Origin of the sequence: Pseudomonas sp. B16(2017) (assembly GCF_002113205.1) — a bacterium.
Lineage (GTDB): Bacteria > Pseudomonadota > Gammaproteobacteria > Pseudomonadales > Pseudomonadaceae > Aquipseudomonas > Aquipseudomonas pharyngis.
In genome coordinates this window covers 1-55,768 of the sequence record NZ_NEKA01000001.1, presented here as the reverse complement: position 1 = coordinate 55,768, position 55,768 = coordinate 1, and the positions used below count along the sequence as shown (strand labels likewise).

Genomic DNA, 55,768 nt, shown 5'->3' with positions numbered 1-55,768 from the left:
GAGATCGTCGAGATCTTCCTCGAAGAGGCGGTGGACATTCTCGACAGCGCCGGCCAAGCCTTGCAGCGCTGGCTGAAGGATCCGGAAAACGGCGCACCGCTGTCGTCGCTGCAACGGGATTTGCACACGCTCAAGGGCGGCGCGCGGATGGCCGAGGTGGCAGCGGTCGGCGATCTGGCCCATGAGCTGGAAGGCCTTTACCAAGGGCTGGTGGATCGTCGGTACAGCCACAGCGAAGCTCTGGATCGATTGCTGCGCCAGAGCCACGAGCGCCTGGCGCTGTTCCTCGAACAGTTGCACCGGCACCAGCCGCTGGATCCGGCGCAGGACCTGATCGAGGCGATCCGCCGCTTTCGCCAGGGCCCGAGCGCCAGTTCTGAGACGCCGACCGCTTCCGCCACACAGGACGGCCCCGGACACGATCCGGAGCTGCTGGAGATCTTCCTCGAGGAAGGTTTCGACATCATCGAAAACTCCGGCGCCGCGTTGCTGCGCTGGCAGGCCGAACCCGGCAATCGCCAGGAAGTGGAAACCCTGCTGCGCGATCTGCACACCCTCAAGGGCGGTGCGCGGATGGTGGAAATCGGCCCGATCGGCGACCTTGCTCATGAGCTGGAAAACCTCTACGAAAGCCTGTCTGCCGGCACCCTGCAGGGCAGCGCCGAACTGTTCGCGCTGTTGCAGCGCGGCCATGACCGCTTGGCGCAGATGCTCGACGGGGTGCGCGCCGGTCAGCCGTGTCCGCCGGCGGACCGGCTGATCAGCGCGATCCAGAATTTCAGCCATCCCGTGCTGGTGCAAACCCCGGCGCCCGTGCCGCCGGTTGCGGTCAAGGCCGAGCCTGCGGCCCCGGCGCCCGAGACCGGGGCGGACATGGTCAAGGTCTCCGCCGAACTGCTCGACGAGCTGGTCAACCTCGCTGGCGAAACCTCGATTTTCCGTGGGCGCATCGAGCAGCAAGTCAACGATGCGCAGACCGCCCTGCACGAAATGGAAACCACCATCGAGCGCATGCGCGACCAGTTGCGCCGGCTCGACACCGAAACCCAGGGGCGGATCCTCAGCCGTCAGCAAGTGGATGCCGAACGCCTCGGTTACGAAGATTTCGACCCGCTGGAAATGGACCGCCATTCGCAGTTGCAGCAGCTGTCACGGGCGCTGTTCGAGTCTGCTTCCGACTTGCTGGACTTGAAGGAAACCCTCGACCGGCGCACCCACGACGCGGAGAACCTGTTGCAGCAGCAGGGGCGGATCAACACCGAGTTGCAGGAAGGCCTGATGCGCACGCGCATGGTGCCGTTCGAGCGCATGTTGCCGCGTCTGAAACGCATCGTGCGCCAGGTCGCCGAAGAGCTGGGCAAGGACGTGGCGTTCAGCGTCGGCAACGCCGAAGGCGAGATGGACCGCAACGTCCTCGAGCGCATGGCGGCACCGCTGGAACACATGCTGCGCAATGCCGTCGACCATGGCCTGGAGTCCGCCGAAGTCCGGCTGGCGGCGGGCAAACCGGCGCAGGGGCAGATCAGCCTCGACCTGTCCCGCGAGGGCGGCGACATCGTGTTCGACATCCGCGACGATGGTGCCGGCGTGCCGCTGGATGCCGTGCGGCGCAAGGCGATCAAGCGCGGCCTGCTGGCGCCGGACGCCGAGATCAGCGACCGCGAGGTGTTGCAGTTCATCCTCCAGCCAGGTTTTTCCACGGCCGAGAAAATCACCCAGATTTCCGGGCGCGGCGTGGGCATGGATGTGGTGCATGAAGAAGTGCGGCAACTGGGCGGCACCATGAGCATCGATTCGGTGCCGGGGCAGGGCGTGCATTTTCGCATTCGCCTGCCGTTCACCGTCTCGGTCAACCGTGCGCTGATGGTGCAGTGCGGCGAAGATCAATACGCGATTCCGCTGGACACCATCGACGGCATCGTCCGCGTACTGCCGAATGAACTCGACGGGCATTTCCGTCTCGACCCGCCGACTTATCAGTACGGCGGCCAGCGTTATGAACTGTGCTATCTGGGCGAGCTGCTGAAAACCGCGCCACGGCCGAAACTGTCCGGCCAGAGCCTGCCGGTGCCGGTCTTGCTCGTGCAGTGCAACGACCGGTACATCGCGGTGCAGGTCGACACGATGGCCGGCACCCGCGAGATCGTGGTCAAGAGCCTCGGCCCGCAGTTTGCCTCGGTGCAGGGCGTGTCCGGGGCGACAATCCTCGGCGATGGCCGGGTGGTGCTGATTCTCGACCTGCTGGCGCCGATCCGCGCGATGCAGGCGCGGTTGCCGCAGCGCCCGGCCAGTCACGACATCGAGAGCGAACCGCACAAGCCGTTGCTGGTGATGGTGGTCGACGACTCGGTGACGGTGCGCAAGGTCACCAGCCGTCTGCTCGAACGCCACGGCATGAACGTGCTGACCGCCAAGGACGGGGTCGATGCGATGCTGCTGCTGGAGGAGCACATGCCGGACCTGATGCTGCTCGACATCGAAATGCCGCGCATGGATGGCTTCGAAGTGGCGACCCAGGTACGCCAAGATGAACGCCTGCAGCATCTGCCGATCATCATGATCACCTCGCGCACCGGACAGAAACACCGCGACCGCGCGATGGCCATCGGCGTCAACGACTACCTCGGCAAGCCGTACCAGGAATCGGTGCTGCTCGAAAGCATCGCCCTGTGGAGCAAAAAACATGCATGAACCCCGGCACAACCAACGCAGCAGCCAGCTCACCGGGCTGCTGCTGCCGCTGGCGGATCGCAACCTGATCCTGCCCAACGTCGCCGTCGCCGAGCTGATCGACTACCAGTCCAGCGCCTTCGATCTCGACACACCGCCGTGGTATCTGGGGCGGGTAACCTGGCGCGAGCGGCAGATTCCGCTGCTGAGTTTCGAGTCGGCGTGCGGCAACAGGATCGTCATCGGCGAGCGGGCACGGATCGTCATCCTCAATGCCCTGGGCGGGCGGCCGGAGTTGAAGTTCATCGCGCTGCTGGTGCAGGGGATTCCGCGCTCGTACAAGCTCGACAGCCAGTTGAGTTATGTCGACGTGCCGTTGTGTGCGCTGGAGCAGGCGGCGGTGCAGGTCGGGGAGCAGGTGGCGAAGGTGCCGGATTTGTTGGCATTGGAGAAATTGTTGGTGGATGCGGGGCTCGTTCACTGATCGTTACGCTCACCGTAACGGTTCGCCACCGCGCTTGATTGATGCCCCTCGATCACACTCCTAAGGTAGCTCCACGACAGCGAACCCTGTGGAGTGAGCATGACAACAACCCTTTCCCCCGACTCGCGCTGGACGCGGCGGCGTGACGAGAAGCAGCGGCGCCTCGACAAGGTGCGCGGGCTGGCCGACGGTGCGGTGTTGCCCACCGACAAAATCGTCGCGGCACTTGAGGCGCTGATCCTGCCCGGCGACCGTGTGGTACTGGAGGGCAACAACCAGAAGCAGGCGGATTTCCTCTCGCGCTCTCTGGCCAAGGCCGATCCTGAAAAGCTCCACGACCTGCACATGATCATGCCCAGCGTCGGCCGTTCCGAGCATCTGGACCTGTTCGAACGCGGCATCGCCCGCAAGCTCGATTTCTCCTTCGCCGGCACCCAGAGCCTGCGCATCAGCCAGTTGCTCGAAGACGGTCTGCTGGAAATCGGCGCGATCCACACCTACATCGAACTCTACGCCCGGCTGGTGGTGGACCTGATCCCCAACGTCGTGCTCTCGGCCGGGTTCATGGCTGACCGGGCCGGCAACATCTACACCGGCCCGAGCACCGAAGACACCCCGGCGCTGATCGAACCGGCGGCGTTCAGCGACGGCATCGTCATCGTCCAGGTCAATCAACTGGTGGACGACGTCAGCGAACTGCCGCGCGTGGACATCCCCGCGTCGTGGGTCGATTTTGTGGTGGTGGCGGACAAGCCGTTCTACATCGAGCCGCTGTTCACCCGCGACCCGCGCCACATCAAGCCAGTGCACGTGCTGATGGCGATGATGGCCATCCGTGGGATCTACGAAAAACACAACGTGCAGTCGCTGAACCACGGCATCGGTTTCAACACCGCGGCCATTGAACTGATCCTGCCGACCTACGGCGAATCCCTCGGCCTCAAGGGCAAGATCTGTCGCAACTGGACGCTCAACCCGCACCCGACGCTGATCCCGGCGATTGAAAGCGGCTGGGTCGAAAGCGTGCATTGCTTCGGCACCGAACTGGGCATGGAAAACTACATTGCCGCCCGGCCTGATGTGTTCTTCACCGGCCGTGACGGCTCGCTGCGTTCCAACCGGATGTTCTGCCAACTGGCCGGGCAGTACGCGGTGGACCTGTTCATCGGCGCGACCCTGCAAGTCGATGGCGACGGCCATTCCTCCACCGTGACCCGTGGCCGTCTCGCCGGTTTCGGCGGCGCGCCGAACATGGGCCACGATCCACGCGGCCGTCGTCACGGCACTCCGGCCTGGCTCGATATGCGCCATGACGATTCGCAGCAGCCGATGCTCGAGCGCGGCAAGAAACTCGTGGTGCAGATGGTCGAGACCTTCCAGGAGGGCGGCAAACCGACCTTCGTCGAAACCCTCGACGCGGTTGAGGTGGCGAAGAAAAGCGGCATGCCGCTGGCGCCGATCATGATCTACGGCGACGACGTCACCCACCTGCTGACCGAAGAAGGCATCGCCTACCTGTACAAGGCACGTTCGCTGGAGGAGCGTCAGGCGATGATCGCAGCGGTGGCCGGCGTCACCGCCATCGGCCTGCGCCACAACCCGAAAGACACCGAACGCATGCGCCGCGAAGGCCTGATTGCCTTGCCCGAAGACCTCGGCATCCGTCGCACCGACGCCACCCGCGAATTGCTGGCGGCGAAAAGCGTGGCCGATCTGGTCGAGTGGTCCGGCGGCCTCTACAACCCGCCCGCCAAGTTCAGGAGCTGGTAATGCACGCATTCAACCTGCAACCGAAAACCATCACCCTTGCGGAACGGCTGGCGGACCTGGCCGTGGACGCGCTGATCGACGAAGCCGACCTGTCGCCGAAACCGGCGCTGGTCGACCGTCGCGGCAACGGCGCGCATACCGACCTGCACCTGGGATTGATGCACGCCTCGGCGCTGGCATTGTGGCCGGCGTTCAAGGAAATGGCCGAGGCCGCGCTTGAATTCGGCGAGATCGGCTTACCGCTGCGCGAAGCCATCGGCCGCATCGGCCGGGAAGGCGAGCAAGCGATGCTCACCACCACCCACGGCGTTAACACCCATCGTGGGGCAATCTGGGCGTTGGGCCTGCTGGTCACGGCTGCTGCGCTGGACACGAAATCCACCAGCGCCAGTGCCGTCACTCTGCGCGTTGCGCGTCTGGCGTTGCTCGATGACCGTTATGCGCCGCGTCCGCTGAGCCATGGCGCCCAAGTCGCCCAACGCTATGGCGCTCGCGGCGCCCGGGAAGAAGCGCAACTCGGCTTCCCGTCCGTAGTGCAGCGTGGTCTGCCGCAGCTCAAACGCAGCCGCGCCGCCGGCCATGGCGAACAGAACGCCCGGCTCGATGGCTTGCTCGCAATCATGACTGAGCTGGCCGACACCTGCGTGCTGTACCGCGCCGGCGAACAGGGCCTGCACGCCATGCAACATGGCGCCCAGGCAGTGCTTGACGTCGGCGGCAGCGCCAGCCTCACCGGTCGCCGTCGCCTGCACGAACTCGATCAACAACTCATCGCATTGAATGCCTCGCCCGGTGGCGCCGCCGACTTGCTCGCCGCCACGTTGTTGCTTGATCGAATCGAGCGCGACGGCATCCTTCAGGGAGCGTTTTGATGGAAACCTTATCCTTTGAATTCCCCGCCGGGCAGCCGCCGCGCGGTCGGGCGCTGGTCGGTTGTGTCGGCTCCGGCGATCTGGAAGTGCTGATCGAACCGGGCCTGGCCGGCAAGCTGACGATCAATGTGCAGACCTCGGTCAACGGTGCGCAGCAGCGCTGGCAGCATCTGTTCGCGCGGATGTTCGACGGCACCACGCCACCGGCGATGGCCATCGATATCCACGACTTCGGTGCGACCCCGGGTGTGGTGCGCCTGCGTCTGGAACAAGGCTTCGAGGAGATCGGCCATGACTGACACCTCGGCACTTTTGCACAAACATTCGTTCGTCGAACTCGGCGCACGGCAGCGGGCGAAAGCCTTGCTCGACGCCGGCACCTTCCGCGAACTGCTCGACCCGTTTCAACGCGTCATGTCGCCGTGGCTCGAACGCCAGGGCGTGGTGCCCCAGGCCGATGACGGTGTGGTGATCGCCAAGGGCAGTCTCGACGGTTTGCCGGTGGTGATCGCGGCCATCGAAGGTGCGTTTCAGGGCGGTAGCCTCGGTGAAGTCGGCGGCGCGAAAATCGCCGGCGCGCTGGAACTGGCCGCCGAGGACAACCGCAAAGGCATTCCGACCCGCGCCATCCTGCTGCTGGAAACCGGCGGCGTGCGCTTGCAGGAGGCCAACCTTGGCTTGGCGGCGATTGCCGATATCCACGCGGCAATTGTCAATCTGCAGCAGTACCAATCGGTGGTCGGCGTGGTGGCCGGCAGCGTCGGTTGCTTTGGCGGGATGTCGATTGCCGCCGCGCTGTGCAGCTATTTGGTGGTGACCCAGGAAGCACGCCTCGGCCTGAACGGCCCGCAGGTGATCGAGCAGGAAGCCGGGATCGAGGAATACGACTCCCGCGACCGGCCCTTCATCTGGAGCCTGACCGGTGGCGAGCAACGGTTTGCCAGCGGCCTGGTGGATCGCTATGTCGCCGATGACGTGGCGCAGATTCGCGGGCAGGTCGGCGAGTTGCTGCAACAGGGCCTGCCAGCGCAACCGCGCAGTCAACGGGCCGAGTGGTTCCTGCAACGCCTGACGAGCCTGGACACTGACAAGCAAATCGAGCCTTCGGTGGTTCGCGATCTGTATCAAGGAGAGCGCTCATGAGTGGTTATTCCGTGCGCGGTTTGAACTGGTTCAACGCCTTGAGCGCTGGCGCGAATGCCGTTGAAGGTTTACCGCCCTCGCTGAAGGTCGCCGACGGGGCACTCGGGCGTTTTATCGCCGTGGTCGCCGATCCGCAAAACCGTTTCCCTCGCGCTCGCAACGGCGAAGTCGGTTTGCTCGAAGGCTGGGGCCTGGCCAAGGCGGTGGATGACGCGATCACCGCCGACCAGGACAAATCGCAAAAGCGCCCCTTGATCGCCATCGTCGATGTGCCGAGCCAGGCCTACGGTCGTCGCGAAGAAGCCCTCGGCATTCATCAGGCCCTGGCGGGTGCGGCGCACGCTTATGCCCGCGCCCGTCTGGCCGGGCATCCGGTGATTGCGCTGCTGGTGGGCAAGGCCATGTCCGGGGCGTTTCTCGCTCACGGATATCAGGCCAATCGCTTGATCGCCCTGCGTGATCCGGGGGTGATGGTGCATGCGATGGGCAAGGCGTCGGCGGCGCGGGTGACCTTGCGCAGCGTTGAAGAACTGGAAGCCCTGGCGTCCAGCGTGCCGCCGATGGCCTATGACATCGACAGCTACGCCAGCCTCGGATTGCTTTGGGAAACCTTGTCGGTGCAGCAGATCGAACAGCCGACGGCGGAGGATCTGGCGCGGGTCGGCGAATGCCTGAAGCAAGCCATCGAAGATGTTGGTGCGACTGATTTGAGCAATCGTCTCGGCGCGAAAAACCGCGAAGCCTCCAGCCGCGTGCGTGAATTGCTGAGGGCGCAGTGGTGAACAGCGTTCTCGCCCACGACCTGCTGTGGGGCATGACGCCGGCGCAGTTGCCGGCGGATGCGCCGCAGTGGGCGATTGATTCGCTGGCTGGCGGGCAACCGGTGGTGGTGCGGCGGGCCTTGAGTGAAGACGGATTCGTGGCGGTGGGCGTGCGCGGTCGGTTGCGCGAGCAGCGGCTGGCGGCGTTTATGTCTGTCGATTCGATTGCTTGCCGGGTCAGCCCGGAAGCCCTTTGTCAGGTCGAGAGCGCGCGTGATCTTCCGGTCATGCAGGCGCTGCGGCAACTGCGGCCGGTGCTCGACGATTGCGGTTGGATCTGGGGTGTCAGTGGCAGTGTCGGGTTTGAGCTGGCCAGTGGATTTACGGCAATGCACGAGCGCAGCGATCTCGACTTGATTCTGCGTACGCCGCAACTCATTACCCGTAACCAGGCGCGCAAACTGGTGGCGCATTTCGATCAGGCGATCTGCCGGGTCGACCTGCAATTGCAGACGCCGTTCGGTGCCGTCGCCCTGCGCGAATGGGCCGGGAATGCTTCGCGGGTGCTGCTGAAAAACGCCCATGAAGCCTGTCTGGTGTCTGATCCGTGGAACCCGCAGGAGCAGGCAGCGTGAGCAGCCTGCTGGTGTTTCCCGGCCAGGGCGCGCAACAGCCCGGCATGCTTCAGCGTTTGCCTCGGGAAACGCTGATCGAGGCCAGCGACGAGCTCGGTGAAGATGTCTTGCGGCTGGATTCCAGCGAAGCGCTGCGCAGCACCCGGGCGGTTCAGCTCTGCTTGCTGATCGCCGGCGTTGCAGCCTCGCGGCAGTTGTTGCAGGACGGACTCACCGCAGATTACGTCGCCGGCCTGTCCATTGGAGCGTATCCGGCAGCGGTGGTCGCCGGAGCGTTGAGCTTCAGCGATGCGCTGCATCTGGTCAGCCTGCGCGGCGAGTTGATGCAGCAGGCTTATCCACAGGGCTTCGGCATGACCGCGATCATCGGCCTGCAATTATCCACAGTCGAAATGCTGCTGGCGCAGGTGCACGGCGCAGAAACACCGGTGTACCTGGCCAATATCAACGCCGATAACCAGGTGGTGATTGCCGGCAGCGACAAGGCGATGCAAGCGGTCGCCGAGCTGGCGCGCAGTCGTGGCGCCGGTCTGGCAAGACGGCTGGCGGTCAGCGTGCCGTCGCACTGCCCGTTGCTGGATGAGCCTGCGCAAACCCTCGCCGAAGCGTTCACCAGGGTAGAACTGAAAACACCGAACATCGCTTACCTGAGCGGCAGTCGCGCCAGGCCTGTGACCAAGGTAGAAGCGCTGCGCGACGACCTCGCCTTCAACATGTGCCGCGTGGTGGACTGGCGCGGCACCGTACAAAGCGCCTACGAGCGCGGCGTACGTCTACAGATCGAACTGCCGCCCGGTGCGGTGCTGACCGGGCTGGCGCGCCGGGTGTTCGAACAGGGGACTGTCACTGCCTTCGACAGTGCCCGGCTCGACACCTTGCAGGCGCTGTTGCGTGAAGAGGAGGGCCGCCGACTCTAGACCGCTGCGACTCAGGCTTCGAACAACAAAAACAATTCGACGATGCACTTTGAGGACTACAACAATGATTATTTACGGTGTGGCGCTGCTGGCGATCTGTACGCTGGCAGGGGTGATCATGGGTGACATGCTCGGTGTTCTTCTGGGCGTCAAATCCAACGTCGGCGGGGTCGGCATCGCCATGATCCTGTTGATCTGCGCGCGGTTGTGGATGCAGAAACGCGGCGGCATGACCAAGGATTGCGAGATGGGCGTCGGCTTCTGGGGCGCCATGTACATTCCCGTGGTGGTGGCGATGGCCGCGCAACAGAACGTCGTCACCGCCCTGCACGGCGGCCCGGTGGCGGTGCTGGCGGCGATCGGTTCGGTGGTGGTCTGTGGCTGCACCATTGCCCTGATCAGCCGCACCCACAAGGGCGAGCCTTTGCCCGACGAGCCGGCGGAAATCTCCCCGGTCGGCACACCGGTAGGAGGTCGCTGACATGTGGGATCTCATTGAGAAAGGTCTGGAACACAACGGTCTGATCACTGCCTTTGCCTTCGTCGGCGTGATCATGTGGGTCTCGGTGATTCTCTCCAAACGCCTGACCTTCGGACGGATTCACGGCTCGGCGATTGCCATCGTCATCGGCCTGGTGCTGGCCTGGGTCGGCGGCACCATGACCGGCGGGCAGAAGGGCCTGGCGGACCTGACGCTGTTCTCCGGCATCGGCCTGATGGGTGGCGCGATGCTGCGGGATTTCGCCATCGTCGCTACCGCATTTGAGGTGCAGGCCACCGAGGCGAAGAAGGCCGGGATGATCGGCGTGATTGCGCTGCTGCTGGGCACGATCCTGCCGTTCATTGTCGGTGCGTGCATGGCTTACGCGTTCGGTTATCGCGATGCGGTGAGCATGACCACCATCGGCGCCGGTGCGGTGACTTACATTGTCGGGCCGGTGACCGGTGCGGCGATTGGCGCGACGTCGGATGTGATGGCGCTGTCGATTGCCACCGGGTTGATCAAGGCGATTCTGGTGATGGTCGGCACGCCCGTGGCGGCGCGCTGGATGGGCCTGGATAACCCGCGCTCGGCGATGGTGTTTGGCGGGCTGGCCGGGACGGTGAGTGGCGTGACGGCGGGGCTGGCGGCGACGGATCGGCGGTTGGTGCCTTATGGGGCGTTGACGGCTACTTTCCACACCGGATTGGGTTGTCTGCTTGGGCCTTCGTTGCTGTTCTTCATCGTGCGCGGGATTGTGGGTTAGGTTTGGATGATCGTTCCCACGCTTCGCGTGGGAACGATCATTGTGAGCCTTGGCGATTCGCATACATCCGACACTCCGCCAGCAACGCCAGCAAATTCGGATCCCGCTCTTTAGCCTTCAAAAAAACCACGCCAATGTGCTGCTGCAACCGGTACTTCTCCTGCAGCGGAATCAGCTTCACCCGGTTCTCGTACACCGCCGCAATCCTCCCCGGCAGCAACGCATAACCGACCCCGGAACTGACCATGCTCAGCAGGGTGAAGATGTCGTTGACCTGCATCGCTACCTTCGGCTCGAACCCCGCCTGCCGGAACACTCGGATGCCGTCCTGGTGGGTGGCGAAGCCTTGGGTGAGGGTGATGAAGGTTTCGTCGCGCACCTCCGCCAGGTCCACTTCGCTGCGTTGGGCGAAGCGCGAATCGGCCGGGGTGGCGAGGAAAATGTCGTCGGAAAACAGTGGAATCTGCTCGCAGTCCGGGTCGTTGACGGTGTCGTCCAGCGACACCAGGATCGCGTCGACTTCCATGTTTTTCAGCTTGTAGAGCAGGTCGATGTTCGAGCCGAGGATCAGGTCGATGTTGAGTTCGCTGCGGCGGATCTTCAAACCCATGATCAATTGCGGCACGGTCTTCACCGTCAGCGAATACAGCGAGCCGAGCTTGAAGCGCTCGGCCGAGAACCCGGCGGCTTCGCGGGTCAGGCGCACGCTTTCGACCACGTCCTGAATCAGCTTCTGCGCCCGCTCTTCGAGCACGTAGGCGCTTTCCAGCGGTGTCAGGTTGCGCCCTTCGTGTTTGAACAGCGGACAGCGCAGGGCGCTTTCCAGCGAATGGATTGCGCGGTGCACGCTGACGTTGCTGGTCTGCAACTCGGCGGCGGCGCGGGCGAGGTTGCCGGTGCGCATGAAGGCGAGGAACACCTCGAGTTTCTTCAGGGTCAATTCTTCGTCGATCAGCATGGCGCGAACTCTTCTTGGTATCGCTCGATTGTGCCCAAATATCAGGACAGGTGCCTGCCTGCGTTGAACGGAAACATTGCGCTTTTACGCTCAAGGCCCGAGCCTTGCGCGTTGCGGTAAATGAAATCGAGGTGTGCGACACATGTATCACGGAGAAAAACTGAACGCCTGGACGCATCTGGTCGGTGCGGTAGCGGCGTTTGTCGGGGGCGTCTGGATGCTGGTGATTGCCAGCCTCGACGGCAGCCCCTGGAAGATCGTCAGCGTGGCGATTTATGCCTTCACCTTGCTGGTGCTCTACAGCGCGTCCACCGTGTACCACAGCGTGCGCGGGCGCAAGAAAGCGATCATGAAGAAGGTCGATCACTTTTCGATCTACCTGCTGATCGCCGGCAGTTACACGCCTTTCTGCCTGGTGACCCTGCGCGGGCCGTGGGGCTGGACGCTGTTCGGGATTGTCTGGGGGCTGGCGCTGATCGGCATCCTGCAGGAGATCAAGCCACGCTCCGAGGCGCGGATCCTGTCGATCGTGATCTACGCGGTGATGGGCTGGATCGTGCTGGTGGCGGTCAAGCCGCTGATCGCCGCGCTCGGGACGGCGGGGTTTGCCTGGCTGGCGTCGGGCGGCGTGCTGTACACCGTGGGGATCATCTTCTTCGCCCTCGACCATCGGTTGCGGCATGCCCACGGGATCTGGCATCTGTTCGTGATCGCCGGGAGTTTGCTGCACTTTGTGGCGATTCTGTTTTACGTCCTTTAAGCGCCTATCAGTCGGCCGAGTTGTTCGCCGGCGCGTTGACTGAAGATCTGCAGCAAACCATTCAGCGTATGCGGCGGCGGTTCAGTGGCGCGGGTCACCGCGTAAAGCGTGATCGGCAGCGGCGGGGCGAGAGGGCGAATAGTGGTGGTGGCCGATGAGGCACCCAGCGCGGTGAACGGATCGATCACCGCGACCCCGGCGCCGGACTCCACCATCGCCCGCGCCAGCGAATACGTCTGCACGGCAATCCGCACACGCGGCGGTGGCTCGACCGCTTCGAGATAACTATCGAGGCGGGCGGCCAGCGGGTCGGCGCTGGACAGCCCGATCAGCGGCGCTCCCGCCAACGCCATCAGCGGCAACGGCTGACCGGCATCTTCCTGCGGCCAATAACCTCTCGGTGCCAATGCCACCAGAACTCCCGAGGCCAATGCCTGGGCCTTCAGCCCCGGATGGTCCGGCAACTGCAACGTCAGGGCCACGTCCACTTCGCGCATCAGCAGGTTCTGCATCAGCTCGCGGCTGTGGGCGCTCGACAGTTCGCAGGCGATGTCCGGGAACTGTGCCGTCCATTGCCGGATCGCCGGCGGCAGCAACGACAGCGCCAGCGCCGGGGTCGCGCCGATCCGCAGGCTGTGGCCGGGTTCGCGGCGCAGGCTCTGGGCCAGACGCCGCACGCCTTGCAGGCTTTCGGTGACCTTGTCGACTTCGCGCTCAAGTTCCAGCGCTTCCGGAGTCGCCTGCAACTTGCCGCGCACCCGCAGAAACAATGGAAAACCCAACTGCTGCTCGGCGTGCTGCAACACCTTGGTCACCGCCGGTTGCGAGACGTGCAGCAACTGCGCAGCGGCGCTGATCGAGCCGGTCTGGCGAATGGCCTGGAAAATCTCGATATGTCGAAGGCGCATGACGATCCCATAACCTTTGTTTATAGGTTTGGCATCTTTATTCATTGTTCGGCGCCTGTCACCTCGCCCTAACCTCGGCCTCGTCTTCAAGAACGATTAAGGACGGACATGGCTCAGCGTGTGTGCATCATCGGCGGCGGCGTGATCGGCTTGGCAACGGCCTGGGCGCTGGTGCGCGACGGCTTCGAGGTGACGGTGGTCGAGGCGCGGCAGTCGCTGGGCAGCGAAACCAGCTTCGCCAACGGCGGCCAGTTGTCCTACCGCTACGTCGCGCCGCTGGCCGATGCCGGCGTGCCGTTGCAGGCGATCGGCTGGATGCTGCGCGGCGATTCACCGCTGAAATTGCGCCCGCGCCTGGACCCGGCGCAGTGGCGCTGGATGGCCTCGTTTCTCGCCGCGTGCCGCACCTCGGTCAACCGTGAGAACGCTGCGCATCTGCTGCGTCTGGCGTTGTTCAGCCAGAGCACCCTGAAACGCTGGCGTGAGGACGACGGGCTCACCGGTTTCAATTGGCGGCGCAACGGCAAACTGGTGACCTTCCGCAACGCCGCCAGCTTCGAGCATGCACGCAAAGGCCTCGCCGATCCGCAGCAACAGCAGGTGTTGTCCGCCACCGAATGTGCGCAACTGGAAACGGCACTGACCGATGCGCCGTTTGTAGGCGCGATCTACACGCCGGATGAAGAAGTCGGTGACTGTCACGGTTTCTGCCAACAGTTGGCGGCGAGATTGGAAGCGTCGGGCCGCTGCGAATTTCGTCTCGGTCAGGCAGTCACCGGCATTCGTCACAGCCACGGCGCGGTATCGGCCATTGAACTTGGCGAAGAGACCCTGCCGGTCGAACAACTGGTAATCGCCGCCGGCCATCGCAGCCCGTTGCTCGCGCTGCCCGGCCTGCGCCTGCCGCTGTATCCGCTGAAGGGCTACAGCCTGACCGTGCCGATTGGCAACGAGCACCGGGCGCCGGGCGTGAGCATCACCGACTACGACCGCAAGATCGTCTACGCGCGTATCGGCGAACAACTGCGGGTGGCGGCGATGGTCGACATCGTCGGTTTCGACCCGGCGGTGGACCCCGAGCGACTGGCGCTGATCAAGCGCCAGGCCCGCGACACCTTTCCCGACGCCGGCCACTATGACGCCGCCGTCGAATGGGCCGGCATGCGTCCGGCCACCCCCACCGGCGTTCCGCTGCTGGGCGCCACGGCCTATCGCAATCTGTGGCTCAACCTCGGCCACGGCGCGCTCGGTTTCACCCTGGCCTGCGGCAGCGGGCAGTTGCTCAGCGAACTGATCGGCCAGCAGCGCACATCCATTGATCTGCACGGGTTCAATCCCCGTGCGGCGTGACGGTTTCTGCTAAAACACCCCACCCACAACGGAGAATAACAATGCAAAAAATCACGTTGCTCGGCTGCACTCTGGCGCTGGTTTTCGGTGCTCAGGCTCAGGCCAATGAAGTGCCGCTGACCGGTACGCTTGGCAAGATTGCCAGCGCCAACAGCATTACCCTGGGGTATCGCGATGCGTCGGTGCCGTTCTCGTATGTGGGCGATCACACCGGGCAGCCGATGGGGTATTCGGTGGAGCTTGCGGGCAAGATCGTCGAGCGCATCAAGCAGCAACTGGCGCTGCCGGAGCTGAAGGTGAAGTACAACCTGGTGACGTCGCAGACGCGGATTCCGCTGGTTCAGAACGGCACAGTCGACCTTGAATGCGGCTCCACCGGGGTAACCGCCGAACGGCAGAAGCAGGTCGCGTTCTCCTACGGTTTTATCTACGTCAAAGGTCAGCTGCTGACTGCCAGGGACAGCGGCATCAAAAGCTTCGATGACCTGCGCGGCAAGAACGTGGTGACCACCGCCGGCACCACCAACGAGCGTTATCTGAAGAGCTACAACCTCGACCACAAACTGAACATGTTCGTCATCAGCGCCAAGGATCACGGCGAGGCATTCCAGATGCTGCAATCGGGGCGCGCGGCGGCGTTCTACATGGACGATGCGTTGCTCTACGGCGAGCGGGCCAAGGCACGCGATCCGCACAACTGGGTCGTTGTGGGGGAGGAGCAGTCGCGGGAAATCTACAGCTGCATGGTGCGCAAGGATGATCCGCAGTTTCTTGCGCTGGTGAATGGCGTGTTGGCCGACCTGTACAGCTCGGGGGAGATCAACGGGATCTACCGCAAGTGGTTCGAGCAGCCGATCCCGCCGAAGGGTTTGAACCTTGAATTCCCGATGACCGGCGAACTCAAGGCAATCATCGCCAGACCAACCAGTGATCCGGTGCAGTGACGGGTTAGAAATCACCCCACAGTTGCTGCGCCACCGCCAGTGCCACAACCGGCGCGGTCTCGGTGCGCAGCACACGCGGGCCGAGGCGGGCGGCGTGGAAGCCGTTGCCCTTGGCTTGCTCGACTTCGGCGTCGGACAGGCCGCCTTCAGGGCCGATCAGGAACGCCAGCGTTGATGGTTTGGCATGGCTGATCAGCGGTTCGGCCACCGGGTGCAGCACCAGTTTCAGTTCGGCTTGCGTCTGTTTCAGCCAATCGGCCAGCAACAGCGGTGGATGAATCACCGGCACCCGCGACCGACCGCATTGCTCGCAGGCGCTGATCGCCACCTGACGCCAGTGCAGCAGGCGTTTGTCGGCGCGTTCGTCCTTGAGGCGGACTTCGCAGCGCTCGCTGAAAATCGGGGTGATTTCAGTCACGCCCAGTTCGGTGGCTTTCTGGATCGCCCAGTCCATCCGCTCACCCCGGGACAGGCCCTGGCCGAGGTGGATGTGCAGCGGAGATTCGACTTGACCGGCGAACTGCTCGTCGATCTGCACCACCACGCGCTTCTTGCCGACTTCCACCAGCGATCCGCGAAACTCATGGCCGGAGCCGTCGAACAACTGCACCGCATCGCCTTCGGCCATGCGCAGCACGCGGCTGATGTAGTGCGCCTGGGCTTCCGGCAGTTCGTGTTCGCCAGTGCTCAGCGGGGCGTCGATAAAAAAGCGGGACAGTCTCATTCGGAGTCTCTGGAAAGATGTGAATCAGTTAAAACGGTGTCGACTTCATTCGCGAGCAAGCCCGCTCCCACAGGGAAATGCATTCCAAATGTGGGAGCGGGCTTGCTCGCGAAAGCGGAAGTCCAGGCACCACAGATCTTGAATAATTTGGATCAGCCCGGATCACGAAACCCGGGATGGAAATCCTTCGGCACCGCCACACTGACGCTGTCACGAGTGGCGATGTCGATGCCTTCGCTGGCGACTTCGGCGAGGAAGTCGATCTGCTCCGGGGTGATCACGTACGGCGGCAGGAAATACACCACGCTGCCCAGCGGGCGCAGCAACGCGCCACGCTCCAGCGCATGCTGGAACACCTTCAGGCCGCGACGTTCCTGCCACGGATAAGCCTCTTTCGTGGCTTTGTCCTTGACCATCTCGATCGCCAGGACCATGCCGGTCTGCCGGACTTCCGAAACATTCGGATGATCCACCAGATGCGCCGTGGCCGAAGCCATGCGTTGAGCCAACGCCCGGTTGTTCTCGATCACGTTGTCCTGTTCGAAGATATCCAAAGTCGCCAACGCCGCCGCACACGCCAGTGGGTTGCCGGTGTAGCTGTGCGAATGCAGGAAGGCGCGCAGGGTCGGGTAGTCGTCGTAGAACGCGCTGTACACCTCGTCGGTGGTCAGGCACGCGGCCAATGGCAGATAGCCGCCGGTCAGGGCTTTCGACAGGCACAGGAAGTCCGGGCGGATGCCGGCCTGTTCGCAGGCGAACATCGTCCCGGTGCGGCCGAAGCCGACGGCGATTTCGTCGTGGATCAGATGCACGCCGTAACGGTCGCAGGCTTCGCGCAGCAGCTTGAGGTACACCGGGTGATACATGCGCATGCCGCCGGCGCCCTGGATCAGCGGCTCGACGATCACCGCAGCGACGCTGTCATGGTTTTCCGCCAGCGTCTGTTCCATGGCCGCGAACATGTTGCGCGAATGCTCTTCCCAGCTCATGCCCTGCGGGCGCAGGTAGCAATCCGGGCTCGGCACCTTGATGGTGTCCATCAGCAGCGCTTTATAGGTTTCGGTGAACAACGGCACGTCACCGACTGACATCGCCGCCATGGTTTCGCCGTGGTAGCTGTTGGTCAGGGTGACGAAGCGTTTCTTGTTCGGCTGACCGCGGTTGAGCCAATAATGAAAGCTCATTTTCAGCGCGACTTCGATGCAGGACGAACCGTTATCGGCGTAGAACACCCGGTTCAGGCCTTCCGGCGTCATCTTCACCAGACGCTCGGACAGTTCGATCACTGGCTGATGGCTGAAACCGGCCAGAATCACGTGTTCCAGTTGATCGACCTGATCCTTGATGCGCTGGTTGATGCGCGGGTTGGCGTGGCCGAACACGTTGACCCACCAGGAGCTGACCGCATCCAGATAACGCTTGCCCTCGAAGTCTTCCAGCCAGACGCCTTCACCGCGCTTGATCGGGATCAGCGGCAGCTGTTCGTGGTCTTTCATCTGGGTGCAGGGATGCCACAGCACCGCGAGATCGCGTTGCATCCACTGGTTGTTCAGGCCCATGTTCAGTCTCCTCGAGGCGGCTCGCGTCAGGCGCGGGCAAACAATCGCGCAAGCCTATGCAATGCATCGCGCCGGAACAACCCATTGTGTCGATTGAGCTACTTTGTATGGGCCGATAGACGTCGCTGGCGGCGTTTTGATGGCTGACGTATTCTTCGCGGTTCTTTGGGTCGTCTGACCCGCAAAACTGCTTTTTCCTACGTGTATTTCCGGAGTTCGCTGAATGTCTGTCGGTTGGCTGCGCGCCTGTGCGCTGGTGGTGTTGGGGCTGTTCAGCGTTACGGCGCTGGCCAAGGATAAAACCGCGATCGTGATCGGCGGCGGCCTGTCGGGCCTGACGGCGGCTTACGAACTGCAGAACAAGGGCTGGCAGGTCACGCTGCTCGAAGCCAAGCCGAGTCTGGGCGGTCGCTCGGGCATGGCCACCAGCGAGTGGATCGGCAACGACAAGACTCAACCGGTGCTGAACAAGTACGTATCGACCTTCAAGCTGAGCACCACGCCGGCGCCTGAATTTGTACGGACCCCGGGTTACCTGATCGATGGCGAGTATTTCTCCGCCGCCGACCTGACCGCCAAACAACCTGCCACGGCCGAAGCGCTGAAGCGTTACGAGAAAACCCGTGACGATCTGGCGCGTTCGATCGACGATCCGCAGAACCCGGCGGCGACCAACACTCTGCACGCCCTTGATCAGATCAACGTCTCGAGCTGGCTCGACAAGCAGAACCTGCCGGCCACCGCGCGTCAGCTGATCAACCAGGATATCCGCACCCACTACGACGAGCCTTCGCGCCTGTCGCTGCTGTACTTCGCGCAGCAGAGCCGGGTGTATCGCGGCGTGTCCGACCGTGACCTGCGCGCTTCGCGTCTGGTCGGTGGCAGCCCGGTGCTGGCCCAGGCCTTCGTCAAACAGCTGAAAACCATCAAGACCAACTCGCCAGTATCTGCCATCACCCAGGACAAGGACGGCGTGACCGTCAAGGTCGGCAGCGTCGGCTACCAGGCCGATTACGTTGTGCTGGCGGTGCCGTTGCGCGCCCTCAACAAGATCCAGCTGACTCCGGCGCTGGACGCCCAGCACCTGGCCGCGATCAAAGGCACCAACTACGGCTGGCGCGACCAGATCATGCTGAAGTTCAAGACGCCGGTGTGGGAAAGCAAGGCGCGGATGTCCGGCGAGATCTACAGCAACACCGGCCTTGGCATGTTGTGGATCGAGCCGGCCCTGAAGGGCGGCGCCAACGTGGTGATCAACCTGTCCGGCGACAACGCTCGCGTCATGCAGGCCTTCGGCGACAAGCAGATGGTCGATCAGGTGCTGATTCGCCTGCACACGTTTTATCCACAGGCCCGTGGCTCGTTCACCGGTTATGAAATCCGTCGCTACAGCACCGATCCATCGACCGGTGGTTCCTACCTGGCCTTCGGTCCTGGCCAGATCAGCAAATTCTGGCGCCTGTGGGAGCGTCCGCTGCAGCGCGTAGCGTTTGCCGGCGAACACACCGACACCTTGTACCCGGGCACGCTGGAAGGCGCACTGCGCACCGGCCAGCGCGCGGCCAGTCAGGTTGAAGACCTGGCGGCGGGCAAATCCTTCGAACCGGTCAAGGTCGGCCCGGCAGCGGCCACCGCCGCAGCGGCGGGTGCGGGTGCGGCAGTAGCGGCGAAGAAAGGCAACTTCTTCACCAATCTGTTCGGCGGTTCGGACGACGACAAGAAACCGGAGCCTGTAAAAGCGCCAGAGCCGGCACCCGCTCCAGCCGCCCCAGCGCCTGCACCGACCCCGGCCCCAGCCCCGGTGGAAGCACCGAAGCCAGCGGCCCCGGTGAAAGCCGAGCCGGCGAAGAAAGCGGCAGCCAAGCCAGCAGCGAAAAAACCGGCGGCGAAGACCGAAGCGAAAAAAGCTCCGGCCAAACCGGCGGCGAAAAAAGCTGAACCGGCGAAGAAGCCAGCGGCTAAACCGGCGGCAAGCACCGAGACCAAAGCGCAGTAAGGCTTTGCGGTGAATGAAAAAGCGCGGCTTTCAGGCCGCGCTTTTTTTTGCCCGTGATTCACAACATCCCGCCACACTTTTGTCTTTAATCTTTCCTTAACTCCCCTGTTCAAGACTCTTGATCGTATTTCTCGATATTTCAAAGCAAAATTTTCCGCTTTAATTCGATAGATAACTCGCTAGTCTTGGTTCGCAGTTCTCACAGGATTTGGGCAATGCAGCTACGTAACTCTTCTTCGCGCTACGGTTGGGTCAGCATCTTCATGCACTGGGGTGTGGCGCTGGCGGTCTTCGGGCTGTTCGCGCTGGGTCTGTGGATGGTGGGGCTGGATTACTACAGCACCTGGCGCAAAGACGCGCCGGATCTGCACAAGAGCATCGGTCTGGTGCTGCTGGGTGTGATGGTGTTGCGGGTGTTGTGGCGCTTTGTCAGTCCACCGCCGCCAACGTTGCAAAGCTACAGCCGCATGACCCGCATCGGTGCGAAGTTCGGCCATGGGTTTCTTTACCTTGCGCTGTTCGCCGTGATGATTGCCGGTTACCTGATTTCCACCGCAGACGGTGTCGGGATTCCGGTGTTTGGCCTGTTTGAAGTTCCTGCACTGGTTTCCGGACTACCGGATCAGGCAGATACCGCCGGTGTGATTCATCTCTGGCTGGCGTGGGCGCTGGTAATTTTTTCCGGTCTCCATGCGTTGGCAGCATTGAAGCACCACTTTATCGATCGTGATGCGACCCTGACACGAATGCTGGGACGCAAAGCCTGATGTTCAACCTCGACTCCAAAGGAAAACAAAGCATGTTGAAAAAGACTCTGGCCGCTCTGGCAATCGGCTCCGCCGTCCTGTCCGCCAATGTGATGGCCGCTGACTACGTAGTCGACAAGGAAGGCCAGCACGCCTTCGTCGACTTCAAGATCAGCCACCTGGGCTACAGCTATATCACCGGTACCTTCAAGGACATCGATGGCAAGTTCAGCTTCGACGCTGCCAAGCCTGAAGACAGCAAGATCGAGTTCAATGTGAACACCGCCAGCGTGTTCACCAACCACGCCGAGCGCGACAAGCACATCGCCAGCGCTGACTTCCTCAACGCCAGCAAGTTCGCCAAGGCGACCTTCGTCTCCACCAGCGTCAAGTCCACCGGTGCCAACACCGCTGACGTGACCGGCGACCTGACCATCCTGGGCGTCACCAAGCCAGTGGTTGTGAAGGCGACCTTCCTGGGCGAAGGCAAGGATCCATGGGGCGGCTACCGTGCCGGCTTCGAAGGCACCACCACCATCAAGCGTTCCGATTTCGGCAAGCAGAAAGACCTGGGTCCGAAGTCCGACGCGGTCGAGCTGTACGTTTCGTTTGAAGGCGTGAAAGCGAAGTAATTTTCGCCGGTCTCACAAAAACGCCCTCGGTCTAGCGAACGGGGGCGTTTTTTATTGCCTGCAGCAAACTTCGCCCTAGAGGCGCGCAAAAAAATGCCCCGGTTTTCAGGTCGGGGCATTTTTCATGGCAGTCGAAAACTCAGCGATTGCGGGTCAGCAAGGCCGGTTTTTCACCGCGTGGGCGGCTTGGCAGTTGATCCAGCTGCTCAGGCGTCGGGAAGCGGTCGGCTTTCGATTCCTTGTGCATGATCTTCGGGCCGCTGCTGCGCGGGTTCTGCACGGCCGGTTCAGCGCGTTGCTGATCGTCACGGGCCGGACGGCGGTTGCGCGGGTTCTCATCGCGACGACCCTGGCCGTCACGCGGAGCACCGTTGCGTGGGCCACTGCGTTTGCCTGGCGGGGTGCCGGTGCTCGAGCCGTTGCTGTTGCGCGGGCCGTTCTGGCGACCTTGCGACTGACCGCCGCGTGGTGCGCCCGAACCTGCGCCTTGCGCCGGAGCGCCTGGACGACGGTTGCGACCACCGGCCGGAGCCTGCTTCGGCACGTAATCAACGCGGTTACCGAAGTTATCGATATCGTCGTCGAGGAATTCGTCCGGAGCACGGTCAGCAGCGGCGCGTGGCGGCTGGCTTGGCTGGCGTTGTTCGCGGGCCGGGGTGCCTTCACGCGGCTTCTGTTGACGGGCTGGACGCTCGCCACGTTCGCCGGCCGGTTTTTCCTTGCCCTTGTCTTTGCCTTTGTCTTTACGACCGCCGCCACCGCCGCCGCCATTCGGGCCGTCGCCGCGTGGGCCACGGGCATTGCGCGGGTTGCGCATGTCCGGACGTTCACGGGCTTCCGGCTTCTCGGCCTCGATGGTGCTGGCATCGAAGCCCATCAGGTCGCCGTCGGCGATTTTCTGCTTGGTCATGCGTTCGATGCTTTTCAGCAGTTTTTCTTCGTCCGGCGCGACCAGCGAGATCGCCTCGCCCGAACGACCGGCCCGGCCGGTACGGCCGATACGGTGCACATAGTCTTCATCGACGTTCGGCAGTTCGAAGTTGACCACGTGTGGCAACTGGTCGATGTCCAGGCCACGGGCGGCGATGTCGGTGGCAACCAAAATGCGCACTTCACCGGCCTTGAAGTCGGCCAGGGCTTTGGTGCGGGCGTTCTGGCTCTTGTTGCCGTGGATCGCCACAGCCGGCAGGCCGTGTTTGTCCAGGTACTCGGCCAGACGGTTGGCGCCGTGCTTGGTGCGGGTGAACACCAGCACCTGTTCCCACGCGCCGGCGGTAATCAGGTGGGCCAGCAGCGCACGCTTGTGGCTGGCCGGCAGACGGAACACGCGTTGTTCGATGCGCTCGACCGTGGTGTTCGGCGGCGTCACTTCGATGCGTTCCGGGTTGTGCAACAGCTTGCCGGCAAGATCGGTGATGTCTTTGGAGAAGGTCGCCGAGAACAGCAGGTTCTGGCGTTTGGCCGGCAGGCGCGCGAGGACTTTCTTCACGTCATGGACGAAGCCCATGTCGAGCATGCGGTCGGCTTCGTCGAGCACGAGAATTTCGACGTGGGACAGATCGACGCTGCCCTGGCCGCACAGGTCGAGCAAACGACCGGGGCACGCCACCAGCACGTCAACGCCACGGGACATGGCCTGAACCTGCGGGTTCATGCCGACGCCGCCGAAGATGCACGCGCTGACGAATTTCAGGTCGCGGGCGTAGATCTTGAAACTGTCGTGAACCTGCGCCGCGAGTTCGCGGGTAGGGGTCAGCACGAGCACGCGCGGTTGGCGCGGGCCGTGACGCTGGGATTTGTCCGGGTGACCGTTGGGAAACAGCCGCTCCAGGATCGGAAGGGCGAAACCGCCGGTTTTACCAGTACCTGTCTGAGCCGCAACCATCAGGTCGCGACCTTGCAACACGGCGGGAATGGCCCGCTGTTGCACCGGAGTAGGCTCGGTATAGCCCGCATCTTCGATAGCGCGGACCAAAGCCTCGGAGAGACCGAGGGAAGCAAAGGACATGAGTAATCCTGTTTTAGTTAGGGCTTGGCCCAATGGGAGTCTTGCCTGGCGCGAATGGCGTTTAAGAGGACGCAATCCCGTCCGGTCCTGCTGCGGTTCCGAAGGCACGTCCGGAGCGCTCGCGCGGGCTGAAAAGCTGCGCTGTAGCGGGTCGGGAGGCCTGTTACGGTTCCGGGCGTCCGGGCGTGAGCCTGGCGGGAACGCCGGAGTATAACAGAGCAATCACTGCGCGCCGCTTTCCTGCTGCTCAACGGTTTTGCCGCTGGCGGTGGCGTTGCCCAGCGGTGTCGCCAGGGCGGGGGCTGCGCCGTAGCGGGCGCTGAGCTCCGCATAGGCCGGTTCGCGCTTGAAACGCTTCAGTTCGGCACCGAAACGCTGCACCAGCAAATCCATCCCCGCATTGCGTCGCACGGCCAGAAACTGGCTCTGGCGGCTGATGACCGTGGGGTTTTCAGTGATCTGGTTGCGGATATCCAATTCATCGAGCAAATGCTGGCCCACGCGGCGGTCGGTAATCAGCAGGTCGATACGCCCGCGCACCAGTTTGCCGAAGTTGGCTTCGTGGGTTGGGGCCGGCTCGCGGGTGAACAGCGTCGATTCGCGAAAGTCGGGGCTGTACAGATAGCCCGGCGACGTACCGATGGTCAGGCCCTTGAGGTCTTCGAGGCTGCGAAAAGGGTGCGGGCGGTCGTTGGCGTAAAACATCACGAACTCGACGTCCGACAGCGGTTCGCTCGGATAGAGCAGGGTGGCGTCGCGTTCATCGCTGTGGAAGATATCCAGCGCGCCGTCGGCCTGGCCGGTTTCGAGCATCGACAGGCAGCGTTTCCACGGCAGGAACTGCCATTCGACTTCAATGCCCAGGCGCTTGAACACGATGGCGGTGGTTTCGTAATCGAGACCGAGGTTCTTGCCGCCTTGTTCATAGACGTACGGCGCCCACGGTTCGGTGACGATACGCAGCTTCTCGCCCCGAGCCGCAAAGCTCAGGCAAGCAAAAACCAGCACGGCGAATAACTGCGTGATCAAAGGCATGGCTTGAGATTACGACGAGAAACGGCAAAGAGCCAGAAACTGGCCGCAGAAGCTCTGTTTCGGGCGTTTAAAAGCAAAAGATCGCAGCGGCGAAAGCGCTGTAGGCACTGTCGTGGCTGCGATCTTCTGGTTCTGCGATTACGTCTTTTTAGCGCGGCAGCTTCAGGTTGTTCCAGATCGCCAGGCTCGGTTCGGCCTGGTTCATGGAATAGAAGTGCAGGCCGGGTGCGCCGCCTTGCAGCAGGCGTTCGCACATTTCCGTGACGACTTGTTCGCCAAAACGCTGAATGCTTTGGCTGTCATCGCCGTAGGCTTCCAGCTGCTTGCGAATCCAGCGCGGGATTTCCGCACCGCAGGCATCGGAGAAACGCGCGAGTTTGCTGTAGTTGGTGATCGGCATGATCCCCGGCACGACCGGAATGTCCACGCCCAGCGCCTGCAAACGGTCGACAAAGTAGAAGTAGCTGTCGGCGTTGAAGAAGTACTGAGTGATCGCGCTGTCGGCGCCGGCACGGGCCTTGCGCACGAAGTTGGCGAGATCGTCCTCGTAGTTGCGCGCTTGCGGGTGCATCTCCGGGTAGGCGGCGACTTCGATGTGGAAATGATTGCCGGTTTCTTCACGAATGAATTCAACCAGTTCATTGGCGTGACGCAGCTCGCCGCTGGTCATGCCCATGCCGGACGGCAGGTCACCGCGCAGGGCGACGATGCGCTTGATGCCGGCGGCCTTGTACTCGTTCAGCAGGCCGCGCAGGTCGTCCTTGCTGTCGCCGACGCACGACAGGTGCGGGGCGGCGGGGATTTTGACTTCGCTTTCCAGCTGCAACACGGTGTTCAGCGTGCGGTCACGGGTCGAACCGCCCGCGCCGTAGGTGCAGGAAAAGAAGTCAGGGTTGTAGGTGGCCAACTGACGGGCAGTGGCGAGCAGTTTTTCATGCCCAGCATCGGTCTTGGTCGGGAAGAACTCGAAGCTGTAGCGACGGTCTTGGGACATGGGAATACCCTTGGAAACACGAAGCCTGTGAGGCTTGCACCGCCGATGTGGGAGCGGGCTTGCTCGCGAAAGCGGTGGGTCAGGCAACATCAATGTTGAATGACATTCCGCTTTCGCGAGCAAGCCCGCTCCCACAGGGAGAGCAGGCCGCCGCGTCAATCAGTAGCGGTAAGCGTGCGGCTTGAACGGGCCTTCGACGGTCACGCCGATGTAGTCAGCCTGTTGCTTGGTCAGTTGAGTGACCACACCGCCGAAGCCGCGAACCATTTCCAGGGCCACTTCTTCGTCGAGTTTCTTCGGCAGTACTTCAACGGTCAGACGCTCGGCTTTCTGGGCTGGCGACAGGTCGGCGTACTTCTGGCCGAACAGGAAGATCTGCGCCAGCACCTGGTTGGCGAACGAACCGTCCATGATGCGGCTTGGGTGACCGGTAGCGTTGCCCAGGTTCACCAGACGGCCTTCGGCCAACAGGATCAGGTAGTCGTCGTTCTGTGGGTCGAACGAGCCAGCACCAGTACGGTGGATCTTGTGTACCTGTGGCTTCACTTCTTCCCATGCCCAGTTCTTGCGCATGAAAGCGGTGTCGATTTCGTTGTCGAAGTGACCGATGTTGCAGACAACGGCGCGCTTCTTCAGGGCTTTGAGCATGTTTGCGTCGCAAACGTTGACGTTACCGGTGGTGGTCACGATCAGGTCGATCTTGCCCAGCAGCGCTTTGTCGATGCTCGCTTCGGTGCCGTCGTTGATACCGTCGATGAACGGCGAAACCAGTTCGAAACCGTCCATGCAGGCTTGCATGGCGCAGATCGGGTCGACTTCGGAGACTTTGACGATCATGCCTTCCTGACGCAGGGACTGGGCCGAACCCTTGCCCACGTCACCGTAGCCGATGACCAGCGCTTGCTTGCCGGACAGCAAGTGGTCGGTGCCGCGCTTGATGGCATCGTTCAGGCTGTGACGGCAGCCGTACTTGTTGTCGTTCTTGGACTTGGTCACCGAGTCGTTGACGTTGATGGCCGGGATTTTCAGCTCGCCCTTGGCCAGCATGTCCAGCAGACGGTGCACGCCGGTGGTGGTTTCTTCGGTCACGCCGTGGACGCGGTCCAGAACCTGTGGGTATTTCTTGTGTAGCAGCTCGGTCAGGTCGCCGCCGTCGTCGAGGATCATGTTGGCGTCCCATGGCTGGCCATCCTTCAGGATGGTCTGCTCCAGGCACCACTCGTACTCTTCTTCAGTCTCGCCTTTCCAGGCGAAAACCGGGATGCCGGCAGCGGCGATGGAAGCGGCGGCCTGGTCCTGAGTCGAAAAAATGTTGCAGGACGACCAGCGCACTTCGGCACCCAGGGCAACCAGGGTTTCGATCAGCACGGCGGTCTGAATGGTCATGTGGATGCAGCCGAGGATTTTTGCGCCTTTCAAAGGCTGCTCGGAAGCGTACTTGCGGCGCAGACCCATCAGGGCCGGCATTTCCGATTCGGCGATGATGGTTTCGCGACGGCCCCAGGCAGCCAGGGACATGTCGGCAACTTTGTAATCGTTAAAATCTGTAGGCGTGATAACAGCGCTCATGAAGAGCCTCCATTCGTAATGTATGCGAATGGGCGCCGTTGTGCGTTTAGTGTCCGGCCTGAGCCGGTCAACGCCCCATCCGAGCCTGACAGGTTGAACCTGCTGCAGCGCCCCTCGGACAGGTGGCGGGAAAACGGTATCAAGTGAAGGTTACCGTTTTGAAACGGGGGCGATTATAGCCGTCTGGACTGATCTTCCAAAGGGTTTCTGTCGGCCAGATGAAGATCGCTAATCGCGACCATAGTAGAAGCCTCATGGAGCATGACCGCTCAGTCTGCCAAGATGGCGCCATCATTCGGCAAGACGCTCAGGAGTGAAGATGAATTTCCACACCCGCAAGTGGGTAAAACCCGAAGACCTCAACCCCAACGGCACCCTGTTCGGCGGCAGCCTGCTGCGCTGGATCGACGAGGAAGCCGCGATCTACGCCATCGTTCAACTGGGCAACCAGCGTGTGGTGACCAAGTACATTTCCGAAATCAACTTCGTCAGCGCCTCGCGCCAGGGCGACATCATCGAACTGGGCATCACCGCCACCGAGTTCGGCCGCACCTCGATCACCCTGACCTGCGAAGTACGCAACAAGATCACCCGCAAGAGCATCCTGACCGTCGAGAAGATGGTCTTCGTCAACCTCGGCGAAGACGGCCTGCCAGCGCCGCACGGGCGGACCGAAATCAGATACGTCAAAGACCAGTTCAAGGATGACGTGCCCGTTACCGAATGATATCGGCGGTGCCCCCATCGCGAGCAAGCCCGCTCCCACATTAGACCGCGTGCTCCCCCGCAACTCGGTCAACTGTGGGAGCGGGCTTGCTCGCGAAAGCGGTTGTGCAGTCACCGAAGATTTATCTGGCTACTGAACAGCCATGAACCGCAGGGGTCGTAGCTAAAAGCCCCTCTACGGTTCCCACGCCATGACCACCCCAACAGACGGCAAGACCCCCGACCTCTCGGCCAAGGAACAACACGAAGTCGAGAAAAACCAGCCGCCCCGGGCGGCGGTCCTGCATGAAATCATCCGCAAACAAGGCGACCAGGAACTGGAGCGCAGCATCGCCGCGCTGTGGTGGTCGGCGCTGGCAGCCGGGCTGACCATGGGCCTGTCGCTGATGGGCATGGGCCTGCTCAACTCGCGTCTGCCAGAGGGCGACGAATTCAAGGTGATTGCCAGCTTCGGCTACTGCGCAGGCTTTCTCGCGGTGATTCTCGCCCGCCAGCAACTGTTCACCGAAAACACCCTGACCGCCGTGCTGCCGGTGATGACCAAACCAACCCTGGCCAATTTCGGCCGGTTGATCCGGCTCTGGACCGTGGTGCTGTTCGGCAACCTGTGCGGGACGATTCTGGTGGCGTACGTGATGCTCGAACTGCCGATCTTCGACAGCAAGACCGACGAGGCCTTCCTCGAAATCGGCCGCAAGGTCATGGAGAACCACGCGAGTCAGATGTTCGCCAAGGGCATCGTCTCGGGCTGGATGATCGCCACCATGGTCTGGATGATCCCGTCCATGGAAAGCGCGAAGATGTGGATCATCATCCTCATCACCTATCTGATGGCACTGGGCGATTTCACGCACATCGTGGTGGGATCGGCGGAGGTGTCGTATCTGGTGTTTGCCGGCGAGTTGCCGTGGAGTGATTTCTGGGCGGTGTTTGCCGGGCCGACCCTGGCGGGGAACATCATCGGCGGCAGTTTCATCTTTGCCCTGATCAGTCATGCGCAGATCCGCAGTGAAAGCGGTGCGCCGAAAGAAACGGATGCGCCGAAGGAATCTGCGGACCAGGCCGAAAAGCCCGATCCGCAGCGGATCAAGAAATGATCAGTGGTGCGCGGGCTCGGCAGCGGTCGCCGGCTCATCGCGGGTTGCGTGCTTGACCAGTTTGCCGATGGTCAGGCCCTGCAACAGGATCGACGACAGCACCACGATGTAAGTGATGCTCAGCAGCAGATCGCGCTCCGGGCCCAACGGCAGGGCCAGGGCCAGTGCCACCGAAACACCGCCGCGCAATCCGCCCCAGGTCAGGATCCGAATCGTGCCGCGCGGCACCGTGCGCCAGCGCCGCAGCAAGACGATGGCCGGGGCCACGGTGAGCAGGCGCGACAGCAGAATCGCCAGCGCCAGCAAACTCGCCGCCGCCACGTGCAGCCAGTTGAACGGCAGCAGCAAAAGCTCCATCCCGATCAGTGCGAACAGCAGCGCGTTGAGCATGTCGTCGAGCAATTCCCAGAAGCCGTCGAGGTATTTGCGCGTCATGTCGTTCATCGCCAGATTGCGACCCAGGTTACCGATGATCAGCCCGGCGACCACCATCGCAATCGGCGCCGAGACATGCAGCTCGGTGGCCATCGCTGAACCGCCGATCACCAGCGCCAGGGTCAGCATGACTTCGATCTGATGCTGCTCGATGCTTTTGATCATCAGGTACACCAGATAACCGATCAGCCCGCCGAACAGCACGCCACCAACGGCTTCGTGGACGAACAGCATGGCCGTGGCGCCGACGGTCGGGGTTTCGCCCAGTTGCGCGATGCCCAGCAGCACGGTGAACACCACCACGGCGGTGCCGTCGTTGAACAGCGATTCGCCGACGATGGTGGTCTTCAGCGGCTTCGAGGCGTTGGCCGTACGCAGCACACCGAGTACCGCAATCGGGTCGGTCGGAGAAATTAGCGCGCCGAACAACAGGCAGTAGAGGAAGCTCACGTGCCAGCCGAACAGGGCAAAAATGTAATAGGCGAGGCTGCCGATCACGGCAGTGGCGATCAGTACGCCGAAGGTCGCCAGCAGGCCGATGGGCCAACGGTAGCTGCGCAGGTCGTTCAGGTTCACGTGCAAGGCGCCGGCGAACAGCAGGAACGACAGCATCCAGTTCATCAGCAGATCGCCGAAGTCGATCTGGCCGATCAGTTGCTGCACGCGCTCTTCCAGACCGGGGTAACCGAGCAGGCTCAGGCCTTGCAGCAACAGGGAAAACATCAGTGCGGTAACCATCACGCCGATGGTCGGAGGCAGGCCGATGAAGCGGAAATTCACAAAGGTGAGGAGGGTGGTGAGGCAGATGAAAGCGGCGACGAGTTCAAGCATCCGGGGTCCTTTGGATGGGGGGTGAAAGACAGCGCGGCCATTCATGGACGCAAGGGTTGGATGGGCTGACGCCGGGTGGGGACACAATTGTGTCCCCCGGGAAAATCAGCCGGACACATTGACCGCAGCGACACCCCGACGTTGCAGGTAGATGAAAAACAGCGCCGTCAGCACGGTCAGCACGCCTACCAGCGCGCCGGTCCACGGCAGGTCCGCCAGGTCCGCGCCACTGGCCACCACCAGCCCGCCGATCCATGCGCCGGCGGCATTGCCGAGGTTGAACGCGCTCTGGTTCAGGGTCGAACCGAGGTTCGGTGCCTCGTGAGCCTGATCGATGATCAGCAGTTGCAGGATCGGGCACAGGGCGAAGGCAAAAATCCCCCACAGCACCAGCGTGATCGCCGCCGGAACCACCGAGCGACTGGTCTGGCTGAACGCCGCCAGAATCACCACCACCGCCAGCGCAACACCCACCAGCGACGGCAGCAGGCGGCTGTCGGCCAGGCGTCCGCCGAGCATGCTGCCGCCGGTCAGGCCGACACCGAACAACAGCAGCATCACCGTCACGCCGTGGGGGCTGACGCCGGTGATGTCCTGCAGAATCGGCGCGATGTAGGTGAACACGCTGAACAGGCTGGTGGATGCCAGCACGCTCATGCCCAGCGCCAGCAACACGTTGACCTTGCCCAGCACCTTGAATTCGCTGGCGAGGTTGGCCTTGTCCATCGGGATATGTTTCGGCAACCACAGCCATTGGGCGAGGGCGGCGATCACACCGATCACCGAGACCGCCCAGAAGGTCGAACGCCAGCCGGCGTACTGGCCGAGCGCGGTGCCCAGCGGTACGCCGAGAACGTTGGCCAGGGTCAGGCCGGTGAACATCATGGCAATCGCCTGCGCCCGCTTGTTCGGTGCGACCAGCCCGGCGGCCACTACCGAACCGATGCCGAAGAACGCCCCGTGGCACAGCGCGGTGACCACTCGCGCCGCCATCAGCGTTGCGTAGTTCGGTGCCAGTGCGCACAGCACGTTGCCGAGGATGAACATCAGCGTCATGCCCAGCAGCGTGGCCTTGCGCGGCATGTTGGCGGTGCCGATCGCCAGGATCGGCGCACCGAACACCACGCCCAGGGCGTAGCCGGTGATCAACAGGCCGGCGTGGGGAATGCTCACCGCGAGGTCGCGAGCGACATCGGGCAGCAGGCCCATGATGACGAATTCAGTGGTGCCGATGCCGAAAGCGGCAACAGCGAGTGCAAGCAAGGCGAGTGGCATGCGCAAGGTCTCTGTCGGTAGTCTTGACGCTTTGATCAGGCATACGCAGGCCGGCGACCGGTCTCGGGCGAGAACGGGGCAGGCAGGAATTATTGGAATTTATCTGTGCGCAACTGAGTGCGGCGTGGTCGCTTGCAGTATAAACAGCTGCTGACACATCGCGAATCAATAATCTGACTAATTGGCTCAGGTTCAACAACAAGAACAAAGGAGTGGCATGTGCTGGCGACAGCTCTGGTGTTGGTGGCGGCGTTGTTGCACGCAGCGTGGAACACGTTGATCAAGTTCAGCGCCGAGCGGCTGCTGGTGGTGGCCTGCATGGACACCGTGGCGCTGTTGTTCGTGGCGCTGGCGATGCCTTTCATCAGCCTGCCGCCGGCGGAAATCTGGCCGTGGATTCTGGCGTCGGCAGCGTTCGAGCTGCTTTATCGCTACCTGTTGATCCAGGCCTATCGGGTCGGCGACCTGGGGCTGGTCTATCCGTTGATGCGCGGATTGTCGCCGCTGGTGGTGCTGGCGCTGACCCTGATCTTCGCCGGCGAAGTGCTGACCACCCAGCAAATCTTCGGAATCCTGTTGATCCCGCTGGGCATGGCTTGCCTGCTCTGGCAGGGCGGCGGCGGGAAACATTTGCCGTGGGCGATGCTGCCGGTAGTGGCGCTGATCGGCTTGTGCATCGGTTGCTACACCTACATCGACGGTCAGGCGTTGCGGCGCTGGTCGCATCCGCTGGATTACCTGGTCTGGGTCACGCTGCTCAGTGCCTGGCCTTTCCCGTTGCTGGCGTGGGTGGCCAAGCGGCCGGCGTTCAAGCTGTTCTGGCGCGAGCAATGGAAGCTGGGACTGGCGGTCGGGTTCTGCGTGTTGTTCAGCTACGCTCTGGTGCTGTGGGCGATGCAGTTGGGCTCGATTGCCGAAGCAGCGGCGTTGCGTGAAATCAGCGTGATCCTGGTGGTGCTGTTCGGCATGCGTTACCTGAAAGAACCTTTCGGCCGGCCGCGGCTCTTAGCCTGTGGGCTGGTGCTGATCGGCATGTTGGTAATGAAGTTCTGACCGCCCGGCAACTCTAAAACTCGAAAGAAGGACGGTGTTATGACGGTGGCTTTGTGGTGTGTGTTGATCGCGATCTTTCTGCCCTATCTGTGCACCGTCGTGGCCAAGGCCTCGGGCGGTTTCAGACTGCGGGACAATCATGATCCCCGGGACTTTCTGGACAGCGTGGATGGCGTGGCGCGCCGTGCCCATGCGGCGCAACTGAACAGTTTTGAAGTGACCCCGGCGTTTGCGGCGGCGGTGATCGTCGCGCACCTGGTGGGCACGGCAGAGCTGGTGACGGTCAATGTGCTGGCGGTGCTGTTCATCACCAGTCGACTGCTCTACATCATTTGCTATCTGGCGGACTGGGCGGCTTTGCGCTCGTTGGTCTGGTTTGTCGGGATGGTGCTGATTGCCAGCTTCTTCTTCGTTTCGATCTGAACCTGAAAAGATCGCAGGCTGACGAGGCCTGCGATCTTTTGCATTGTGCTTACGGCTTGTCGGCTACCTGCGGCACTTGCGGCAACGCCGCGCCTTTTGGCCAGAGCATCCAGATCTGTCCTTGCTGTTTCATGTCGCCCGCCAGTTGCCCGGCGGCATCGCCGGTGCCCCAGAACAGATCCGCGCGAACCTCACCGGCAATCGCGCCGCCAGTGTCCTGCGCAGCCACCGGGCGTACCAGCGGCGTGCCGTCGGGGCGAGTGGTCGACAGCCACAACAGGCTGCCCAGCGGAATCACCTTGCGGTCCACTGCCGCGCTGTAACCGGCGGTCAGCGGCACATTCAGCGAGCCGCGCGGCCCTTCGTTGCTGTCCGGGTTGCGGGTGAAAAACACGTAGCTCGGATTGCTCGCCAGCAGTTCCGGAATGCGCGATGGGTTGGCCTTGGCCCAGTTGCTGATCGCGCCCATGGTCACCTCTTCTTTTTTCAGCTCGCCCTGTTCCACCAGCCAGCGGCCGATCGGCCGGTACGGGTGACCATTCTGGTCGGCGTAGGCGATGCGCAGTTGTCGGCCGTCATCGGTCTGGATCCGCCCCGAGCCCTGAATCTGCAGGAATTGCAGGTTCATCGGGTCGGTCAGCCAGGCCACGACCGGCGCCTTGACGCCTTGGCTTTCGATGGTCGCCGCATCGTCGTAAGGCTTGAGCACGCGACCTTCGAGGCGGCCACGCAGGCGCTTGCCTTTGAGTTCCGGGTAAATACTGTCCAGCGAGACAATGATCATGTCTTCGGGCACGCCATACACCGGCACGTTGGCGGTGGCGGTTTGCGTCAGGCTGCCGGGATAGACCGGTTCGTAGTAGCCGGTGATCAGGCCGTTGGGATTGTCGTTTTCGGCGCGCAGGCCGAAGACGTCGAGGTTCTGCTTGAGGAAGGCGCGGATGTCGCCGGCACTTTGCGGGACATTGGCGGCGGCTGCACAGGTCGGGCCCCAGACCGGGTCAGCCTTGAGCCGGGTGCAGGCGCTGCGCCACGAGCTGAATCCGGCCACCAGATCGCTGTCGGACACCGCAGGCAACGCTTCCCAAGTGGCGCTGGAGTAGGTGGCCAGGGCGTGGGTTTTCGGCTTGGCGCTGTCGCCACCGGTGCAGCCGGCGAGGATCGCCAGCAGCGGCAGGGTGACGATGAGCGGATGACGCCAAGCCTTGAAGCGGCTGTTCATGGAGAATTTCCTGTGCCGGTTGCTGAAGTGCTCCATGCGCTCAAGCAACCCTTATTGTTAATAGGGCTATTGGTGTTTGGCGGTGACCCGAGGATACTGGCCGCCGATTTCCGTGACCTGAAGCCACCATGACTCTTAAAAGAACTTCTGTTGTATTGCTGGCCTGTCTGACCTTGTCCGCCTGTGGCGGTGTCGACCCGAATTCCCCGCTGGGCCAGCGCAAGGCGATCTTCAAGCAGATGCTCAGGACCGGCGAAGACCTGGGTGGCATGTTGCGTGGGCGCATCCCGTTCGACGGAGCGAAATTCGCCGAAGGCGCGGTCAAGCTCGATGCGTTGTCTCATGAGCCGTGGAAACATTTTCCGCAGGTGCGCGAAGAAGATCACACCAGCGCCAAGGACGATGTCTGGCAGAAACAGGCCCGTTTCCAGGAAATGGCCCGCACCCTTGAGGCGGCCACCGGTGAACTGGTGATCGCCAGCAAGGTTCAACCCTACAAGGCCAGCAACCTGGGGCCGGCCGTGCAGAAAGTCGAAGAAGCCTGCAGTGCCTGCCATAAAGAGTTTCGCGACCACTGATGTTCAAGGGATCACAGCCTTTGGCCGTGATCCCCGGCTTTCTTACTTGTCGAGTTCGTCCAGCGCGTCCTGCAATTCCTTGCGCGATTCAGCGAGCTTGTTCTTGCGCTTGTCGATCTTCTCCGGATCGCCCTTCTTCATGGCCTTGTCCAGATCAGCCTGACGCCTGCTCACTTCGTGCTTGGCGTCGAGTACCTTGTTTTCCCGCTCTTTCTTCAGGCCGGCGTCGGTGCAGTGTTCGGTGACTTCGCGCAGGGCGGTTTCGAGGCCGGCCTGCTGGTCGGCATTGCCGCGGGACTTGGCCTGTTCGATCTGATTGATGATGCCCTGCTTCTTGGCAGCACAACCGGTCAGGCCCGGCGCGTCTTCGTCGGCCATCACGGGGGCGGCGAGGACTGCGCAGAAAGACAGCAGGGCGAGCGGTGCGAGAAATTTCATAAAAGCTCCATGTGCAAAGGCAATCGTATCGGTGAAGCACTGCGCTGTTGGAGCGCTCCGGCGGACTTGGGTTCCCGGTGGGCCGGGGATTGCGTGTTCAGAAGCCGTCGACACCGGCGGCTTGCAAGGTTTTACTCAGGGCCAGTACCTGCGGGTCACGAAAAAAGGCGCTCAATTGCGCCGCGCGACCCGGGCCGATTCCGGCTTCTGCCTGCCATTGTTCGGTGTTGCGTTGTGCCAGCGTTTGCCATGAACCGGCGAGTGTTGCCTGACCGGTCGGTGGCAGCCCCAGGGCTTTGAGCCACTGCAGGAACGGCCGTTGGCGGGCGCTGTGAAAACTGTGCAGCAGGCGGGCACTGCTGCGCTCGCCGAGACCGGCAATGTTAGCAAGCTCCGGCCCGTCGAGGGTCAACCAATCCAGCAGGCTGTTCAGGCGGCCTGTTTCCAGAAGTTTCTCCCAGGTGCCGCGACCGACATTCGGCAGGGCCAGTCCCTGCTTGCCGCTGAGCCAGGTCAGGCGGGCGAGGAACTGGCTTTCGCAGCCCGGCGTCGGTTGCCAGCAGCTCAGGGCGTGAAAGTCGCGGGCGAGCGGAACGTTCAGCTCCACGCGTTCGGTGCTGCGCAGCACCACGCTGTCCAGGCGCGGAATCGTCAGTCCGGCCAGGCTGATCGCGACCTGATCGCCGGGGCGAATGTCCAGTTCCTGCCAGCGCCTGAGCGAACTGACACTGACCCGTTTGATCTGCCGGTCATCGAGCATCACCGGCGACAGTTCGAGCACTGGCGTGATGCGCCCGGTGCGGCCGATCTTGAAGTTCACCTTGCGCACATCGGCCAGTGCCTGGGCAAAAGGGTATTTCCAGGCGACAGCCCAGTAGGGCGGACGAGCCTGCCAGCGCTCTGCCGGTGGCCGCAGGCTTTGGCGCAGAACCACTCCGTCCGTGGCAAATGGCAGTGGCGAGCGATACCAGTGATCGCGCCAGTGTTGCGCGTCGTTCAGGCTGGCGACGGCCTGGGTGTAGGGCTCCGTGGTAGGAAAACCGAACTGCGTAAGGGCCGCGATTCGCTCCGGCAAGTCCTTCGGCCCTTGCGGCCAGTCCCAGACAAACAGCCCGATGCCGGCAGCGTGTTCCGCGTCGATTTCCTTGCGCCCCAACAAACCGGCCACGGTGGCGCGGGCGTTGGCGCTGCCGGCACGTGCCTGCTTATGGCCGTTCAAACGCCAGTAGAGTTCGCCTTGCACCAGCAGATCCTGCGGTTGCGTCAGCTGTTGCGGAATGGCTCCGATCCTTTTTGCCGATACGGTCCAGTCCTGCCCGCGAACCCCATCCCCGCGACTGATCGCCTGATGCAGTCGGCCGTTGCGATAGATCAGGGTGACTGCCACGCCGTCGACCTTGGGTTGCACCCATACGTTTTGGCGGTCGTGCAGCCAGGTGGCGATGTCCGCCGCGTCATGAAGTTTGTCCAGACCGGTGTGAGCGACCGGGTGCGCAACCGGGCCTGATGCGGTGCGCACCGGCTCGGGCGGTGCGGGAAGCTTGAAGCACCGGCGCCATTCGTTCAGGCGCAGGCGTGACTGATCGTAGAGCTCATCGGCGATCACCGACCGGCCTTCGCGATGATAGGCGTCGTCCCAGCGGTCGATCTGTTGTTGCAGGGCAGCGACTTCGCTCGATGCCCGGGCGGCGGCCCAGTCGGGGCAGTCGTCAGCGAAGGCGTTGAGGTGGAAAACCGGCAGGAAAAACAGAAACAGGCGCAGTGTGGCAAGCATTGTGAGCGTCCTTGCTCAGAGAGATACCTCAAGGCTAGCCGGGATTTTCAAGCGGGCCGGGCGGCTGTTTTGCCGGTTGTTTCGCGGCCATGAAAAAGCCCCGCACGGCGAACCGTGCAGGGCTTCTTGTACCGCCAGGAAAATTACAGGCCGGCAGCGGAACGCAGAGCGTCGGCGCGGTCGGTTTTTTCCCAGGTGAACGTGGAGAAGGTGTCTTCGCCAACGGTCTTGGTCTGCGGAGCGCGGCCGAAGTGGCCGTAGGCTGCGGTTTCCTGGTACATCGGGTGCAGCAGGTCGAGCATGGTGGTGATTGCGTATGGACGCAGGTCGAACACTTCGCGGACCAGTTTGATGATCTTGTCATCGCTGATCTTGCCGGTGCCGAAGGTGTTCAGCGAGATCGAGGTAGGCTGGGCCACACCGATCGCGTAGGAAACCTGGATCTCGCAACGCTCGGCCAGGCCGGCCGCCACGATGTTCTTGGCAACGTAACGGCCAGCGTAGGCCGCCGAACGGTCAACCTTGGATGGATCCTTGCCGGAGAACGCGCCGCCGCCGTGACGGGCCATGCCGCCGTAGCTGTCGACGATGATCTTGCGACCGGTCAGACCGCAGTCACCTACCGGGCCGCCAATGATGAACTGGCCGGTCGGGTTGATGTGGAACTGGGTGTCCTTGCTCAGCAGTTCGGCAGGCAGCACGTGCTTGACGATCAGCTCCATCACGCCTTCGCGCAGGTCGTTGTACGACACTTCAGGGTTGTGCTGGGTCGACAGAACCACGGCGTCGATACCGACAACCTTGCCGCCTTCGTAACGGCAAGTCACTTGCGACTTGGCGTCCGGACGCAGCCAAGGCAGCAGACCCGATTTACGGGCTTCGGCCTGACGCTGCACCAGCTGGTGCGAGAAGGTGATCGGTGCCGGCATCAGCACGTCGGTTTCGTTGCTGGCGTAGCCGAACATCAGGCCCTGGTCGCCGGCGCCCTGATCTTCAGGCTTGGCACGGTCAACACCCTGGTTGATGTCAGGGGACTGCTTGCCGATGATGTTCATCACGCCGCAGGTCGCGCCGTCGAAGCCGACGTCGGAGCTGGTGTAGCCGATGTCGCAGATCACGTCACGAACGATCTGCTCCAGGTCGACCCAGGCACTGGTGGTCACTTCACCGGCAACGATGGCCACGCCAGTCTTGACCAGGGTTTCCACCGCAACGCGTGCGTGCTTGTCCTGGGCAATGATGGCGTCCAGCACTGCATCGGAAATCTGGTCGGCGATTTTGTCCGGATGTCCTTCAGACACGGACTCGGAGGTGAAGAGGGAGTATTCGCTCATCTCGATGTTTTCCTGAATTTACCGATGGTGAGTGTCGCCAGCCGGTCGCTGAAAATGGCGAACCTGGATCTGGAAACCATTACGTAAGCCTACATAGAGGCTTTCCCCGGGAACGAGTCCCGCAGCGGTGGCCCAACGGGCCAGATCGTCCTGTTCAAACCCCAACCACAGATCACCGCAGGCCTCCCTGGCCCAACTCTGGTTGTGGCTACATAACTCTGTCACGAGCAGGCTACCGCCCGGTTGCAGCAGGCTGGCCATGTGCTTGAGCGCTTCGGCCGGCGCGGCGAAATGGTGCAACACCATGTTCAACACCACGCAATCGGCCTGAAGGCTCACGCCATTCAATGCATCGGCCAATTGCAGGCTGACGTTAGCCAGCTGTTCACGTTCACATACCTGACGGGCCAGTTCGAGCATCGCCGCGCTGTTGTCCAGTGCGGTTACGGTGCCGAAGCGACGCGCCAGTTCCGGCAGAAAAGCTCCATCGCCGGGGCCGACTTCAATGGCCGTGGCTGCGCCATCGAAATTCAGTTTGTCGAGCAGGGCCAGCACGCTTTCACGGTACTGCGGCAGGCCGGCAATCAAATCCTGCTGGGCGCGGAATTTCTCCGCGACCCGGGCGAAAAAGTCCTGGCTGTTGGCCGCGCGTTGTCCGTGAACCTGTGCGATCCGGGTTTCCACGTCGGCCGGCAGCGGCAGATTGTCGACTTCTTCTAACAACGCCGCGTGCAGCTTGCCGCCCAGCAACTCGGTGTGGGGCAGGGCGCGGCGATAGAACACCGCATTGCCTTCGCGGCGAGTCGCCACCAGATCCGCCTGCGCCAGCACTTTAAGGTGATGGCTCATGCCGGACTGGCCGATATCGAAAATCTGCGCCAGTTCCAGTACGCCGAACGAGTCGTTGGCCAGGGCGCGCAATACATTCAGCCGCAGCGGATCGCCGCCGGCCTTGCACAGGGCCGCCAGCTCGTCGCAATCGTCATGGCGAATGGAAGGCACGCGTAAGTTCATAGGGCTGGCAGTCTAGTGACGGCCCGGAAGCATCGCAAGGTCTATATCAAAAAGTTTTGATATTGCTCGATGGATGGCGCATTCGATTGCACTTCTCACCGCCCGGTTAACTCTACAAACGAACAGCGGAAAGGTTTCACCAACCGAAACCGATGTTATCCATTGGAAAAACGTCTCCGGATGACTATCTGTCATTGCCCCGAGGCGCTCGGGTGAGGGAAAATGCCCTCCTTTTTTCCGTTTCAATCTATTCACACCCAGGAGATCAGCGATGCCTAGCCGTCGTGAGCGTGCCAACGCCATTCGTGCCCTCAGCATGGATGCCGTGCAAAAAGCCAACAGCGGCCATCCCGGTGCCCCTATGGGTATGGCAGATATCGCCGAAGTGCTTTGGCGCGACTACCTCAAGCACAACCCGAGCAATCCATCGTTCGCCGACCGTGACCGCTTCGTGCTGTCCAACGGCCACGGCTCGATGTTGATCTACTCGCTGCTGCACCTGACCGGCTACGACCTGTCGATCGACGACCTGAAGCAATTCCGTCAATTGCACAGCCGTACGCCGGGCCACCCGGAATTCGGTTACACCCCGGGCGTTGAAACCACCACCGGCCCGCTGGGTCAGGGTCTGGCCAACGCTGTGGGCTTCGCCTTGGCTGAAAAGGTACTGGGCGCGCAGTTCAACCGTCCCGGCCACAACATCGTCGACCACCACACCTACGTGTTCCTGGGTGATGGCTGCATGATGGAAGGCATTTCCCACGAAGTCGCTTCCCTGGCCGGCACTCTGGGCCTGGGCAAGCTGATCGCTTTCTACGATGACAACGGCATTTCCATCGACGGCGAAGTCGAAGGCTGGTTCACCGACGACACGCCGAAGCGTTTCGAATCGTACAACTGGCAAGTGATCCGCAACGTCGACGGTCACGACCCGGAAGAGATCAAGACCGCCATCGAGACCGCTCGCAAGAGCCCGCTGCCGACCCTGATCTGCTGCAAGACCACCATCGGTTTCGGTTCGCCGAACAAGCAAGGCAAGGAAGATTGCCACGGCGCCCCGCTGGGTGACGCGGAAATCGCCCTGACCCGTCAGGCGCTGAACTGGAACCACGGCCCGTTCGAAATCCCGGCCGACATCTATGCCGAGTGGGATGCCAAGGAAAAAGGCCGCGCCGCCGAAGCCGAGTGGGACCAGCGTTTCGCTGCCTACTCCGCCGCGTTCCCGACCGAAGCCAACGAACTGATCCGTCGCCTGAGCGGCGAGCTGCCGGCCGACTTCTCCGAGAAGGCTGACGCCTACATCGCCGACGTTGCGGCCAAAGGCGAAACCATCGCCAGCCGTAAGGCCAGCCAGAACGCCCTGAACGCGTTCGGCCCGCTGCTGCCGGAAGTGCTGGGCGGTTCGGCTGACCTGGCCGGTTCCAACCTGACCCTGTGGAAAGGCTGCAAAGGCGTCAGCGCCGAAGACGCCAGCGGCAACTACATGTACTACGGCGTGCGCGAATTCGGCATGACCGCGATCATGAACGGCGTTGCCCTGCACGGCGGTCTGGTGCCTTACGGCGCGACCTTCCTGATGTTCATGGAATACGCCCGCAACGCGGTACGCATGTCCGCTCTGATGAAGCAGCGTGTGATCCACGTCTACACCCACGACTCCATCGGTCTGGGCGAAGACGGCCCGACGCACCAGCCGATCGAGCAACTGACCAGCCTGCGCAGCACGCCGAACCTCGACACCTGGCGTCCAGCCGATGCCGTTGAATCGGCCGTGGCCTGGAAAAACGCTCTGGAACGCAAGGACGGCCCGTCGGCGCTGATCTTCTCGCGTCAGAACCTGCAGCATCAGACCCGTGATGCCGGCCAGATCGCCGACATCAGCCGTGGTGGTTACGTGCTCAAGGACTGCGCAGGCGAGCCTGAGCTGATCCTGATCGCCACCGGTTCGGAAGTCGGTCTGGCCGTTCAGGCCTACGACAAACTCACCGAGCAGGGCCGCAAGGTGCGCGTGGTTTCCATGCCATGCACCAGCGCGTTCGACGCTCAGGACGCCAGCTACAAGCAATCGGTCCTGCCGTTGCAGGTCAGCGCACGTATTGCGATCGAAGCGGCCCACGCCGACTTCTGGTTCAAGTACGTGGGTCTGGAAGGTCGCGTGATCGGCATGACCACCTACGGCGAATCAGCTCCGGCTTCGGCACTGTTCGAAGAGTTCGGCTTCACCCTGGAAAACATCCTGGGTCAGGCTGAAGAGCTGCTGGAAGACTGATCCAGAAAAGGTGTCGCCTGAACTGGCGTATTCGCGAGCAAGTCGAATCGTCGCACCGCCGCTCCCACAGTGTTTTAGGTTGATCACACATTTTGTGTACACCAAAGAACCTGTGGGAGCGGGCTTGCCCGCGAAAGCGGTGGTTCAGGCAACATTGCACTGCCTGATTTACCACGGTAATCGAGAACCCCATGCCTCAACCGCGTCCCTACAAAGTTGCACTCAACGGCTACGGCCGGATTGGTCGTTGCGTCTTGCGTGCGTTGTTCGAGCGAGGCTCGGCGGCAGGGTTTGAGATTGTCGCGATCAACGATCTGGCCGACATGGCCAGCATCGAATACCTGACACGCTTCGACTCCACCCACGGCCGGTTCCCCGGCGAGGTGAAAGTCGACGGCGATTGTCTGCATATTAATGGCGACTGCGTGAAGGTCCTGCGCAGTGCCACCCCCGAAGGCATCGATTGGGCGTCGCTGGGCGTCGATCTGGTGCTCGAATGCTCCGGCGCCTGGCACACCCGTGCAGACGGCCAGCGTTTCCTCGACGCTGGCGCGCCGCGTGTGCTGTTCTCGCAGCCGATGGCCAGCGAGGCGGATGTCGACGCCACCATCGTTTACGGCGTCAATCAGGATTGCCTGACCGGCGACGAACTGCTGGTGTCCAACGCCTCCTGCACCACCAACTGCGGCGTGCCGCTGTTGCGTCTGCTGGATCAGGCGGTCGGCCTGGATTACGTGTCGATCACCACGATTCACTCGGCGATGAACGATCAGCCGGTGATCGACGCCTATCACCACGAAGACCTGCGCCGCACCCGTTCGGCGTTCCAGTCGGTGATCCCGGTGTCCACCGGTCTGGCGCGTGGCATCGAGCGCCTGCTGCCGGAACTTGCCGGGCGAATTCAGGCCAAAGCCGTACGCGTGCCGACGGTCAACGTGTCCTGCCTCGACATCACGATGCAGACCGCGAGCGACACCGACGCCGGCGAGGTCAACCGGATCCTGCGCGATGCCGCCACCAGCGGCCCGCTCAAAGGTCTGTTGGCCTACACCGAATTGCCTCACGCCAGTTGTGATTTCAACCATGACCCACATTCGGCCATCGTCGATGCCAGTCAGACCCGCGTTTCCGGCCCTCGGCTGGTGAACATCCTGGCCTGGTTCGACAACGAATGGGGTTTTGCCAACCGAATGCTGGATGTTGCAGAGCACTATCTGCAGACAGCGACTTCAAAAAAACCGTAGGAAGTGCGACCCATGACCGTGTTGAAGATGTCCGACCTCGATCTGCAAGGTAAGCGCGTATTGATCCGCGAAGACCTCAACGTCCCAGTCAAGGACGGTGTTGTCACCAGCGATGCGCGTATCCTGGCTTCGCTGCCGACCATCAAGCTGGCCCTGGAAAAAGGCGCGGCCGTGATGGTCTGCTCGCACCTGGGTCGTCCGACCGAAGGCGAATTCTCCGCCGAGAACAGCCTCAAGCCTGTCGCTGACTACCTGAGCAAGGCCCTGGGCCGCGAAGTGCCGCTGGTGGCCGACTACCTGGGCGGCGTTGACGTCAAGGCCGGCGACATCGTGCTGTTCGAAAACGTGCGCTTCAACAAGGGCGAGAAAAAGAACGCCGACGAACTGGCCCAGCAATACGCCGCCCTGTGCGACGTGTTCGTGATGGACGCTTTCGGCACCGCTCACCGCGCCGAAGGTTCGACCCACGGCGTGGCCAAGTTCGCCAAGGTCGCCGCTGCCGGCCCGCTGCTGGCTGCTGAGCTTGATGCACTGGGCAAAGCCCTGGGCGCCCCGGCCAAGCCAATGGCGGCCATCGTTGCCGGCTCCAAGGTGTCGACCAAACTCGACGTGCTGAACAGCCTGAGCCAAATCTGCGATCAACTGATCGTCGGCGGCGGTATCGCCAACACCTTCCTGGCTGCGGCCGGTCACCCGGTCGGCAAGTCGCTGTACGAGCCGGACCTGCTGGACACCGCGCGCGCCATCGCCGCCAAAGTCAGCGTGCCGCTGCCGGTGGACGTGGTGGTTGCCAAGGAATTCGCTGAAAGCGCCGAAGCGACCGTGAAGCTGATCGCTGACGTGGCTGCCGACGACATGATCCTCGACATCGGCCCGCAAACCGCGGCCAACTTCGCCGAACTGCTGAAGTCGTCGAAAACCATCCTGTGGAACGGTCCGGTCGGCGTGTTCGAATTCGACCAGTTCGGCAACGGCACCAAAGTGCTCGCCGAAGCCATCGCCGAAAGCGCGGCGTTCTCGATTGCCGGCGGTGGCGACACCCTGGCGGCCATCGATAAATATGGCGTGGCTGAAAAGATCTCCTACATTTCCACCGGCGGTGGCGCGTTCCTCGAATTCGTCGAAGGCAAGGTGCTGCCGGCCGTTGAAGTCCTGGAAAGCCGGGCCAAGGCCTGAGGCCGCCCGATTGGCCAGGCAAAGGAGTGTTCAGATGGTCAAGTCGTTAGCGCTGTTGCTGCTGACCGGTACGCTGGCGGCCTGCGGGAGTAACCCGAAGGCCGAGCCGACACCGGCACCGGGCGAGGCCCAGAAAGGCTGCTACCAGGCCGACTGGCAGGCCGAAACCAACCCGGTGCTGAACAAGCGCTCGGGCCCGGACGGTCTGGACAAATACGAGACGCAAACCCCGGCCAAGGAACATGGTTGTCCTTGACCGGTCTGATTCTTTAACTCAGGGCCGGCGGCGTGCGCTGTCGGTCGAGGAACACGGATGAAAGGCTTGATCGCCGTTGCGGCACTGGGATTGTTGGGTGGTTGCGCGCAGTGGAACCCGTTCCAGTCGTCCGCCCCTGTGGATAACTGGACCACCTGGACCTGCGACAGCCAGGCCAGGGTGCTGTGGCGCTTCACCGATGCCGCCCGCAAGGAAGTCGATGTGCGTCTGGGCGGCGGTGATCAGGTCTATCACCTGAAAGAAGAGCCGGGCGCTTCGGGCGCGTTGTACAGCGATGACATGCTGGCGTTTCACATCAAAGGTGAGGAAGGCCTGGTTTACTGGGTCGCCACCAATGATCTGATCGGTCGGGGCTGCAAAGCCGAATAAAACAGAATTTGCTTTATCGAATCACCAGGCCGGGCCTCAACCCCCGATCTGCAATCACTTGAATAGCCGCCGCCGCTCCGGCAGGCTGGCACGATTAACGACCCAAACCGGGAGAGACACACACAATGGCACTTATCAGCATGCGCCAGATGCTGGACCACGCAGCCGAGTTCGGCTACGGCGTTCCAGCCTTCAACGTCAACAACCTTGAGCAGATGCGCGCCATCATGGAAGCCGCTGACAAGACTGACTCCCCGGTGATCGTCCAGGCTTCGGCCGGTGCCCGCAAATACGCCGGCGCCCCGTTCCTGCGTCACCTGATCCTGGCCGCGATCGAAGAATTCCCGCACATCCCGGTGTGCATGCACCAGGACCACGGCACCAGCCCTGACGTCTGCCAGCGCTCCATTCAACTGGGCTTCAGCTCGGTCATGATGGACGGCTCCCTCGGCGAAGACGGCAAGACCCCGACCGACTACGAGTACAACGTCCGCGTGACCCAACAAACCGTCGCCATGGCTCACGCCTGCGGCGTTTCGGTTGAAGGCGAGCTGGGCTGCCTGGGTTCGCTGGAAACCGGCATGGCCGGTGAAGAGGACGGCATCGGCGCCGAAGGCGTTCTGGATCACAGCCAGATGCTGACCGACCCGGAAGAAGCCGCTGACTTCGTCAAGAAGACCCAGGTTGATGCCCTGGCCATCGCCATCGGCACCAGCCACGGCGCCTACAAGTTCACCAAGCCACCTACCGGTGACGTGCTGGCCATCGACCGCATCAAGGAAATCCACAAACGCATCCCCAACACTCACCTGGTGATGCACGGTTCCTCGTCGGTTCCGCAAGAGTGGCTGGCGATCATCAACCAGTACGGCGGCGACATCAAAGAAACCTACGGTGTACCGGTTGAAGAAATCGTCGAAGGCATCAAGCACGGCGTGCGCAAGGTCAACATCGACACCGACCTGCGTCTGGCATCCACCGGCGCCATGCGTCGCCTGATGGCCACCAACCCGAGCGAGTTCGACCCACGTAAATTCTTCGGCGAAACCGTGAAGGCGATGCGCGATGTATGTATCGCTCGTTACGAAGCTTTCGGCACTGCCGGCAACGCTTCGAAGATCAAGCCGATCTCGCTGGAAAGCATGTATCAGCGTTACCTGAAGGGTGAGTTGAACGCAAAGGTCAATTGAGACTGGGTGTTTAGCTGATTTGAAAGAAACCCGCCGTGAGGCGGGTTTTTTGTGGGTGGTGATTTTTGCGTGGATTAAGAACTATCCAAAAATCGGAGATCATTTGAATACCTCCGCGAGCTCTTCAAGAGTCGGCATAACCGCTGGAATGACAACAAGCTCACTATCCAGAGCCGCCAGGGTGCGTGCGTAGGTGATCATGCTGACAGATGGAGCGCCTTTCTCCACTGCGATGATTTTGTATCGTGTCAGCCCTGCGAGCTCGGCAAGTTGTACTTGCGTCAGGCCACGAGCTATACGTTTTTCGCGTAGTTGATTACCTAGACGGCTGATCAATAAGACGTAGTCCATGTTCCGCTATCGCAACATTTGAAGGCTCATGTTGTGTAAACACAACATTTCATTTCGAGAAACCCGCCGTGAAGCGGGTTTTTTTAGATAGAGCGGATTATTTCGGCTCAACGTGATCCAGCGCCTGATTCACCGCCAGTTCTCCAAGCATTACCAACTGCGCAATGCCAATCGCGGTTTTGCGGTCGGCGGGGGTGAGGGAGGCGGCGAAGTTGTTGAGCATTTCGCTGGCGGAGCCGAGGGTTTCGCTGGCGTTGGCCAGCAGGGATTCGGTGTTGTAGGCGGGGTTGGCGAAGTACATGCGGTCCGGTTCGTTGACCGTGGCCATGATGCGGGCGCCGGGGCAGAGGTAGTGGTCGAGGGCGCGTTCGGCGGCTTCGTTGAGTTTGGTGGGGTCGAGGGGATCGTAGGGGGAGGCCAGATCGGTCTCTGGCGGATTCGGTGTAATTTTGAACATATGCTGAAAACTCCTGTAAGGAGCTGCCGGTCCTTCCCTACTAAAAGAAGGGTGGCAGCTGTGCGCAGGTTAGTAGACCGGGGAGTATTCAGCATTGACCGGCGCGCCGAAGCGCCCTGCACACAGCCACCATCACAGTCAGACTGGAATGTCTGATGGACAGCGCGTTGCACGTAGCTGAAGACACCACGGGCTACTAAACCCGATCACTGCGAATCAGTGACCCGAATCAAGTTACCGATGGCCCTCCAGGCGCACAAGCCGGCGGATTCTGGCGTACCGGTAGGCCGTGACGCAAGCCGTTGTAGGCTTCGGGACGTTACGCGCACTGCCTTTAAACAGAAGCCTTAAACGGTCGCGCGGCTGCTATTTATCGTGATCGATATCCAGCTTGCTGAACGTCACCTGCCCACCCTCGCTGGTGTACCCGGTGTTGTCCTGCACATACACGCCCGCCTTGAAGTACAGCGGCTTGTTCCGCCACGTCGCGCTGATCTGCGAATCCCACTGATACCCGGCCGCACTCACGCCCAGGGCGCCGCCGGGGCTCAGGTGAATGAGGTAGTTGAACTCGCGATTGAGTTTGATCCCGGTGGCGAGGGTGATGACGCGGCTTTCGTCCTGATCCGGATGGGTGCGCAGTTTGATCACCAGGTTGCCGGTCTCGGTTTTTTCTTTGTATTGGTACTCAAGCTTGAGCATCGGCTTCTGGCTTTCGTAGGCGTGGATCTGGCCGATGACGATCTTGCCCGAGCTGGGCACCTTGTTGACCGAAAGGGTCGCGCGCAGCAGGTTGTCGGCGTCGGGGTAATACCAGTTGCGCAATGTTCCGTTGCTGTAGGTTTCACGCAGTTCGGTGCGCGGGTAGATGGCGTTTTCGGTTTTCGAGCCGGTCACCGGCGACCAGAAGAACAGGGTGCCGGTGTCGGAATGGAAGTACTGATCCTTGAAGCCGTTCACCAGTTTGGAGGTTTCGACGGTGTAGGGCGGGCTGCCAACGGGAACGCTGAGGTTCCAGGTTGCGAGGTCGATCATGTCGGTTCTTCCACTCTATTTCTCTTGCACGCGCGTGCCAGAAGCTCTAGCCCGCGCCTCTTGGGGCGGCCTTTATAAGCGTAGAGGGATTTTTTGTTAACGGCCGTCCGGCAGATGATTGGCGTCAACATCCTGTCGAAATGCCATCTTGCCCGGTTTTCGGGGGCTTCAGCGGTGACCGTTAGTCGGCTGCCTGCCGGTTTGTTTAAATGATGGCTGGATGACAGCTATTGCTTTTACAGATCCCGGACTAGAGTGAAGACTCGGTGACTGTACGGTTTTCACGAGAAACCGCCCGGAACACTGACCCGAGATGCCCCGACACGAGTTGTCCCGACAAGAGAAGCAGCATGGAATGCGCGCAACCCCAGCCAGGTGAAGGCAGCTCAGTCCTTTTGATCGTCGATGATTACCCTGAAAACCTGATCAGCATGCGCGCGTTGCTGCAGCGCCAAGACTGGCAGGTATTGACTGCCGCTTCCGGTTACGAAGCCCTCAACCTGTTGCTCGAACACGACATCGACCTGGTGCTGCTGGATGTGCAGATGCCGGGGATGGACGGTTTCGAAGTCGCGCGGCTGATGCGCGGCAGTCAGCGCACGCGCCTGACCCCGATCATTTTCCTTACCGCCAACGAGCAGTCCCAGGACGCCGTGATCAAGGGTTACGCCAGCGGTGCGGTGGATTACCTGTTCAAACCCTTCGATCCGCAGATTCTCAAGCCGAAAGTCCAGGCGCTGCTGGAACACCAGCGCAATCGTCGGGCGTTGCAGCGTTTGAGTCAGGATCTGGAATCGGCGCGGGCCTTCAATGCCTCGGTGCTGGATAACGCCGCCGAAGGCATTCTGGTGTTGGGTGAGGATGGCTTGATCCGCTTCGCCAACCCGGCGATTTCCCGGCTGCTCAATGCGCCGGTGAAGGAGCTGGAAGGGCAGGAGTTTCTCGATTACCTGCAGAAACCGCATATTCCGCTGTGGGCCGATTCCGAGTTTTACGCCGGTTACAAACGTGGCGAGACGCTGCGTCTACACGATGCGTCGCTGCGCACCGCACCGGGGCAGCAGGTGCCGGTGGCCTTGTCCTGTGCGCCGCTGCCGAGTGAACAGCACGCGATGGTGGTGACGGTGCTGGACATGTCGGTGGTGCGTCATTTGCATCAGCAGCTGGAATTTCAAGCTGTGACCGACCCGCTGACCGGGCTGCTCAATCGACGGGGTTTTTACCAGACTGTGGAAAACCTGCTGCTGCGCGGCGAGCGCACGGACAGCAGTTGGGTGCTGATGTACCTCGATCTCGATGGATTCAAAAGGGTCAATGATTCCCTCGGCCATGATGCCGGGGACCGGGTGTTGCGCTGGGTCTCGGAACAACTGAAAGCCTGCCTGCGGCCATTCGACATTCTGGCGCGGATGGGCGGCGATGAATTCACCGCGCTGCTGGATCTGGAATTCCCCGAGCAAGCGGCGAAGATCGCCGAGAAGCTCATCGAGCGGGTTTCGATCTGTCAGCAGATTGAAGGGCTGGATATTGCGCTGGGTGCGAGTATCGGCATCGCCACTTATCCGGATTGCGGCAACAACCTCGACGGTTTGCTGCGCGCCTCGGACATCGCCATGTACGAGGCCAAGCGTGCCGGGCGTCAGCAATATCGCTTCTACGATCATGAAATGAACGGCCGCGCGCGGTCGCGGCTGATGCTGGAAGAAAGCGTGCGTAATGCCATCGAGAACCGCGATTTCAATCTGGTGTATCAGCCGCAGGTGGCCATTGGCGATGGTCGCGTTCGTGGTTTCGAGGCGTTGCTGCGCTGGCAGCACCCGAGTGTCGGCGACGTGCCGCCGGGGCTGTTCCTGCCGTTGCTGGAAGAGGCGACGTTGATCAGCCGCCTCGGCAGCTGGATCTATCATCGCAGCGCCGGGCAGCGTAAGGCGTGGGAGGCCGAGTTCTCCAAGGATCTGGTGATCGGCGTGAGCCTGAGCAACACTCAGTTCGGCCTGCCGAATCTGGTGACTGAATTGCGCCAGGTGCTGGAGCGCCATGGTTTGCAGCCGCACCAGATGGAAGTGGAAGTCACCGAAGAGGCGCTGACGGTCAACCCGGACGAGACCCGCAAGCAGCTGAAGCTGCTGCGCAATCTCGGGGTGCGGGTGGCGCTGGATGATTTCGGTTCCGGCGCCTGCTCGCTGGCGCATCTGCGCGATCTGGAGCTGGATACCCTCAAACTCGATCGCCACCTGATCGCCCGATTGCCGGACTCGTCCCGCGACGCTTCACTGGTGCGCACGGTCATCGACTTATGCAAGGAATACGGCTTGCTGGTGATTGCCGAAGGCGTGGAAACCGTCGAGCAATACCAGTGGCTGCAAGCCCATGGTTGTCAGTACGTGCAAGGCTTTCTGGTGGCGCGGCCGTTGGTCGCCGAGGACACCGCACGCTTTACCGAGCCGTTCGACTGGAGCGCGTTGGCCGGTTGAATTCGCTACACTGGCGGCCTTTTCATGACCCGTGCCGCCCCATGACTGCGTTGAAATACCTCCAGGCCTATCCCGCGAATTTGCAGGATCAGGTGCGCCAATTGATCGCCGACAACCGCCTCGGTGATTACCTGAGCCAACGCTACCCGGGCCGCCACGATGTGCAGAGCGACAAGGCGTTGTACGGCTACGCGCTGGACTTGAAGCAGGAATACCTGCGCAACGCCCCGGCCATTGACAAGGTGCTGTTCGACAACCGCCTCGACCTGACCCATCGCGCCCTCGGCCTGCACACCACGGTGTCGCGGGTGCAGGGCGGCAAGCTCAAGGCCAAGAAAGAGATTCGCATCGCCTCGCTGTTCAAGGACGCCGCGCCGGAGTTTTTGAAGATGATCGTCGTGCACGAGCTGGCGCACTTCAAGGAGTCGGATCACAACAAGGCGTTCTATAAGTTATGTGAGCACATGCTGCCGGGCTACCACCAGGTCGAGTTCGACCTGCGGGTGTACCTGACGTGGCGGGACATGCAATAAGACATCAAACAACGGAGCGCATGCATGGACGTGAACAAGACAAAGAGCAGTTTCTACCGGCGCTTGTACGTGGCGTACCTGATCGACAGCGGCCTGGCCAGCAGCGTGCCGGCGTTGACCGAGGTCACCGGCATGCCCCGGCGTACGGCGCAGGACACGATTGCGGCGCTGGCGGATCTGGATATCGTCTGTGAGTTCGAACAGGAAGAGGGCGCGCGCAATCATGCGGGGCGCTATCGGATTCGCGACTGGGGGGCGATTGATCGGGGGTGGATCGAGCGGAATTTGCGGCAGATCAAGGCTGTTCTCGAGTATCCCTGACCTCAGCAGAGCCTTCGCGGGCAAGCCCGCGAAGGGGAAATCTCAAGACCGCCGCATACCAATATGCGGAATGTCATCCTCAAGATATTCCTCACCCGCCACCACAAACCCATACCGCCCGTAATACCCCTGCAAATGCGCCTGCGCCGACAGATAGATCGGCACTTCAGGCCAACGCTTCTGCGCCTGTTTCAGCGCCTGCTCCATCATTTCATGCCCCAACCCTTTGCCACGCCCGGCCGGCGCGGTCAGCACGCGGCCGATCACCACGTCGCCACCCTGGGATTCCGGGTCCAGCAGGCGCAGGTACGCCACCAGTTGATCATCGTCCCAGCCCATCAAATGGCAGGTGTCACCGTCCAGATCCTGACCGTCCGGATCCAGGTACGCGCAGCGCTGTTCGACCACGAACACTTCCGAGCGCAATTTCAAGATGGCGTACAGCTGCTCCAGTCCCAGATCGCTGTGATGTTTGCAGACCCACTCGATTGTCATCTTCCGATTCCTTGAACAACGTCGCCCGATACTAAGCGTCCCGCCGAAATATGTCTGTATGGCTGAGAAATCTGTGACAAAGGCCAAAATGCCATCATTCCAATATCGCGGCTCGCCGTACTTTGTGTAATCTGCTGGGAAGCACTGTGCAATGGCTTCAATGAGCTAAGGTTAGGGCCTGGGATTCGCCGGTAAGGGGCCTTGGGGTTTTGACTGAAAACACGCCGGGCGGCCCGCCCGCTAAGGATTTTCAAGCATGCCGCGATTGCATCGAGCCTTTGCTTTGATCGGATTGCTGTTGCTGGGTCAAAGCGCGGCAGCGGAGAAATTGCGTCTGGTGTTCGACGTCTGGCCGCCCTTTACCGATGACACGCTGGTCAACGGTGGGCTGGCGACCGACATCGTCAGCACGGCCCTGGCCCGTGCCGGTTATGCCAGCGGTTATGAGCAGGTGCCGTGGGCGCGGGCGTTGCTGGGTGTTGGCGAAGGGCGTTACGACGTGCTGGTCAACGCCTGGTACAACGACGAGCGCACGAAGATCGGGCAGTTTTCCGCCGAGTACCTGCTCAATCGCGTGCGCTTCCTCAAGCGCAAAGACGCGCCCATCGAATACAACAACCTGCAGGAACTGCACACCTATCCGGTTGCGGTAGTGCGCGGCTATGCCTATTCGGCGCCGTTCGATGCCGACACCGCGTTGCAGAAAGTCCCTGTGCATAACTTCGCCATGGCCGTGCGCATGCTCGCGGCGGACCGGGTCAAGCTGACCCTGGAAGACGAATACGTGGCCCGCTATTACCTGGCCCGGGAATCACAGAAGGTACGTAACGCGGTGGAGTTTCTGCCCAAGCCGCTGAGCGAGAACAGCCTGCATATTCTGGTCAGCCTGAAGAACCCGCAGCACGAACAGATCGTGGCCGGGTTCGACAAGGCGATTGCATCGATGAAGGCCGATGGCAGCTATGACAAGTTGCTCAGGCAGCACGGGATGTGAGGCGGCTCAATCTTCGGCTGTGTCCTTGATCAGATGCGCCGCCAGCGTGCGCAACGGGCCGAGCTGGCGGCAGATCAGCGCCAGTTGCGTCTGCACCAGTCGCTGGCCTTCGTCGATTTCGTCCGGCATCTGCTCCAGCTCATTGGCCAGCGCTTCTTCCTCATCGCTTTGAATGGCAATCGGCTGTTTGCTCGCCAGACCCTGGGCGATCTCATCGATGCTCGACGCCAGACTCACCCCGGCGCCGTCGATCAGGTGTTCGCGCACTTCCGCCGGCAGTTGGGTTTCCCGGTGCGCGCCGAGGCCTGACAAATAGCTGAGCAAGGTGTGCGACAGCACCAGGAAGCGGAAGCCGACATCGGCTTCCTTCCGGAAATGCCCCGGCTCCATCAGCATGTTCGCCAGGGTTGTTGATAGTGCGGCGTCGGCGTTGTGCGCGTTGCGCCGGGCCAGGCGATAGGCGAGGTCGTCGCTCTTGCCGGCGGCGTATTGCTGCATGATCTGGCGCAGGTAGATGCTGTTGCAGGTGAGGGTGTTGGCCAGCACTTTGTTCAGGCGCCGACCTTGCCAGTCCGGCAGGAACAGGAATACCGCAAGCCCCGCAATCAGGCTGCCGAGCAAGGTATCGAACAGTCTCGGCACGAACAGCCCGTAGCCGTCACCGACCTGGTTGAAGCAGAACAGCACCATGATCGTGATCGCGGCGGTGGCCACGGTGTAGCGGGTGGTGCGGTTGGTAAAGAACACCACGCCGGCGGCGATGGCGAAGCACGACTGCACCAGCGGGCTTGGGAACAGATCGAACAGCGCCCAGGCAATCGTCAGGCCGATCGCCGTGCCGAAAATCCGCTGGCCGAGTTTGCGCCGGGTGGCGCCGTAGTTCGGCTGGCAGACGAACAGCGTGGTGAGGATGATCCAGTAACCCTGCGACGGGTGTATCAGGTGCACCATGCCGTAGCCGATGCTCAACGCCAGCGGCAAGCGCAGGGCATGGCGGAACAGCAGCGAGGTCGGCGTCAGCTGCGTGCGCAGACGAATCCACACGTCCTTGAAGTTGCGCGGCGAGCGGTCGAGCAGACTGCTGTCGGTGGCATCGGCCAAGGCGTCGGGGTTGCTGGCGTCGCTGAGCAAACGGTCGAGGGTGCCGAGGTTGGCCGCCAGTGCGCGCAACGAACGGAGCAGTCCGCGCCAGGCCGGGTTGCTCTGGATGCGCAGGTGTTCGAGGGAGGCGTGCAGGTCGCTCAGGGCTTCGGCGAAACTCGCGTCGTAGGTGAACGGTTGGCGCATCTGGATCGATTCCGCCAGCGCCCGGCAGGCCTTGCCTTGCTGGCGCAGCAGGCGCTGGCAGCGGAACAAGACATCGCTGTGGAAAAACGCATCAGCCAGGGCGTTGTACGGGTAGTGCGAAGAACTGGCGCGTTCGTGAATGTCCTGGGCGAGGAAGTACAGCTTCAGGTAACGGCTGACTTTCGAGCCCGGACGACCGTTGCCGACCCGGTGCAGGATGATTTCCTTGGCGCTGTTCAGGGCTGCGACGACCCGGCCGTTTTGCTGGGCCAGCTCCAGTCGCCGTGCTTCGACGTCCATCTGACGGATCGGCTCGAACAGCGAGGATTTCAGCTTCAGGTAATAGCCGAGTTCGCGGAACAGCCGCGCCAGACTCTGCTGCACCGGCTGATTGGAAAACATCGCCTGCCACAGCACCGACAACAGGCCGTACCACGCGGCGCCGGCCACCAGCAGCATCGGCTCATGCCAGAAATCCGTGACCGCGCCGCCGCGCTGGTCGACGCCGATCATGGTGTAGACGGAAAGAATCAGGGTCGCCGAAGCAATCGCCCCGTAACGTTCGCCGAGTGCGCCGAGCATGGTCAGGCTGAAACTGGCCAGTGCCAACGCAATCACGAACACGATGGGGTAGGGGAACAGCAATTCAACGGACAGCGCCGCGACGCTGAAACACACCAGCGTCACCGCCAGTGCGTTGAGACGGCCCTGCCAACTGTCGTCGGTCTCGGCCAGGGCGCTGGCGATGATCCCGAGGAACAACGGGATCAGCAGCCCCATTTCATCCTGATACCAGCACAGCGCCATGCTGCCGGTCAGGGCGATGAACACCCGCACGCTGTAGCTGAATTTATCCAGCGCCCACAGGCGCCGCAAAGACTGACGAAACGAGGTCGAGGACATGAAGTGCGAAGGCCTTCCGAGGCGATGCCGCTAAATTGAGCCAGTAATGACGCCGACGCAATGGCGCCGATCACATCTGACAGCAAAAAGTGTTCCTTTCATGCACCACACACCACTGTGGGAGCGGGCTTGCTCCCACAGGGTTTTGTGTATGGCTTTGGGTCAGACGTACTGCGCGGCAGCGTAGCCAGAGGCCCACGCCCACTGGAAGTTGAACCCGCCCAGATGCCCGGTGACGTCCAGCACTTCGCCGACGAAGTAGAGGCCCGGGCTTTTCAGCGATTCCATGGTTTTGGACGACACTTCGCGGGTGTCGACGCCACCGAGGGTGACTTCGGCGGTGCGGTAGCCTTCGGTGCCGGCCGGCACGACTTTCCAGCTGCCGAGCTTCTCGGCGATGTCCGCCAGTTCGGCGTGGGTGTACTGCTTCATCGGTTTGGAGACGAACCAGTTGTCCGCCAGCAGGTTGGCCATCTTCTTGGTGAAGATCTCGCCGAGCAGGGTTTTCAGTTCGCTGTTCGGACGCTCGGCGGTCTGCTGTTGCAGCCAGCTTGCGGCGTCGTGATCGGGCAGCAGGTTGATCTCGACCGTGTCGCCCGGCTCCCAGAACGAGGAAATCTGCAGAATCGCCGGGCCACTGAGGCCGCGGTGGGTGAACAGGATGTTCTCGCGAAAATTCTGGTCGTTGCAGCTGACCAGGCAATCCACCGAGGTGCCGGACAGTTCGGTGCACAAATCCTTGAGCTGATCGGTGATGGTGAACGGCACCAGACCGGCGCGGGTCGGCAGCAGTTCATGGCCGAACTGTTTGGCGACCTGATATCCGAAACCGGTCGCGCCCAATGTCGGGATCGACAGGCCGCCGGTGGCGATTACCAGCGACTGGCACTGGATCTGGCCGAGAGTCGTGTCGAGCAGGTAACCGCCCTCGATTTTCTCTATGGTCTGGATCGAGGTGTCGAGGTGCAGGTTGACGCCGACCTGATCGCACTCGTCCAGCAGCATGCCGAGGATGTCGCTGGATTTGTTATCGCAGAACAGTTGGCCGAGTTTCTTCTCGTGATACGGCACGCCGTGCTTGGCGACCATGCCGATGAAATCCCACTGGGTGTAGCGGGCCAGCGCGGATTTGCAGAAGTGCGCATTCTGCGAGAGGAAATTGCTCGGCTCGGTGTACATGTTGGTGAAGTTGCAGCGTCCACCGCCGGACATCAGGATTTTCTTGCCGGCCTTGTTCGCGTGGTCGAGCAGCAACACCTGACGCCCGCGCCCGGCGGCGGTCAGTGCACACATCAACCCTGCGGCGCCAGCGCCAATGATCACGACTTCGGTAGAGCGCAAAACGGTGTCCTCACGTTGTTCACCACAAAACAAACTGTGGGAGATTCTATGTTGCAGGGGAACCCTGCAATCTTAAATTCGGTTGGTATTCGCTCTGGTTTTTCATGAGGGCGAATGCCACCCGGCAAAGCTTGCGGGCGAGGATGACCAAGGCTTGGGTTCTGGCTAGA

The 55,768-nt window shown here is 62.0% G+C and carries 53 protein-coding genes, 1 pseudogene and 1 riboswitch (1 of these 55 cut by a window edge); of the genes and pseudogenes, 32 read left to right on the top strand and 22 right to left on the bottom strand.

Translation table 11 applies throughout. The features are described from left to right. From CAG25_RS00265 to madM, 11 genes are all read left to right on the top strand, one after another. Positions 1-2,691, top strand: partial view of an Hpt domain-containing protein gene (locus tag CAG25_RS00265; protein ID WP_085611969.1) — the 3' portion only. It extends 3,225 nt beyond the left edge of the window; only the last 2,691 of its 5,916 coding nucleotides appear in the window; the start codon falls outside the window, past its left edge; it ends in the stop codon at positions 2,689-2,691. Then, the gene (locus tag CAG25_RS00260; protein WP_085611968.1) at positions 2,684-3,154 is read left to right on the top strand and encodes a chemotaxis protein CheW; all 471 of its coding nucleotides are present in this window, start codon (positions 2,684-2,686) and stop codon (positions 3,152-3,154) included. Before CAG25_RS00265 ends, CAG25_RS00260 begins: the two co-directional genes overlap by 8 nt. A 99-nt stretch (positions 3,155-3,253) precedes the next feature. Beyond that, positions 3,254-4,924: a malonate decarboxylase subunit alpha gene (gene mdcA / locus CAG25_RS00255; RefSeq protein ID WP_085611967.1), complete on the top strand. Its 1,671-nt coding sequence runs from the start codon at positions 3,254-3,256 to the stop codon at positions 4,922-4,924. After that, positions 4,924-5,796: a triphosphoribosyl-dephospho-CoA synthase gene (locus CAG25_RS00250; RefSeq protein WP_085611966.1), complete on the top strand. Its 873-nt coding sequence runs from the start codon at positions 4,924-4,926 to the stop codon at positions 5,794-5,796. The genes mdcA and CAG25_RS00250 overlap by 1 nt, the downstream gene beginning before the upstream one ends. Further along, positions 5,796-6,095, top strand: coding sequence for a malonate decarboxylase subunit delta (locus tag CAG25_RS00245; protein WP_003229075.1), 300 nt, complete (start codon positions 5,796-5,798; stop codon positions 6,093-6,095). The genes CAG25_RS00250 and CAG25_RS00245 overlap by 1 nt, the downstream gene beginning before the upstream one ends. Next, the gene (locus CAG25_RS00240; protein WP_085611965.1) at positions 6,088-6,939 is read left to right on the top strand and encodes a biotin-independent malonate decarboxylase subunit beta; all 852 of its coding nucleotides are present in this window, start codon (positions 6,088-6,090) and stop codon (positions 6,937-6,939) included. The genes CAG25_RS00245 and CAG25_RS00240 overlap by 8 nt, the downstream gene beginning before the upstream one ends. Beyond that, positions 6,936-7,721, top strand: coding sequence for a biotin-independent malonate decarboxylase subunit gamma (gene mdcE / locus CAG25_RS00235; protein ID WP_085611964.1), 786 nt, complete (start codon positions 6,936-6,938; stop codon positions 7,719-7,721). Before CAG25_RS00240 ends, mdcE begins: the two co-directional genes overlap by 4 nt. Further along, entirely contained in the window at positions 7,715-8,335 is a 621-nt protein-coding gene (locus tag CAG25_RS00230; protein ID WP_085611963.1) for a malonate decarboxylase holo-ACP synthase, read from the top strand. The genes mdcE and CAG25_RS00230 overlap by 7 nt, the downstream gene beginning before the upstream one ends. Continuing rightward, the gene (mdcH, locus tag CAG25_RS00225; protein ID WP_085611962.1) at positions 8,332-9,252 is read left to right on the top strand and encodes a malonate decarboxylase subunit epsilon; all 921 of its coding nucleotides are present in this window, start codon (positions 8,332-8,334) and stop codon (positions 9,250-9,252) included. The genes CAG25_RS00230 and mdcH overlap by 4 nt, the downstream gene beginning before the upstream one ends. Before the next feature lie 64 nt (positions 9,253-9,316). Then, the gene (gene madL / locus CAG25_RS00220; protein WP_008063455.1) at positions 9,317-9,733 is read left to right on the top strand and encodes a malonate transporter subunit MadL; all 417 of its coding nucleotides are present in this window, start codon (positions 9,317-9,319) and stop codon (positions 9,731-9,733) included. 1 nt (position 9,734) lies between these two features. Then, positions 9,735-10,499, top strand: coding sequence for a malonate transporter subunit MadM (gene madM / locus CAG25_RS00215; RefSeq protein WP_007953314.1), 765 nt, complete (start codon positions 9,735-9,737; stop codon positions 10,497-10,499). 37 nt (positions 10,500-10,536) lie between these two features. On the opposite strand, the gene CAG25_RS00210 is transcribed toward madM, so the two are convergent. Further along, positions 10,537-11,457 carry a LysR substrate-binding domain-containing protein gene (locus CAG25_RS00210; protein WP_064380129.1) on the bottom strand — a complete coding sequence of 307 codons (921 nt, stop codon included), beginning with the start codon at positions 11,455-11,457 and terminating at the stop codon, positions 10,537-10,539. 142 nt (positions 11,458-11,599) lie between these two features. On the opposite strand from CAG25_RS00210, the gene CAG25_RS00205 reads away from it, so the two are divergent. Further along, entirely contained in the window at positions 11,600-12,217 is a 618-nt protein-coding gene (locus tag CAG25_RS00205) for a hemolysin III family protein (protein ID WP_011336351.1), read from the top strand. On the opposite strand, the gene CAG25_RS00200 is transcribed toward CAG25_RS00205, so the two are convergent. Beyond that, entirely contained in the window at positions 12,214-13,125 is a 912-nt protein-coding gene (locus CAG25_RS00200; RefSeq protein WP_085612094.1) for a LysR family transcriptional regulator, read from the bottom strand. The two genes, CAG25_RS00205 and CAG25_RS00200, sit on opposite strands and share 4 nt — an antisense overlap. Positions 13,126-13,233: 108 nt before the next feature. On the opposite strand from CAG25_RS00200, the gene CAG25_RS00195 reads away from it, so the two are divergent. Then, positions 13,234-14,475 carry a D-amino acid dehydrogenase gene (locus tag CAG25_RS00195; protein WP_085611961.1) on the top strand — a complete coding sequence of 414 codons (1,242 nt, stop codon included), beginning with the start codon at positions 13,234-13,236 and terminating at the stop codon, positions 14,473-14,475. Positions 14,476-14,516: 41 nt separating this feature from the next. Then, entirely contained in the window at positions 14,517-15,419 is a 903-nt protein-coding gene (locus CAG25_RS00190; RefSeq protein WP_085611960.1) for a transporter substrate-binding domain-containing protein, read from the top strand. A 4-nt stretch (positions 15,420-15,423) separates the two neighbouring features. Here the strand turns inward: CAG25_RS00190 and CAG25_RS00185 are convergent, their stop codons facing one another. Continuing rightward, a complete protein-coding gene (locus CAG25_RS00185) occupies positions 15,424-16,143 on the bottom strand; it encodes a 16S rRNA (uracil(1498)-N(3))-methyltransferase (RefSeq protein ID WP_085611959.1) in 720 nt (239 codons plus the stop codon). A gap of 152 nt (positions 16,144-16,295) precedes the next feature. Then, positions 16,296-17,702 (bottom strand): adenosylmethionine--8-amino-7-oxononanoate transaminase, encoded by a 1,407-nt coding sequence (locus CAG25_RS00180; protein ID WP_085611958.1) that lies wholly within the window; start codon positions 17,700-17,702, stop codon positions 16,296-16,298. A gap of 223 nt (positions 17,703-17,925) precedes the next feature. Here CAG25_RS00180 and CAG25_RS00175 point away from each other — a divergent pair, with 223 nt between their 5' ends. From CAG25_RS00175 to CAG25_RS00165, 3 genes are all read left to right on the top strand, one after another. Then, positions 17,926-19,698 carry a flavin monoamine oxidase family protein gene (locus CAG25_RS00175; RefSeq protein ID WP_085611957.1) on the top strand — a complete coding sequence of 591 codons (1,773 nt, stop codon included), beginning with the start codon at positions 17,926-17,928 and terminating at the stop codon, positions 19,696-19,698. Between the two features lie 215 nt (positions 19,699-19,913). Next, positions 19,914-20,465 (top strand): cytochrome b, encoded by a 552-nt coding sequence (locus CAG25_RS00170; RefSeq protein ID WP_074692051.1) that lies wholly within the window; start codon positions 19,914-19,916, stop codon positions 20,463-20,465. Positions 20,466-20,497: 32 nt separating this feature from the next. After that, a complete protein-coding gene (locus CAG25_RS00165; protein ID WP_085612093.1) occupies positions 20,498-21,076 on the top strand; it encodes a YceI family protein in 579 nt (192 codons plus the stop codon). A gap of 139 nt (positions 21,077-21,215) precedes the next feature. Here CAG25_RS00165 and CAG25_RS00160 read toward each other — a convergent pair whose 3' ends face one another. From CAG25_RS00160 to ahcY, 4 genes are all read right to left on the bottom strand, one after another. Beyond that, complete coding sequence (locus CAG25_RS00160; RefSeq protein ID WP_064600025.1) at positions 21,216-23,084, bottom strand: DEAD/DEAH box helicase; 1,869 nt, start codon at positions 23,082-23,084, stop codon at positions 21,216-21,218. 222 nt (positions 23,085-23,306) lie between these two features. Further along, on the bottom strand, positions 23,307-24,119 hold the full coding sequence (locus CAG25_RS00155) for an ABC transporter substrate-binding protein (RefSeq protein WP_085611956.1): 813 nt from the start codon (positions 24,117-24,119) through the stop codon (positions 23,307-23,309). A gap of 148 nt (positions 24,120-24,267) precedes the next feature. Then, entirely contained in the window at positions 24,268-25,113 is an 846-nt protein-coding gene (metF, locus tag CAG25_RS00150; RefSeq protein ID WP_007959683.1) for a methylenetetrahydrofolate reductase [NAD(P)H], read from the bottom strand. A 159-nt stretch (positions 25,114-25,272) separates the two neighbouring features. Then, positions 25,273-26,682, bottom strand: coding sequence for an adenosylhomocysteinase (gene ahcY, locus CAG25_RS00145; RefSeq protein WP_085611955.1), 1,410 nt, complete (start codon positions 26,680-26,682; stop codon positions 25,273-25,275). A 23-nt stretch (positions 26,683-26,705) separates the two neighbouring features. Further along, a riboswitch (S-adenosyl-L-homocysteine riboswitch) is annotated at positions 26,706-26,804 on the bottom strand. Positions 26,805-27,001: 197 nt separating this feature from the next. Between ahcY and CAG25_RS00140 the strand changes: the two genes are divergently transcribed. After that, a complete protein-coding gene (locus CAG25_RS00140; protein WP_011336338.1) occupies positions 27,002-27,409 on the top strand; it encodes an acyl-CoA thioesterase in 408 nt (135 codons plus the stop codon). 190 nt (positions 27,410-27,599) lie between these two features. Continuing rightward, positions 27,600-28,505, top strand: coding sequence for a formate/nitrite transporter family protein (locus CAG25_RS00135; protein WP_039767964.1), 906 nt, complete (start codon positions 27,600-27,602; stop codon positions 28,503-28,505). On the opposite strand, the gene CAG25_RS00130 is transcribed toward CAG25_RS00135, so the two are convergent. Beyond that, on the bottom strand, positions 28,506-29,771 hold the full coding sequence (locus CAG25_RS00130) for a sodium:proton antiporter (protein ID WP_085611954.1): 1,266 nt from the start codon (positions 29,769-29,771) through the stop codon (positions 28,506-28,508). A gap of 105 nt (positions 29,772-29,876) precedes the next feature. Beyond that, positions 29,877-31,046 (bottom strand): MFS transporter, encoded by a 1,170-nt coding sequence (locus CAG25_RS00125; protein ID WP_007959692.1) that lies wholly within the window; start codon positions 31,044-31,046, stop codon positions 29,877-29,879. 219 nt (positions 31,047-31,265) lie between these two features. Here CAG25_RS00125 and CAG25_RS00120 point away from each other — a divergent pair, with 219 nt between their 5' ends. Next, on the top strand, positions 31,266-32,099 hold the full coding sequence (locus CAG25_RS00120; protein WP_064600018.1) for an EamA family transporter: 834 nt from the start codon (positions 31,266-31,268) through the stop codon (positions 32,097-32,099). A 39-nt stretch (positions 32,100-32,138) separates the two neighbouring features. Further along, positions 32,139-32,522: an MAPEG family protein gene (locus CAG25_RS00115; RefSeq protein ID WP_039767967.1), complete on the top strand. Its 384-nt coding sequence runs from the start codon at positions 32,139-32,141 to the stop codon at positions 32,520-32,522. Between the two features lie 49 nt (positions 32,523-32,571). Here CAG25_RS00115 and CAG25_RS00110 read toward each other — a convergent pair whose 3' ends face one another. Beyond that, entirely contained in the window at positions 32,572-33,744 is a 1,173-nt protein-coding gene (locus tag CAG25_RS00110) for a murein transglycosylase A (protein ID WP_085611953.1), read from the bottom strand. Positions 33,745-33,872: 128 nt separating this feature from the next. On the opposite strand from CAG25_RS00110, the gene CAG25_RS00105 reads away from it, so the two are divergent. Beyond that, positions 33,873-34,322, top strand: coding sequence for a cytochrome c (locus tag CAG25_RS00105; protein WP_085611952.1), 450 nt, complete (start codon positions 33,873-33,875; stop codon positions 34,320-34,322). A gap of 42 nt (positions 34,323-34,364) precedes the next feature. Here CAG25_RS00105 and CAG25_RS00100 read toward each other — a convergent pair whose 3' ends face one another. From CAG25_RS00100 to CAG25_RS00085, 4 genes are all read right to left on the bottom strand, one after another. Further along, a complete protein-coding gene (locus CAG25_RS00100) occupies positions 34,365-34,760 on the bottom strand; it encodes a DUF1090 domain-containing protein (protein ID WP_039767970.1) in 396 nt (131 codons plus the stop codon). A gap of 97 nt (positions 34,761-34,857) precedes the next feature. Continuing rightward, complete coding sequence (ligB, locus tag CAG25_RS00095; RefSeq protein ID WP_085611951.1) at positions 34,858-36,534, bottom strand: NAD-dependent DNA ligase LigB; 1,677 nt, start codon at positions 36,532-36,534, stop codon at positions 34,858-34,860. A 143-nt stretch (positions 36,535-36,677) separates the two neighbouring features. Continuing rightward, entirely contained in the window at positions 36,678-37,868 is a 1,191-nt protein-coding gene (gene metK, locus CAG25_RS00090; protein WP_011336330.1) for a methionine adenosyltransferase, read from the bottom strand. Positions 37,869-37,886: 18 nt separating this feature from the next. Next, a complete protein-coding gene (locus CAG25_RS00085; RefSeq protein WP_085611950.1) occupies positions 37,887-38,882 on the bottom strand; it encodes a metalloregulator ArsR/SmtB family transcription factor in 996 nt (331 codons plus the stop codon). Between the two features lie 271 nt (positions 38,883-39,153). On the opposite strand from CAG25_RS00085, the gene tkt reads away from it, so the two are divergent. The 6 genes from tkt (at position 39,154) to fba (ending at position 45,407) form a co-directional block, all read left to right on the top strand. Beyond that, the gene (tkt, locus tag CAG25_RS00080; RefSeq protein ID WP_085611949.1) at positions 39,154-41,151 is read left to right on the top strand and encodes a transketolase; all 1,998 of its coding nucleotides are present in this window, start codon (positions 39,154-39,156) and stop codon (positions 41,149-41,151) included. Positions 41,152-41,342: 191 nt separating this feature from the next. Then, on the top strand, positions 41,343-42,395 hold the full coding sequence (epd, locus tag CAG25_RS00075) for an erythrose-4-phosphate dehydrogenase (protein WP_085611948.1): 1,053 nt from the start codon (positions 41,343-41,345) through the stop codon (positions 42,393-42,395). Between the two features lie 12 nt (positions 42,396-42,407). Next, positions 42,408-43,571 (top strand): phosphoglycerate kinase, encoded by a 1,164-nt coding sequence (locus tag CAG25_RS00070; protein ID WP_011336326.1) that lies wholly within the window; start codon positions 42,408-42,410, stop codon positions 43,569-43,571. Positions 43,572-43,605: 34 nt separating this feature from the next. Beyond that, on the top strand, positions 43,606-43,827 hold the full coding sequence (locus tag CAG25_RS00065; protein WP_007959706.1) for a hypothetical protein: 222 nt from the start codon (positions 43,606-43,608) through the stop codon (positions 43,825-43,827). A 57-nt stretch (positions 43,828-43,884) separates the two neighbouring features. Further along, positions 43,885-44,217 (top strand): MliC family protein, encoded by a 333-nt coding sequence (locus CAG25_RS00060; RefSeq protein ID WP_085611947.1) that lies wholly within the window; start codon positions 43,885-43,887, stop codon positions 44,215-44,217. Positions 44,218-44,342: 125 nt separating this feature from the next. Then, positions 44,343-45,407: a class II fructose-bisphosphate aldolase gene (gene fba / locus CAG25_RS00055; protein WP_007959708.1), complete on the top strand. Its 1,065-nt coding sequence runs from the start codon at positions 44,343-44,345 to the stop codon at positions 45,405-45,407. Between the two features lie 99 nt (positions 45,408-45,506). Here the strand turns inward: fba and CAG25_RS00050 are convergent, their stop codons facing one another. From CAG25_RS00050 to CAG25_RS00040, 3 genes are all read right to left on the bottom strand, one after another. Next, a complete protein-coding gene (locus tag CAG25_RS00050; RefSeq protein WP_085611946.1) occupies positions 45,507-45,758 on the bottom strand; it encodes a helix-turn-helix domain-containing protein in 252 nt (83 codons plus the stop codon). 97 nt (positions 45,759-45,855) lie between these two features. Beyond that, a complete protein-coding gene (locus CAG25_RS00045) occupies positions 45,856-46,215 on the bottom strand; it encodes a DUF6124 family protein (protein ID WP_085611945.1) in 360 nt (119 codons plus the stop codon). 366 nt (positions 46,216-46,581) lie between these two features. Then, entirely contained in the window at positions 46,582-47,250 is a 669-nt protein-coding gene (locus CAG25_RS00040) for a polysaccharide lyase family 7 protein (RefSeq protein WP_011336318.1), read from the bottom strand. A gap of 350 nt (positions 47,251-47,600) precedes the next feature. On the opposite strand from CAG25_RS00040, the gene CAG25_RS00035 reads away from it, so the two are divergent. Genes CAG25_RS00035 through CAG25_RS00025 form a run of 3 tightly spaced genes read left to right on the top strand, consistent with a single transcriptional unit; the run spans position 47,601 to position 50,578 of the window. Then, positions 47,601-49,724 carry a bifunctional diguanylate cyclase/phosphodiesterase gene (locus CAG25_RS00035; RefSeq protein WP_064599992.1) on the top strand — a complete coding sequence of 708 codons (2,124 nt, stop codon included), beginning with the start codon at positions 47,601-47,603 and terminating at the stop codon, positions 49,722-49,724. A gap of 41 nt (positions 49,725-49,765) precedes the next feature. Then, entirely contained in the window at positions 49,766-50,257 is a 492-nt protein-coding gene (locus tag CAG25_RS00030) for a M48 family metallopeptidase (RefSeq protein WP_007959720.1), read from the top strand. A 24-nt stretch (positions 50,258-50,281) separates the two neighbouring features. Continuing rightward, on the top strand, positions 50,282-50,578 hold the full coding sequence (locus CAG25_RS00025) for a helix-turn-helix domain-containing protein (protein ID WP_085611944.1): 297 nt from the start codon (positions 50,282-50,284) through the stop codon (positions 50,576-50,578). Positions 50,579-50,620: 42 nt separating this feature from the next. Here CAG25_RS00025 and CAG25_RS00020 read toward each other — a convergent pair whose 3' ends face one another. After that, the gene (locus tag CAG25_RS00020) at positions 50,621-51,073 is read right to left on the bottom strand and encodes a GNAT family N-acetyltransferase (protein WP_064599990.1); all 453 of its coding nucleotides are present in this window, start codon (positions 51,071-51,073) and stop codon (positions 50,621-50,623) included. Positions 51,074-51,329: 256 nt separating this feature from the next. Here CAG25_RS00020 and CAG25_RS00015 point away from each other — a divergent pair, with 256 nt between their 5' ends. Continuing rightward, positions 51,330-52,067 carry an ABC transporter substrate-binding protein gene (locus tag CAG25_RS00015; RefSeq protein ID WP_039767985.1) on the top strand — a complete coding sequence of 246 codons (738 nt, stop codon included), beginning with the start codon at positions 51,330-51,332 and terminating at the stop codon, positions 52,065-52,067. 6 nt (positions 52,068-52,073) lie between these two features. Here the strand turns inward: CAG25_RS00015 and yccS are convergent, their stop codons facing one another. The 3 genes and pseudogenes from yccS to CAG25_RS28740 all read right to left on the bottom strand — a co-directional run. Then, positions 52,074-54,257: a YccS family putative transporter gene (gene yccS, locus CAG25_RS00010; protein ID WP_085611943.1), complete on the bottom strand. Its 2,184-nt coding sequence runs from the start codon at positions 54,255-54,257 to the stop codon at positions 52,074-52,076. Between the two features lie 162 nt (positions 54,258-54,419). Continuing rightward, entirely contained in the window at positions 54,420-55,598 is a 1,179-nt protein-coding gene (locus tag CAG25_RS00005; RefSeq protein WP_085611942.1) for an NAD(P)/FAD-dependent oxidoreductase, read from the bottom strand. 46 nt (positions 55,599-55,644) lie between these two features. After that, a pseudogene (locus tag CAG25_RS28740) lies at positions 55,645-55,768 on the bottom strand (IS110 family transposase); the annotation flags it as partial.

Bases quoted from the DNA above. Each gene is read 5' to 3' on its own strand.
- CAG25_RS00260 (WP_085611968.1), top strand. From the start codon at position 2,684: ATGCATGAACCCCGGCACAACCAACGCAGCAGCCAGCTCACCGGGCTG.
- mdcA (WP_085611967.1), top strand. From the start codon at position 3,254: ATGACAACAACCCTTTCCCCCGACTCGCGCTGGACGCGGCGGCGTGAC.
- CAG25_RS00250 (WP_085611966.1), top strand. From the start codon at position 4,924: ATGCACGCATTCAACCTGCAACCGAAAACCATCACCCTTGCGGAACGG.
- CAG25_RS00245 (WP_003229075.1), top strand. From the start codon at position 5,796: ATGGAAACCTTATCCTTTGAATTCCCCGCCGGGCAGCCGCCGCGCGGT.
- CAG25_RS00240 (WP_085611965.1), top strand. From the start codon at position 6,088: ATGACTGACACCTCGGCACTTTTGCACAAACATTCGTTCGTCGAACTC.
- mdcE (WP_085611964.1), top strand. From the start codon at position 6,936: ATGAGTGGTTATTCCGTGCGCGGTTTGAACTGGTTCAACGCCTTGAGC.
- madL (WP_008063455.1), top strand. From the start codon at position 9,317: ATGATTATTTACGGTGTGGCGCTGCTGGCGATCTGTACGCTGGCAGGG.
- madM (WP_007953314.1), top strand. From the start codon at position 9,735: ATGTGGGATCTCATTGAGAAAGGTCTGGAACACAACGGTCTGATCACT.
- CAG25_RS00210 (WP_064380129.1), bottom strand. From the start codon at position 11,457: ATGCTGATCGACGAAGAATTGACCCTGAAGAAACTCGAGGTGTTCCTC.
- CAG25_RS00205 (WP_011336351.1), top strand. From the start codon at position 11,600: ATGTATCACGGAGAAAAACTGAACGCCTGGACGCATCTGGTCGGTGCG.
- CAG25_RS00200 (WP_085612094.1), bottom strand. From the start codon at position 13,125: ATGCGCCTTCGACATATCGAGATTTTCCAGGCCATTCGCCAGACCGGC.
- CAG25_RS00195 (WP_085611961.1), top strand. From the start codon at position 13,234: ATGGCTCAGCGTGTGTGCATCATCGGCGGCGGCGTGATCGGCTTGGCA.
- CAG25_RS00190 (WP_085611960.1), top strand. From the start codon at position 14,517: ATGCAAAAAATCACGTTGCTCGGCTGCACTCTGGCGCTGGTTTTCGGT.
- CAG25_RS00185 (WP_085611959.1), bottom strand. From the start codon at position 16,143: ATGAGACTGTCCCGCTTTTTTATCGACGCCCCGCTGAGCACTGGCGAA.
- CAG25_RS00180 (WP_085611958.1), bottom strand. From the start codon at position 17,702: ATGGGCCTGAACAACCAGTGGATGCAACGCGATCTCGCGGTGCTGTGG.
- CAG25_RS00175 (WP_085611957.1), top strand. From the start codon at position 17,926: ATGTCTGTCGGTTGGCTGCGCGCCTGTGCGCTGGTGGTGTTGGGGCTG.
- CAG25_RS00170 (WP_074692051.1), top strand. From the start codon at position 19,914: ATGCAGCTACGTAACTCTTCTTCGCGCTACGGTTGGGTCAGCATCTTC.
- CAG25_RS00165 (WP_085612093.1), top strand. From the start codon at position 20,498: ATGTTGAAAAAGACTCTGGCCGCTCTGGCAATCGGCTCCGCCGTCCTG.
- CAG25_RS00160 (WP_064600025.1), bottom strand. From the start codon at position 23,084: ATGTCCTTTGCTTCCCTCGGTCTCTCCGAGGCTTTGGTCCGCGCTATC.
- CAG25_RS00155 (WP_085611956.1), bottom strand. From the start codon at position 24,119: ATGCCTTTGATCACGCAGTTATTCGCCGTGCTGGTTTTTGCTTGCCTG.
- metF (WP_007959683.1), bottom strand. From the start codon at position 25,113: ATGTCCCAAGACCGTCGCTACAGCTTCGAGTTCTTCCCGACCAAGACC.
- ahcY (WP_085611955.1), bottom strand. From the start codon at position 26,682: ATGAGCGCTGTTATCACGCCTACAGATTTTAACGATTACAAAGTTGCC.
- CAG25_RS00140 (WP_011336338.1), top strand. From the start codon at position 27,002: ATGAATTTCCACACCCGCAAGTGGGTAAAACCCGAAGACCTCAACCCC.
- CAG25_RS00135 (WP_039767964.1), top strand. From the start codon at position 27,600: ATGACCACCCCAACAGACGGCAAGACCCCCGACCTCTCGGCCAAGGAA.
- CAG25_RS00130 (WP_085611954.1), bottom strand. From the start codon at position 29,771: ATGCTTGAACTCGTCGCCGCTTTCATCTGCCTCACCACCCTCCTCACC.
- CAG25_RS00125 (WP_007959692.1), bottom strand. From the start codon at position 31,046: ATGCCACTCGCCTTGCTTGCACTCGCTGTTGCCGCTTTCGGCATCGGC.
- CAG25_RS00115 (WP_039767967.1), top strand. From the start codon at position 32,139: ATGACGGTGGCTTTGTGGTGTGTGTTGATCGCGATCTTTCTGCCCTAT.
- CAG25_RS00110 (WP_085611953.1), bottom strand. From the start codon at position 33,744: ATGAACAGCCGCTTCAAGGCTTGGCGTCATCCGCTCATCGTCACCCTG.
- CAG25_RS00105 (WP_085611952.1), top strand. From the start codon at position 33,873: ATGACTCTTAAAAGAACTTCTGTTGTATTGCTGGCCTGTCTGACCTTG.
- CAG25_RS00100 (WP_039767970.1), bottom strand. From the start codon at position 34,760: ATGAAATTTCTCGCACCGCTCGCCCTGCTGTCTTTCTGCGCAGTCCTC.
- ligB (WP_085611951.1), bottom strand. From the start codon at position 36,534: ATGCTTGCCACACTGCGCCTGTTTCTGTTTTTCCTGCCGGTTTTCCAC.
- metK (WP_011336330.1), bottom strand. From the start codon at position 37,868: ATGAGCGAATACTCCCTCTTCACCTCCGAGTCCGTGTCTGAAGGACAT.
- CAG25_RS00085 (WP_085611950.1), bottom strand. From the start codon at position 38,882: ATGAACTTACGCGTGCCTTCCATTCGCCATGACGATTGCGACGAGCTG.
- tkt (WP_085611949.1), top strand. From the start codon at position 39,154: ATGCCTAGCCGTCGTGAGCGTGCCAACGCCATTCGTGCCCTCAGCATG.
- epd (WP_085611948.1), top strand. From the start codon at position 41,343: ATGCCTCAACCGCGTCCCTACAAAGTTGCACTCAACGGCTACGGCCGG.
- CAG25_RS00070 (WP_011336326.1), top strand. From the start codon at position 42,408: ATGACCGTGTTGAAGATGTCCGACCTCGATCTGCAAGGTAAGCGCGTA.
- CAG25_RS00065 (WP_007959706.1), top strand. From the start codon at position 43,606: ATGGTCAAGTCGTTAGCGCTGTTGCTGCTGACCGGTACGCTGGCGGCC.
- CAG25_RS00060 (WP_085611947.1), top strand. From the start codon at position 43,885: ATGAAAGGCTTGATCGCCGTTGCGGCACTGGGATTGTTGGGTGGTTGC.
- fba (WP_007959708.1), top strand. From the start codon at position 44,343: ATGGCACTTATCAGCATGCGCCAGATGCTGGACCACGCAGCCGAGTTC.
- CAG25_RS00050 (WP_085611946.1), bottom strand. From the start codon at position 45,758: ATGGACTACGTCTTATTGATCAGCCGTCTAGGTAATCAACTACGCGAA.
- CAG25_RS00045 (WP_085611945.1), bottom strand. From the start codon at position 46,215: ATGTTCAAAATTACACCGAATCCGCCAGAGACCGATCTGGCCTCCCCC.
- CAG25_RS00040 (WP_011336318.1), bottom strand. From the start codon at position 47,250: ATGATCGACCTCGCAACCTGGAACCTCAGCGTTCCCGTTGGCAGCCCG.
- CAG25_RS00035 (WP_064599992.1), top strand. From the start codon at position 47,601: ATGGAATGCGCGCAACCCCAGCCAGGTGAAGGCAGCTCAGTCCTTTTG.
- CAG25_RS00030 (WP_007959720.1), top strand. From the start codon at position 49,766: ATGACTGCGTTGAAATACCTCCAGGCCTATCCCGCGAATTTGCAGGAT.
- CAG25_RS00025 (WP_085611944.1), top strand. From the start codon at position 50,282: ATGGACGTGAACAAGACAAAGAGCAGTTTCTACCGGCGCTTGTACGTG.
- CAG25_RS00020 (WP_064599990.1), bottom strand. From the start codon at position 51,073: ATGACAATCGAGTGGGTCTGCAAACATCACAGCGATCTGGGACTGGAG.
- CAG25_RS00015 (WP_039767985.1), top strand. From the start codon at position 51,330: ATGCCGCGATTGCATCGAGCCTTTGCTTTGATCGGATTGCTGTTGCTG.
- yccS (WP_085611943.1), bottom strand. From the start codon at position 54,257: ATGTCCTCGACCTCGTTTCGTCAGTCTTTGCGGCGCCTGTGGGCGCTG.